The organism is Roseovarius sp. 217, from assembly GCF_000152845.1.
In the GTDB taxonomy this organism is placed as follows: Bacteria; Pseudomonadota; Alphaproteobacteria; order Rhodobacterales; family Rhodobacteraceae; genus Roseovarius.
In genome coordinates this window covers 1,967,157-2,020,818 of sequence record NZ_CH902584.1, presented here as the reverse complement: position 1 = coordinate 2,020,818, position 53,662 = coordinate 1,967,157, and the positions used below count along the sequence as shown (strand labels likewise).

Genomic DNA, 53,662 nt, shown 5'->3' with positions numbered 1-53,662 from the left:
GCCACGTTATCCAAGCCTGCACCATGGCCAAGGACGGGCGTCTGAAATCGCCGCTCTATGTGCAATTCGTCATGGGCGTGAAAAACTCCATGCCCGCCGATGAACGCGTGCTCGATTTCTACATCGAGACCCTTGATCGCCTCGCCCCTGATGCCCAGTGGTGCGGCGCGGGCATCGGCCCGGCCCAGCTCACCCTCAACGACTGGTGCATCGCCAAGGGCGGCCATACCCGCACCGGGCTTGAGGATAACGTGCGCCTTGACCGCGACCACCTCGCCCCCTCCAACGCCGCCCTCGTGCGCCGCGCGGCAGAGCTGTGCGAGAAATACGAGCGTCCCGTCGCCACATGGCAAGAGGCGCGCGCCATCCTCGGGCTGAGGCCCCCGGCATGACCCGCTTTGCCCGCCCCGGCGCGGTGACGCTCCACTACAACCACCACACAGGCGACCCCGCCCGCCGCCCCATCGTCTTCGCCAATTCCCTTGGCACCGACCTGCGCATCTGGGACACGGTGCGCAGCGCCTTGCCGCCCGACACTCCCACCCTCGCCATGGACAAACGCGGTCACGGCCTCTCGGAACATGGCCCGATCACCATCGAAACCCTCGCCGCCGACCTCGCCGCGCTGATGGATCACTTGGCGCTCTCAGACGCCCTCATCTGCGGCGTCTCCGTCGGCGGCATGATAGCACAATCGCTGGCCCATCAGCGCCCCGATCTTGTGGCCGGGCTGATGCTGTGCAACACCGGGGCACAGATTGGCACGGCAGAGGCATGGACTATGCGGATCGACACCGTCCAGACCAGCGGCATCGCCGCCATGGCCGACGCCATTCTTGAACGTTGGTTTTCCCCCGACTGGCGCGCCGCCCATCCCGTGGCGCTCTCCGGCTGGCGGCAAATGCTGATCCGCACGCCCGCTGATGGCTACGCCGCCACCTGCGCCGCGATCCGCGATGCCGATCTCACCGCCACCACCGCGCGCCTCTCCCTCCCTACGCTCTGCCTCGCAGGGTCCGAGGACGGTGCCACCCCGCCGCCGCTTGTAGAGGCCCTCGCAGACCTGATCCCCGGCGCACACTTCACCTGCCTCAACGGTGTTGGCCACCTGCCCTGCATCGAGGCCCCCGACCACCTCGCCCCGCTCCTGCGCGACCTCTACGATAGCCTCCCATGACCGGCGTGTTCAATCATCCGTGGCTCGGCGCGCTCTTTGGCGATCCTGAAATCTCCGCCCTCTGGTCGCCCGAAACACAACTCCACCACATGCTGCGGTTCGAGGCCGAATGGTCCCGCGCCCTCGGCCATGTCGGCCGCATCGACGCGCGCACGGCAGACGAAACCGCCCGCCATATCCTCACCACCACCCCCGACCTGACCGCCCTCGCAGCGGGCACCGCCCGCGACGGCCTGCCGATCCCGGCCCTCGTGCGCCTGCTCAAGGCGACCGCCCCTGATCCGACTGCCGTGCACCAAGGCGCCACCTCGCAAGACGTGCTCGACACTGCCTTGGCCCTCACCCTTCAGGCCACCACCAAACTCCTCGATCACCGCCTCGCCAGCCTGCAATCCGCCCTCGCAGACCTCGACACGCGGTTCGGGTCAAACCCGCTCATGGGCCGCACCCGGATGCAGGCCGCCATGCCGATCCGCGTCACCGACCGCCTGCGCCCGTGGATCACGCCCCTGACGACCCATCGCAGCCGCTTGGCCCGCGCCACTGACGGCGTGGCCCTCCTGCAATTCGGCGGTGCCGCAGGCGACCGCGCCGCCATGGGCGCCGATGCCCCCCGCATCGCGGCGCATCTGGCCGCTGCCCTCGGCCTCGGCAACCCGCCCACCTGCTGGCACGCCACACGCGAGGGGCTCGCCGATTACGCCAGCACCCTCTCGCTCATCTCCGGCACACTCGCCAAGATGGGGCAGGACGTCGCCCTCATGGCCCAACAAGGGATCGACGAAATCCACCTCACCGGCACCGGCACCTCCTCGGCCATGCCGCACAAGCAGAACCCTATTCTCGCGGAATTGCTCGTGACCCTTGGCCGCTTCAACGCCGTGCAGGTCTCCGCCCTACATCACGCAGCAATCCACGAACAGGAACGCTCGGGCACCGCTTGGGCGCTGGAATGGATGGTCCTGCCGCAGATGGCTCAGGCCACGGGTCGCGCCCTGACCGCCGCGTTAGACCTCTGCCACTCTGTGACCCACATCGGCCTCAGAACGGCACCGCCGCCCGAAACTTGACGCCCGCGCCACCATCGGGATGCCGCAACCGCAATTCCTCGGAATGCAGCATCAGGCGTGGATAGTCCCGCGCCGCCCCCTGCGCATAGAGCGGATCACCCAAAATCACATGACCCAGCGCCAGCATATGCACCCGCAACTGATGGCTCCGCCCGGTCTTGGGGCTCAATCGCACCCGGGTTTCATCGTCCCCCGCACGCAGCACCCGCCAGTCGGTCAAGGCCGCGCGCCCGGTCTCGTGACAGACCTTCTGCAACGGACGATTGGGCCAATCCACGATGAGCGGCAGATCAACCACGCCCACCTGCGGCTCCAACCGCCCCCAAACCCGCGCCACATAGGTCTTGCGCACCTGCCGCTTTTCGAATTGCAGCCCCAGATGCCGCTGCGCATGCGGCGTCAGCGCAAAGATCATCACGCCCGACGTATCGCGGTCCAACCGATGCACCAAAAGCGCCGTGGGAAACACATCTTTGACCCGCGCCATCAGGCAATCGGCCAGATGCTCGCCCTTGCCCGGCACACTCAAGAGCCCCGCAGGCTTGTTCACCACGACGATCTCGTGATCGTCATGCAGCACCTCCAGCGGATCGGTCGGCGGATCATAGTCACTCATGGCCGCGCCTTACACGACCCGCCACGCCATGACCACTCCCGCTTTCATCGTTCCCTAAATACTCCGGGGGCGTGGGGGGCTGGCCCCCCACCCTGCTCAGGCCTTCACGCGCTCGGATCTGGGATCATACATCGGTTTCAGCGACGCCTCCGCCTTCACCCGGACCCCGGCCACATCCACCTCATAAGAGGACGCCAAAACCTGCTCCACACTCTCACCCTTGCAAGGCACATAGCCCATGCCCATAGCACCTCCCAGATGATGGCCGTAAGCACCCGAACTCAGATAGCCCACGATCTCGCCATCCCGCAGCAAAGGCTCATTGTGATAGAGCATCGGCTCAGGATCGGTCAGGCGAAACTGAACAAGGCGGCGCTCCAGCCCCGCCTCGCGCTTGGCCAGCACCGCGTCGCGCCCGATGAAATCGGCCTTGCCCGTCGCCACGGCAAATCCCAACCCCGCCTCCAGCACATGATCCTCGCAGGTGATATCATGGCCGAAATGTCGGAACGCCTTTTCGATCCGGCAACTATCCATCGCATGCATGCCGCAGAGCTTCAGCCCATGATCCGCCCCCGCCGCGTGCAACACCTCGAACACATGGCCGCACATATCGGCGCTCACATAGATCTCCCAACCCAGCTCACCGACATAGGACACCCGATGCGCCCGCGCGACGCCCATGCCAATCTCGATCACCCGCGCCTGCCCAAAGGGATGCGCCGCGTTCGAGAAATCATCGGGCGAAACCGCGCGCATCAGATCGCGCGCCTTTGGTCCCATCACCGCCAACACACCCTCGCCTGCCGTCACATCGGTGATCACCACCGCATGATCTCCCACATGGCGCCGCAGCCAAGTTTCATCCGCCAGCCGCGTCGCCGCCGGTGTCACCACCAGATAGGCGGTCTCGGCAAGCCGCGTCACCGTCACATCCGCCTCGATGCCGCCCTTGGCATTGAGGAATTGCGTATAGACGATCCGCCCCACGGGCACAGACATCTCGGCCCCGCAGACATGATTGAGAAACGCCTCGGCACCAGCACCCTCAACCCGCAGCTTACCGAAACTCGACATGTCATACATGCCAACCGCCTCGCGAATGGCCCGCACCTCGGCCCCGGCATTCTCAAACCAGTTCTGCCGCTTCCAGGAATACCGATACTCCGACTCCTGCCCGGCCTCAGCATACCAATTGGCCCGCTCCCAGCCCGCCAATTCGCCCATGACAGCACCTTGGGCCAAGAGCTGCGCATGAAACGGCGTGCGCCGCACACCGCGCGCCGTGGCCTTTTGCCGATACGGGTAGTGATCGGCATAAAGCAGGCCCAGAGTCTCCTTGGACCGCTCGAACAAATAGCTCTTATTGCCCTGAAAGGGCTGCATCCGCGCCACATCCACATCACCCAGATCAAACGGTCGCGCCCCTTCCTCCATCCAGAGCGACAGCGCATGGCCCGCCCCCCCGGCACTCTGAATGCCGATGGAATTGAACCCGGCCGCCACCCAGACATTGTCCATCTCGGGGCAGAGCCCCAGATGATAGGCATCATCGGGGGTAAAACTTTCCGGACCGTTAAAGAAGGTGTGAATTCCTGCCTCCGCCAACATCGGCATCCGGTTCACCGCCGCCTCCAATATCGGCTCGAAATGGTCGAAATCCTCGGGCAGTTGGTCAAACTCGAAACTCTCAGGGATGCCATTCATCCCCCAGGGCTTAGACACCGGCTCAAACGCGCCCAGCATGATCTTGCCCGCATCTTCCTTGTAATAGGCGCATTCGTCAGGCACCCGCAGCACCGGCAATTGCGTCAATCCCGCAATCGGCTCTGACACGATATAGAAATGCTCGCAGGCATGCAGCGGCACGTTGGTTCCCGCCATCCGGCCCACCTCATGCCCCCACATGCCGGCGCAATTGACGATCATCTCGCAGGCGATATGGCCCTGACTGCCATCCTCCGCCTGCCAATCGACCCCCGTCACCCGACGCCCCGCGCGCGCAATCCCCGTGACCTTGACCCGCTCCTGCACTCGCGCGCCGCGACCCCGCGCGCCCTTGGCCAACGCCAGCGCGATATTGGCCGGGTCCGCCTGCCCATCGGTGGGCAGCCAGACCCCGCCGGTCACCCCCTCAAGATTGAGATGCGGATACCGCACGTTGATCTCACTCGGGCTCATCTCCTCGACCGGCACGCCAAACGCCCGCGCCATCGCGGCATTTCGTTTGAGTTCCTCCAGCCGCTCCCCCGTCAGCGCGACCGACACCGATCCCACCTGTCGAAACCCGGTGGCAACGCCCGTCTCCGCCTCGAGCCCGGTATATAGCTCCGCCGAATACCGCGCGAGCCGCGTCATATTGGCCGTGGCCCGCAATTGCCCGATCAGCCCCGCCGCATGCCATGTGGTCCCCGACGTCAGTTGCTTGCGCTCCAAGAGAACCACATCGCGCCAGCCCAGCTTGGTCAGATGATAGGCCACAGAACAGCCCACGACGCCGCCACCGATGATGACCACACGGGCCTGAGTTGGAAGATCGGTCATTCATAACCCCATGATATAATGATGAAAGTCTCAGACAATGTCATGCCCAGCCGCCCGCAGCCGCCGCGCCAGTTCCGCGATATGCGCTGGGCCCACCTCGCAGCAGCCGCCGACAATGCTGGCCCCCTGCGCAACCCACCCCATCGCAAACCCGGCATAGGCGGCGGGGCTCAGATCCCCCCGCTGCTCCAACGCATCGACAGTCGGCGCGGCACCCAGAAACCCGGCGCTGATGCAGGTGAACCCATTGGCATAGGCCCCAAACGGCCGGCCAAAGCCGCGCACGATCTCCAGCCCCGTCGCCACGGATTCAGGCCGCGTGCAGTTGATCAACACCGCGTCGGGCGCAAACTCGGCCACCAGCCCCGCCAGATCACCCAGCGCCTCGCCCGAGCGTAGCCGCGTGCCGTCGTCATCCATGACCGTGACCCCCAGCCAGACCGGCAGGCCACTCAGCCCCGCAGCCATCAGCCCGCCCCGCGCCTGATCAACCGAAGACATGGTTTCCAACAGGATCAGGTCCACCCGATCCTTGAGCAGCGCCACATTCTCGGCATAGAGCGCCGCCGCCTCTGCGGCTGGCGGGCAGAGGTCGGGGCGATAGGATTGCACCAGCGGCCCAATCGCCCCCGCCACCCGTCCCGACCCATGCGCACCCCGCGCCGCCACCGCCGCGCGCACCGCCACATCGGTCAGCCGCGCGACCTCATCCTGCAACCCCACCCGCGCCAAACGGTCACGCAGCACTGCATAGGTATTGGTCGAGGCCACCGTCGCCCCCACCGCAAAATAATTGTCATGCACCGCGCGTACGATCTCGGGATGGTCGATCATGACTTGCGTCGACCAGAGCGGCGTCGCCCGGTCGCCCGAGCGTTTCACCAATTCCTGCCCGATAGAGCCATCGAGCAGCGTGATTTCGGTCATTCTTTATCCTCCGGGGGCAAAAGCACCAGTTTGCCAGCATGGGCCTTCGCCTGAAAATCCGCTTGGGCGCGGGCGATATCGCGCAATGGGTAGGTGGCGGCAATCCGAGGGCGCAAGCGGCCCGCGCGTGCCATCTCGATCAGCCGGGCAAAGACCTCGGGCGCCTGATAGGTGCAGCCGTGGATCGTGATATCGCGCAGATAGATGCGCCGCAGATCGGCAGTGACCATCGGCCCGGCAATGGCCCCCGCCACGGCATAATGCCCACCGGGGCGCAGCGCGTCGATCAGCGCCGCAAAGCCCGCGCCGCCCACAAGGTCAATCACCGCATGATAGCGGTCCTGCGCCAAGGGGGCGTCGCGCGCGATCACCTCCGCCGCGCCGTCCGCGCGCAGTATCGCCGCCTTGGCAGGCGCGGCGATGCCGGTCACATGCGCGCCCAAGGCGGCGGCAATCTGCACCGCCGCTAGGCCGACATTGCCCGAGGCCCCCGTGATCAACACCTCTTGGCCCGGCCCTACCCCCGCCCGTTCCAAGAGACCAAGCGCCGTGCCAAAGCCGCACGGCAGGGCGGCGATCTCGATATCCGAGAGCGGCACATCGCTGACGTCATAAAGGTCATCCGCCCGCATCAGGCAACAATCGGCAAAGGCGCCGTCAATCTCGGACCCAAGGGCGAGAAAGCCCACCGGGTTCTCCTCGGTCGGGCGCGGGATGTTGATCGGGCAGGTGACACGCGCGCCCAGCGCGGGGGCTTCAACCCCCGCCCCCTTGGCCACCACCTCGCCACAGAGATCGCCGCCTTGGATGCGCGGAAACCCCAGCGCGCCCGCCCAGCCGCCACGCTCCACACCATCCGCCGTCTCGCCGGTGGCCCCGGTCACCTCCGCCGCATACCACCCCTCGCGGGTGTTGATGTCGGTGTTGTTGACCCCCGCCGCCCGCACCCGCACCAGAACCTCGCCGGGACCGGGGCGTGGCACCGGGATATCCTCGCGCCACTGCAACGCCTCGGGTCCGCCGTGCCGCGTGAGGAGAACGCCGCGCATGGTCTGAGGCATGGTCTCAGGTAGGCTCATGCCCGCAACCGTTCATTCTGCGCATCCCAGAGCGGCGCATCGGGCTGCACCACCGCCCAGCAACGCTCACCGTATATCTCAACCTCGATCTCCGTCCCCGGCACCGCCAGATCAGCGCGCAACATGCCCAAGGCCACGCTTGCATTCACCCGGTAGCCCCAGGCACCGCTCGTGGTCTCGCCCACGATCTGCCCCTCATGCCAGAGCGTCGACATATAAGGCGCATCGGCGGTCTTGGCCTCGACGATCAGCGTGACAAAGCGTTTCTTCACGCCCCGCTGCTTTTCGGCCAAGAGCGCCGCCTTGCCGGCAAAGTCCTGCGGCTTGTCGAACTTGACGAACCGCTCCAGACCGCCCTCCAGCATTGAATAATCGGTGCTGAGATCACCTTTCCACGCGCGATAGCCCTTTTCGATCCGCAAGGAATTCAGCGCGAACATGCCAAAGGGTTTCACCCCCGCCGCCATCAACGCCTCATAGATCGCCGGAATAGCCGCATTCTCGGCATGGATTTCCCAGCCCAATTCGCCGGTAAAGCTGACCCGCGCCAGAAACGCCTTTTGCCCCGCGACGGTCGCATGCTGATGGCTCAGCCACGGCAGGCTCAGATCGGCATCGGTCAGCCCTGCCAAGATGTCGCGGCTCTTGGGCCCCGCCAAGAGCAGCGCATCGCGCTCCGTCGTGGTCTCTCGCAGGCTCAGCCCTTCGGGCAGCGCGCGGCGTACCAACTCGCCGTCATGCCACTGCGCCGTGGCCGCCGTAATCAGCACGAAACTGTCTTCTTTCAGCCGGATGCAGGAAAACTCCGTCACAATCCGGCCCCGCTTATCGGCGACATAGACGAGGTTCATCCGCCCCACCTTTGGCAAGCCACCCGTCACAAAACCGCGCAGCCAATCATCGGCCCCCGTCCCCTCGATCCAGAGCCGGGTGAACCCCGGCAGATCAAGCACGCCGCAAGCATCGCGCACCGCCTCACATTCCTCGCGGATACGCGCCTCCCACGGCCCTGCGCGGTCCCATGTCTGTGTCGCCGCCTCTGAGGTATCATCGCCGGGCTTTGCAAACCAATTGGCCCGCTCCCAGCCGTTATAGACCCCCATCACCCCGCCCAGCGCCTTGACGCGCTCATGCACCGGGCTCACCTTGCGGTCCGGCGCCGCAGGCCAGCGATGCCATGGGAAATGCATGGCATATTCATGCCCATACACCTCCATCCCCTTGGCCACGCAATACTCAGGATCGGTGTAATCGGTAAACCGGCGCGGATCACAGGCCCACATGTCCCACTCCGTCGCGCCCTCCGTCACCCATTCCGCCAGCACCTTGCCCGCGCCCCCGCCCTGCGCGATACCAAAGGTAAAGACACAGGCCTCAAACGCATTGGGCACCCCCGGCATCGGCCCAATCAGCGGCAGACCATCGGGCGCATAGGGAATGGGGCCATTGATGACCTTGGAAATCCCCGCCTGCCCCAGCAACGGCACCCGCGCCATCGCATCCTCGATATACCACTCCAACCGCTCCAGATCGTCGGGGTAAAGCTGAAAGCTGAAATCCTCCGGCATCGGATCATCAGGCTTCACCCAATGCGCCTTGCAATTGCATTCATAGGGCCCAAGGTTCAGCCCGTATTTCTCCTGCCGCAAGTAATAGGAACTGTCGACATCGCGCAGCAGCGGCAGCTTATGCCCCGCCTCCCGGCTCCACGCCTCCAATTCCGGAATTTCATCGGTCAAGAGATACTGATGGCTCATCACCATCATCGGCACCGTGCGCCCACCGTAAGGCTTGAACCATTCACCCACCCGCTGCGCATAATAGCCTGCGGCATTGACCACATATTCACAGCGGATCTCGCCCTTTTCGGTCGCGACAATCCACTCTCCATTCTCGCGCCGCACCCCGGTCGCCGGCGTGAACCGCAAAATCTGCGCCCCCATGTCCCGCGCACCCTTGGCCAGCGCCTGCGTCACCTGCGCGGGATCAATATCGCCATCATTTGGATCATAGAGCGCGCCTTGCAGATCATGCGTCTCCAGAAACGGATAACGCGCCTTGATCTCGTCCACCCCGAGGATATCAAGATCCATCCCCTGAACCTTGCCCATCCCCCGCGCGCGCTGGAATTCCTGCATCCGCTCGCGACTATGCGCCAGACGGATCGACCCCGTCTGGTGGTAATTCATCGGATACTCCACCTCCGCCCCCAACCGCGCATAAAGCTCGGTGGAATAGCGCTGCATGTTCATCACCGACCAGCTTGTCGAAAACGTCGGCACATTGCCCGCCGCATGCCAAGTGCTTCCGGCGGTCAATTCGTTCTTTTCCAACAGAACGCAATCAGCCCACCCAGCCTTGGCCAGATGATAGAGACAGGACGCGCCCACCACGCCTCCGCCGATGATCACGACCCGCGCCGTGCCCGGAAATTCCGCCATGTCCTGTTCCTCAATCCGTTTGCGGCACGCCGTCCGCGATGTCGTAATAATCACCCTTGTCCCTGACAAAGATGTGCTTCTCCAACCGCAGCCCGGTCGGCGTCTCCAGCGCCCCCAGCGCGAAACTCATGGTGTCCTCCGCATGCGCGGCCCAGAACAGGAACGAGCCGCATTTGGGGCAAAACCCGCGCTCCGCCATCTCGCTCGCGGCGTACCAATTCACCTTGCCTGAAATACTCAAATCCGACCGCGCCACATAGGCCGAGGCCCAGACATGCCCCGATTGCTTGCGGCACTGCCCGCAATGGCACGCACTCGCCCCTTCAGGTGCCGCAGTCACGACAAATGTCACATCTCCACACAGACACGATCCCTTATGCATCATCCCCTCCCCGGAGTTACGGCGCTGCCCAGCGCCACGCCATAGATTACGAAACAGGCGGCCATGCCCCGCCGCAGCCAGACATTGAACACAGCCCCCAACGCCGCACGCCCCAGCCCTGCGCCCAAGGCGCAATAGCCCATATAACTCAGCGTCGTCAGGCTCAGCGCCGTGGGAAAGATCACCCACATCTGCGCGCCAATCGGCACACCCGGTTGCACGAATTGGCTAAACGCCGCCAGATAGCCCGCGACACTCTTGGGGTTGATCGTGGCAATCGCCAAGGCCCGCCAATAGACCGAGCCTTTCGGTGCCTCCCCCGCCTCAACAGGCCGCCGCGCCATGATCCAGCCGCGCACGCCAAGGTAAATCAAAAACCCCGCCCCGATCAGCTTGGCCACCTGAAACGCCACCGGCGAGGCCGCGATCAGCGCCGTCACCCCCGCCGCCGACAGGCTCAGAAACAGCGTCGCCTGCGTCAAGATCGCCAACACCCCCCACAGGCTGCGCCGAAACCCGATGGTCATGCCATTGGTGATGCAATTGACCGCATTCGGCCCCGGCGTGGTGACAAACACCACCCAGAAAAGCGCAAAGACGGTCCAGGCTTGATAACTCATGTCTGCGCCCTCAATACACAGGCGGGGCGATCACCCAGATCGCCACGCAAGGGGTGTCATAGGGATTGGCCCAACCGTAAGGCTCGCCGCGAAACCGGAAACTGTCGCCGGGACCGACGGTGAATTTCCGCCCGCCGATGCTCAGATCGAGCCGCCCCGACAGGATATAGCCGACCTCCTGCGTCGGACGCTGCGCTGGGCGCTGCATCTTGGACAGGGGCCGGAATGTCGAATGGATCACCTCGAAATCATCGGTCAGGTCTGGCGAGAGCAGTTCCTCGATCAACCCCTCCTCGCCCGATCCCATCGGCCGCCGCGCGCCCGCGCGCACCACATAGCCCTGTTCCTCCGCGGGCGCGCTCGCATGACCAAAAAGCAGCGACATCGGCACGCCCAGCACTTCCGCGACCTGCCGCAGATCGCTGATCGACGGCTCCGACAGATCGCGCTCGACCTGAGACAGCCACCCAACCGACCGCCCCAGCATTTCGGCCAGCGCCGCCAGCGTCAGCCCGCGCGCCTTGCGCAAGGCGCGCAGGTCCGCGCCAAGGCTGCGCATCTGTCCAATCTCGCTTTGATGCATCGGATCATCCGTGAAAAATTCAGCTCAATTTTCACGCTGCGCCGATTCCGTGAAAAAATCAACTAAAATTTCACGAAAGCTGTTGATCGGCGTCCCGGTGTACAAAACCCGCGTACACAAGGGACACCCTGTACACATTATCCCCGCGCCGCCACCTTGGGCCGCAGCACATGCGGCATACCCGGATCATAGAGCGCGCTATCCTTGAAATCGGCAATCTCGCCCAGAACTTTTCCCACCAGAATCAAGGCTGTACGGGTGATCTTCTCAGCCCGCACCTTGCCATGAATATCCTTGAGCGTGCCCTTGATAAACATCTGATCCGGCCACCCCACCCGGTAAGCCACCACGACGGGGCACTCATCGCCATAGTAAGGGGCCAGAATTCTGTGTATTTCCCGTAGGTTACGGATACCAAGGTGGATCGCCAACGTCGCCCCTGTGCGCGCGAAATTCTCCAGCGTCTCGCCCTCGGGCATCGAGGTAGATTTCATGGAAACCCGTGTTAGAACAATGCTTTGCGCGATTTCAGGCACGGTCAATTCCTGCCCCAGCGCCGCCGCCGCCGCCGCATAGGCCGGCACCCCCGGAATGATCTGATACTCAATCCCATCAGCACGAAGTTTACGAATTTGTTCCGCAATCGCACCATAGAGTGACGGATCGCCCGAATGCACCCGCGCCACATCCAAGCCCTTGGTATGGCTCTCTAAAATCACCGCGTGGGTATCCTCCAGCGTCATCGGCGCGGTGTCCATCACCAGCGCCCCCTCGGGCGCACCGGCCACAACCTCGGCGGGCACCAGACTTCCCGCATAGAGGCAGACCGGACATTGCCCGATGATGCGCTCCGCCTTCTTGGTCAATAGCTCCGGATCACCCGGACCCGCACCGATGAAATAGACAGTCATTTCAATGCCTTCCCTGTTCTGACCTCAGCCAGATCACCATCAATCTTGCGCGCATAGCCGCGCGGCGTGAACATGCGTGGCCCCTCGCCCACCTGCGTCAGACGGCTGTTCGAGGACCCGACCAGCACCACCGTTAACATATCCACCTCATCCACCTGCAAGTCCGCCAAGCGCCTGTAGCGCAACGATTCTTCGGGTCGCCCTAACGAGCTAGCCAAGAGCACCGGAGTATCCGCCGGGCGGTGTTTCAACAAAATATCTCGCGCCTCGGCCAATAAAGTCCGTCGCGTCTTGGACACCGGATTATAGAAAGCGATCACAAAATCGCCCTCCGCCGCAGAATTCAACCGCCGAATGATATCCTCGCGCGGTGTTAGTAGATCACTCAGCGAAATCGTGCAGAAATCATGCCCAAGCGGTGCCCCCGCCCGCGCCGCCGCCGCCTGAAGCGCGGACACACCGGGCGAGCAAATCACCTCAACCCGTCGCGCCGAATCACTCACCCCCTGCGCCTCCGGCCCTCGGTCCAAAAGTTCAAAAACCAGCGCCCCCATCGCGTAAATACCTGCATCTCCTGAACAAATCAGCGCAACACTCTTTCCCTGCCCCGCCTGTTCCAGCGCATAGCGGCACCGCGCCTCCTCGCCTCCCAGCGGAAAATCGCTGCGCGCTTTCCCCGCCGCCAACGGTCCGAGCAGGTCGATATAGAGCCCATACCCCACCAGCTCATCCGCCTCCGCCACGAGTCGCGACACCTCCGGCGTCCGCCAACTCGCCTGACCGGGGCCAATGCCCAGCACGCTCAACCGCCCCCGCGCCCGCCCCGGCATCTGAGTAATGACCGCCTCGGATCGGCTCAGCGCACAGGTCGCATTGGCGGTTTTCCGTTTTTCAACAACCAGTTGTCCCCCGCAGGCCAGCGCTGCGCCCTCAGACACGCCATGGCACCCCACCTCGGCAAACACCACCTCGGACGGGGTCGCCAACTGCCCGGCATAGCCCTCCAACTCCACCGCAGAAAACAACCGAAACGGCACGCCCAACCGCCGCGCCACAACGTTCATCGCGCCTTCGTCAGCCTTGAGGTCGATCGACGCGACACAGGCCACCGCCCCCGGTGCAATCCCGGCCTCTTCCAGCGTCCGGCACACCAAATCCCACAGTTCCTCGGTCTCGCACCCCCGCGCGCAGCCCAGCCCCAGCGCATAGCGCTGCGGATGATAGACCAGCCGCGCACCATGCCCTTCAACCGGCGCTTCGGTCACCACCAGTTCGACAGCACCGCCCATATCTTTGATATCAAATATATTCTCGCCACTAACGCAGACACCTTCCCCCGACAACATCGCCGCCATCGCCGCCTTGGCATCGCCGGGATTGGCCAGCCGGTAGCCCTGAGGCGGCGCATCCAGCGCCACCCCCATCGCCACATCGCCCGCCGTCGTGACCGCCGCCACGGCCCCCAACCCTTCGGCGATCAACGCCGCCAGACGGTTGGCACCCCGATGCCCGCCCAAGAGCGGCACCACCACCGCACCATCGTCGCTCACCGACACCACCGGCGGCTCACCGCGCTTGTCACTCAACAGCGGTGCCACCGCGCGGATCAAAATGCCGCTCGCGCAAACCCCCACCACGGGCACCCCGGCGGCAAAGAGATCGCGCGCGTGATCCAGCGCATTGGGAAACCATGCCGCCGCGCGTTCCACGCGCCCTTCACGCCCATGCACATCGCCGCCGATCAACCCAGCGACGCGATGCGCAACAGCTTCACCAGAGCGGCTCAGCGCCAGAACAACAGGTTTCACAGCCATGGATCAGCCCCTTTCGTGAGCAATATCATTGAAAAATACGGCGCCTTTTCCGGGGCTTGCGCCAGCGAGCACACCACCTCTTCCGGCAGGCTCGCGCGCTCCACATAGACCGCCTGCGCGGTCAGGCCCAAATCATCAATCACCGCCCGGATCTTGGCCAGATGTCGCCCCACCTTCATGATGGCGACACTTTCAGCCCCCTCGATCCGCGCCCGCAACTCCGCCTCTGGCAAGGGGCCGGGCAGAACCGTCAGCCGCTCGTTACGCGCCACCAAGGGCCGCCCCGCCCGCGCCGCGCAGGCAGCGATCGAAGTCACACCAGGCACCACCTCGACCTCATAGCGCGCACTCAACCGAGCAAAGAGATACATGAACGAGCCATAGAAAAACGGATCGCCCTCGCAGAGACAGACCACATCCTGCCCTCCATCAAGCGCCCCGGCAATCTCGACCGCTCCCCGATCATAGGCCGCCTGCGCCGGGGCCCGCTCGACACTCATCGGCACATCCATCACGATCTCACGCGCACCCGGCGCAATCGCGCCTGCGGCAATCGCGCGGGCAAAACTCTCGCCGCCCGCCAATGTCGGATAGGCCACGACCTGCGCGCCGGAAATCAGCCGATGCGCCCGCAGGGTCATCAACTCCGGATCGCCCGGCCCCAGACCCACGCCATAGAGCTTACCGGCCATGCGCGCGCGCGCCTTTCATTGTTCTAAAAATACTCACGTCCAACGCCCGCCGCTCATCGCTTCACAAGGCTCCATTGCGTGACCGGCATCAGAGGCCGCCAACCCGTCAGCCCCCCCACCGGCTCTGCCCGGTTGACCTGCAATTTCACCAAGTCCCCACCATGCCGCTTGTAAAGCGCCACCAATACCGCCTCGCTCTCCAGCGTCACGGCATTGCACACCAGCCGCCCCAACGGGCGCAGCGCCGCCCATGCCGCGTCAAACACCGCCTCCGACAGCCCGCCGCCGATAAACACCGCGTCGGGGGCATCCAACCCCTGTAACGCCTCGGGCACCCGCCCCTCGATCAATTCCAGTCGCGGCACCCCAAGCGCCAAGGCATTCGCCGCCGCCATCGCGCGGCGATCCGCGCGCGGCTCGATGCCAATCGCGCGGGCATAGCGCGCGCCGCGCATCCATTCCACCGCAACCGACCCACAGCCCGTGCCGATGTCCCATAGAAGCGCGCCGCGCATCGGCATCAGCTTGGCCAGCGTTGCGGCGCGCACTTCGCGCTTGGTCATCGTGCCATCATGCTGAAATAGATCATCCGCCAGTCCCGGCACTCGGGGCATCAGCGCGGCATCGGGTGCTGCCACACACTCGACCGCCAGCGTGTTGAACGGTGGCACCACATGCGCCCAGCTTTCGGCCAGCCCGTCAAACCGCGCCTCGTCTGCCCCGCCCATATTGGCCAGCACCGTCAGGCGCGATTGCCCAAACCCGCGCTCGGTCAGAAACCGCGCGATATGCGCCGGCGTCTCGGCCCCGGTGGTCAGGATCAACAGCCGCGCATCGGGTTGAATAAAGGCAATCATCTGCTCGACAGGTCGGCCATGTACGGTCAGCGTCTCAAGATCCGCCATGCTCCACCCCATCCGCGCGGCGGCCAGTTGAAAGGCCGAAAGCTGCGGATGATAGACGATCTCGGAGGGCGGCAAGCTCCGCCCGATCCGTGCGCCCACTGAGAACCACAGCGGATCGCCAGTGGCCAACACAACCACGCGCCGCCCGCGCAACCCAGCCAAGAGATCCGTCAACGCATCAAACGGCGACGGCCAGGCAATCCGCTCGGCGCGCACCGCCTCGGACAGTTGATGATGCCGCTCGCCGCCCACGATCACCTCTGCCGTCTCGACAATGGCACGGGAGGCAGGCAAGAGCCCCGCCATCCCGTCCTCGCCAATGCCCACAATATGCAGCCAGGGGTCCATCCCGCCCGTCATGCGCCCACCTCCGGCAATCCGGCCGCCAGCGCATTGACCGCCGCACTCGCCATCGCCGACCCGCCGCGCCGTCCGCGCAGGGCGACAAACTCGCAGCCGCGCGGGTTGTCCGCCAGTTCGGCCTTGCTCTCGGCGGCCCCGACGAATCCCACCGGAAAGCCGAGGATCAGCGCCGGACGCGGCGCGCCCTCATCGAGCAGTTCGAGAAGGTGAAAGAGCGCGGTGGGCGCATTGCCGATCGCCACCACAGCCCCCTCCAGCCGTTCCGCCCACAATTCGACCGCCGCCGCCGAACGGGTATTGCCGATCCCCGCCGCAATGCCCGGCACCCGCGGGTCGTTCAGCGTCACGATCACGTCGTTCTGGCAGGGCAGATAGCGGCGGATGATCCCCGCCCCCACCATCTCGCAATCACAAAACACCGGCGCACCGGCCTGCAAGGCGGCATGACCCGCCGCATAGGCCCCGCTGGAAAACGCCAACCGATCCGCCACCTCGACCATGCCACAGGCATGAATGAGCCGGATTGCGAGGCTTTCCATTCCGGCTCCAAACCGATCCAGCCGCGCCTTGCGGCGAACGGTGGCAAAGCTCATCTCATAGATGGCCGAGGGATTCTTTTCATAGGGACGCAAAATCAACCCTCTGCAATTGCGGCCGGTGTCGGAGCCTCCGGCGGGAGTATTTTCACCAAGAAAAAGCGGTGATCAGACCTTGGTTCGCCGCGCGCTCTCGGGTCCATGCGGATGGCTGGCATGAGGATAGGGCGCGTGATGGTGGTGATGATCGTGATCGTGGTGATGGTCATGCCCATGGTCATGATCGTGATCATGGTGATGATGGTGGGCCGCCTGCGCCTCCAACCGGCACAGCCCGGTGCAAAACGTATCGCAGAGCGTGCAATCCACCACGTTCGAGCCGGGCGCAGAGGCACCCTGCCCTTCGACATGGTGATGATGGCTTTCCTGCACCGCCCCAACCTCGGCCTCGAACCCCAAGACCTGCGTGCGGTATTTGCACATGACGCAGGTGGGCGGCGGCACATCGCCAAACGCCGGATGCCCAGTGCCCCGCGCCTCGGCCAGGGCGGCGCGCTGCTCAGGCGTGATCCGCTGCACAGCCCCGCCCTCGATGGCAAGGATCTGCGTGCGATACTGACAAGTGCCGCAATTGGGTGGCGGCACAGCGCTCAGCTGCTCGGTGATGCGCTCGGCAAAGGTTTCCAACACCTTGGGGTGATCACCCAGATACCCGGCCTTGACGAATTGCATCTCCGGATGCTCCGCCGCAACCCGGTCGGTAAAGCCGTAAATCCGGTCGATCAGGATGCCGGAAAAGAGAAAGTAGGGAAACACCACAACACGCTTGTAGCCCAGCTTGACCACATGCTGCAGGCAGGGTTCCACCAAGGGGAAGGTAACACCGGAATAGCCCACCTCGCACCAGCCAAACCCGATGCCCTCCTGCAGGAGCCGCGCAATCTTGGCGACGTTGCCATTGGCATCGGGGTCCGACGCACCGCGCCCGATCACCACAAGGCAGGTGTCATGCAGGCTGACCTCGCCATGTTTGACATTTGCGCGGTCGATCGCCTCGCGCACGCGGGCGCCAGCGGCGGCGATCATCTTGGGGTCCACCCCCAATTCGCGGCCATAGCGCACCTCGATACCATGCGTCGCGGCATAGGTGTTGAGCACGGTGGGAATGTCGTTCTTGGAATGCATCGCTGCAAAGAGCATCCCCGGCACCGCCAGAATCCGCTCGCAGCCGGCGGCGCGCAACCGGTCCAGACCGTCGCGGATCACCGGATTGGCAAATTCGAGATAGCCATATTCCATCACCCAGTCATCGGGCAGATACCCCGGTAGCTTGTCCGCCAACACGCTGAATTCATCGACCGCCGATTGACTGCGCGAGCCATGTCCGCAGATCATCACACCCGTCTTGACCATGCTCATGCCTCCTGCGGCTCTTCTTCTGGGGCCTCATCCTCGGCCTCGTCCGCCGCGCGATCCTTGCGCGCCCGCAGCCCGGACCAGAGGCCAATCGCTATCGCTGCCCCAAGCGCCGCGGCTCCCAACCAATGGCCATGCCCGGCAACTTCGGCCAGATGGCCCGGATGGGCATGGGCAGCGGTGCCGCTCAAGAGCGCGGTCAGAATGGTGGCAAATCGCATGGCAGTCCCCTTATCCTCGGTCGCGCGACAGGGCGAAAAGGGGCGGCGGGCCACGTGGCCTCGACGACGCGCGATCCGCCCCCGACATGGGTCAGCCAATCGTCGCACACCTTTCCGGCCCGGTCGCGGGCTTCGTCATCGCCCGGTTATAGGCGCTGGCCCGCGCGCCTGCAAACGAAGAAACGAAGCCCCCGCCCCCGTTCGCGACATGTGCAGCCCTGCACGGCGGCTGCGCGGTGCTGTGCATTCCCGACCCGCACCCCCGGCCCTAGGTTATGGACAAAGAGGAGACTTTGAACATGGGCCAACTGGTCAACGGAGAATGGCAAGACACCTGGTATGACACCGGATCGACGGGCGGGAAATTCGTGCGCTCGACGGCGAAGTTCCGCAACTGGATCACCGCCGACGGCAGCGCCGGTCCCTCAGGCGAGGCCGGGTTCAAGGCGGATAGCGGGCGCTATCACCTCTATGTATCGCTGGCCTGCCCCTGGGCGCATCGCACCCTGATCTTTCGCGCGCTCAAGGGGTTGCAGGATCATATCGGCGTCTCGGTCGTGCATCCCGACATGCTCTCGGAGGGCTGGGAATTCCGCACCAACTTCTCCGGCGCTACCGGCGACCGGCTCTATGGCCTGCCCTTCGCCCGCGACATCTACCTCAAGGCCGACCCCGGGATTTCAGGCCGCGTCACTGTGCCGATCCTCTGGGACACAGAGCGCGAGACCATCGTCTCGAACGAAAGCGCCGAGATCATCCGCATGTTCAATTCCGCCTTTGACGGGATCACCGGCAACACGCTTGATTTCTGGCCCGAGGATCTGCGTGCCGCCATAGAACCGGTCAACGAACGGATCTACGACACCGTCAACAACGGCGTCTACAAGGCGGGCTTCGCGACCACGCAGGAGGCCTATGAGGCGGCCGTCTATCCCCTTTTCGACAGCCTCGATTGGCTCGAAAACCACTTGGCTCAAAACCGCTATCTCATGGGAGACCGTGTGACAGAGGCCGATTGGCGGCTCTTTACCACCCTCATCCGGTTCGATCCGGTCTATCACCTGCATTTCAAATGCAACCGGGCGCGGATCGTCGATTACCCCAATCTCTGGGGCTATCTGCGCGAACTCTATCAATGGCCGGGGGTGCGTGAGACCGTGGATTTCGACCATATCGTCCGGCACTATCATTACAGCCACGAGACGATCAACCCGAACCGGATCATCCCGATCAACCCGGTGCTAGACCTCGAGATGCCGCACGGCCGGGGCTGAAACAGTCCCGGCCAAGCCGCCGCTCAGGACGGATCAGGCCAGACGAAATCCGGCCGCAGCGCGGCATGGACAGGACGCCCGTCCGATGGCTTGGGCACGCCGGTGGCGGGATCATAGAACGCATGATAGCTCGCTGCGCCGATCTGGTCCCCATAGCCCATCAGGTTGGGAACGATCGCCCTGATCCGATGCTGCTTGTCATCGAGCATGATCGGCGTCCCGCATGTCGCACAGGTGCAAAGCTCAAGCGGGCCCGCAGGATTATTGGCATTGAAGGGCTGACGGTTCAGCCCCGCCTCATTGTCAACCACGACATCGCCGTGCTTGAAAAACACAACATGCGTCGTCGGTTGCCCGGTTACGCTCTTGCACACCGAACAATGACAGGTGTGATTGTCAATCGGCGCATGGGTCGTCTTGGTATGGATGTGGTCGCAACCACCAGAACTTGTGTCAGACATCGGCCTTCCTCCTCAAAGCGATGCGGATGGGCGAGCCGGGGTTCAAGACCCCGGATCCACCCTGGCCCCGAACCTATCATGCACCACGCCGGACCCCGGCGCTGATTCTGGTCGGACGCGACTAAAGGATGACACCAGCGGACAAACGAAAACGCCCCGGTCCTCTCGGGCCGGGGCGTTCTGATTTCCGAGGGGCGGATGTCACCCCTCCCGTGCGCGTGGCCTTAGCCGCGCTCCTCGATGATCTTGACCAGATGCGGGATCTTGTTGACCATGCCGCGCACCGAGGGGGTATCCTCAAGCTCGCGGGTCTTGTGCATCTTGTTGAGCCCCAGACCGATGAGGGTCTGACGCTGATCTTCGGGGCGGCGGATCGGGCTGGCGATCTGCTTGACGACGATGGTTTTTGCCATTTGTCCGATTCCTTACGCTTCTGCCGCTTCGGCAACCGGCGCTTCGTCACCCTTTTTCAGGATGTCGGCCACCTTCTTGCCACGGCGCTGCGCCACCATACGCGGGCTGGTCTCTTTCTTGAGACCGTCCAGCGTGGCGCGGATCATGTTATAGGGGTTCTGCGACCCGGTCGATTTCGCGACCACGTCCTGAATTCCCAACATCTCGAACACGGCGCGCATCGGACCGCCGGCGATGATGCCGGTCCCGGTGGGGGCTGTGCGCATCACGACCTTGCCGGCGCCATGGCGACCTTCCATGTCGTGGTGCAGGGTCCGGCCCTCGCGCAGCGGCACGCGGATCATTGCGCGCTTGGCGGCCTCGGTGGCCTTGCGGATCGCCTCGGGAACTTCCTTGGCCTTACCCTTGCCAAAGCCGACGCGGCCCTTTTGATCGCCCACGACCACCAGTGCCGCAAACCCAAAGCGCTTACCGCCCTTTACAGTTTTCGACACGCGGTTGATCGCCACGAGACGGTCGGCGAATTCCGGTGTTTCGTCGCGCTCGCGACGGTCACGACGGTTGTCTTCTCTTGCCATTCTCTCGTCCCCTTAAATCTTCAGGCCAGCTTCACGCGCCGCGTCGGCAACTGCCTTGACGCGACCATGAAACAGGAAGCCGCCCCGATCGAAATAGGCCTCGGTGATGCCGGCCTTCTGAGCCCGCTCGGCAATCGTGGTGCCGACCTTGGCGGCCGCCTCCACATTGCACTTGCCCACCATGCCCAGATCCTTTTCGAGGGTCGAGGCAGCGGCGAGCGTCACACCGTTGACGTCGTCGATCAGCTGCACGCTGATGTTCTTGTTGGAGCGGAAAACGCTGAGGCGCACGCGCCCTGCATTGACCTTGCGGAGTTTGTTCCGAACGCGCAGGCGGCGTTTGAGGAACAGTTTTCTTTTGCTGTTTGCCATCTGTCGCGTCCTTACTTCTTCTTGCCTTCCTTCTGGAAGATATACTCGCCTTTGTAGCGAATGCCTTTGCCCTTATAGGGCTCAGGGCGTCGCCAGTCGCGGATATTCGCCGCGACCTGTCCAACGAGCTGCTTGTCCGTGCCCTCGACCACCAGTTCGGTGGGCTTGGGTGCGGTAACAGTCACACCTTCCGGAATGGGGAAATCGACGTCATGGCTGAGGCCGAGGTTCAGTTTGAGCACATTGCCCGCCATCTGGGCACGATAGCCCACACCGCGAATTTCCAGCTCTTTCTTAAAGGCATCCTTGGCGCCGTGCACCATGTTGGCGATGACCGTCCGGGTCATCCCCCACTGCTGGCGGGCACGTTTGGATTTGCCGCGCGGCGTGACCGAAATGACGCTGCCGTCGATGGTGATGGTGACATCATCCGTCGCGGTAAAGCTCTTGGTCGCCTTGGGGCCTTTGACTTCGATCGTCTGTCCCGACAGCGTCGCGGTGACGCCATCCGGCAGAGACACGGGTTGTTTGCCGATACGTGACATGTCCAGGTCTCCTTAGAAGACAGTGCAGAGCACTTCGCCGCCAACATTGGCTGCGCGCGCTGCTGCATCCGACATCACACCCTTGGAGGTGGAGACAATCGACACACCGAGACCCTGACGGACCTGCGGAATGTCATCGACACCCAGATAGACGCGACGACCGGGTTTGGAAACCCGCTTCATTTCGCGAATGACGGGGGTGCCTTCATAATACTTGAGGCTGATTTCGATGGCGGGATGGCCATTGGCATCCTTGGTCATCTCATAGCCACGAATATAGCCCTCGGACGCCAACACATCGAGAACGCGCACGCGCATTTTCGAAGACGGGGTACTGACCGTGGACTTGCCGCGCATCTGCGAGTTGCGGATACGGGTGAGCATATCGCCGATAGGATCGTTCATATCTCTGACCTCCTCACCAGCTCGATTTCACGACGCCGGGCAGCTGCCCGCTCGAGCCGAGCTCGCGCAGCATGATCCGGGACACTTTGAGTTTGCGGTAATACGCATGCGGACGACCCGTCAGCTGGCACCGGTTGTGCAGCCGAGTGGCCGAGCTGTTGCGCGGCAGTTCCGCAAGCTTCATGGAGGCGCGGAACCGCTCTTCCATCGGCTTGCTCTGGTCGTTGATGATCACTTTCAGCGCGGCGCGTTTCTTGGCGAAACGGTCCACCAGCACTTGGCGCTTCTTTTCACGCTCGATCATTGATTTCTTAGCCATAGATCTATCCTCCCCCGGCTCAGCTGTTGAAGGGCATGTTGAATTGCTTCAACAGCGCCTTGGCTTCAGCGTCGGTCTTCGCCGTGGTTGCGATGACGATGTCCATCCCCCAAACTTCGTCGACCTTGTCGAAGTTGATTTCGGGGAAAATGATATGTTCCTTGATGCCCATGGCATAGTTGCCACGCCCATCGAACGACTTGCCCGACACACCCCGGAAGTCGCGGATACGCGGCATCGCGATGGTGATCAGACGGTCAAGGAAATCATACATGCGGTCGCCGCGCAGCGTGACCTTTGCCCCGAGAGGCATGTCTTCACGAACGCGGAACCCGGCGATGGAGTTGCGAGCCTTGGTGACAACAGCGCGCTGACCGGCGATCGTGCTCAGATCTTCCTGAGCCGACTTTGCCTTTTTCGAGTCGCGCACAGCCTCGGCACCACAGCCGATGTTGAGAACGATCTTGTCCAGACGCGGGATCTGCATGTCATTCTTGTAGCCGAACTCTTCTTTCAGAGCGGGCTTGATGACCTCACGGAAGTGGGCCTTGAGGCGCGGGGTATAGGTTGCGGTATCAAGCATCGATCACGTCCCCCGTGGTCTTGGCAAAGCGCACTTTCTTGTCGCCTTCAATCTTGAACCCGACGCGGGTCGGTTTGCCGTTCTTGTCGACAATCGCCAGATTGCTCAGGTCGATCGGCATCGCTTTGGGGATGCGACCGCCTTGGCTGGTCTGGCTTTGACGGGTGTGGCGGATCGCCATGTTGACGCCCTCGACCACAGCCTTGCCGGATTTCGGATCGACATTGGTGATCGTGCCTTTTTGGCCCTTGTCCTTGCCGGACAGAACGATCACGGTGTCACCTTTTTTCAGTTTGGCAGCCATCTTACAGCACCTCCGGGGCGAGCGAGATGATTTTCATAAAGTTCTTGGCCCGCAACTCGCGCACGACCGGCCCGAAAATACGGGTGCCGACCGGCTCACCTGCGTTGTTCAGGATCACGGCGGCGTTGCGGTCAAAACGAATGGCGGTCCCGTCTTCACGACGGACTTCCTTGGCGGTGCGCACGACGACGGCCTTGCGGACGTCCCCTTTCTTCACGCGGCCGCGGGGGATGGCTTCCTTGACCGAGACGACAATGATGTCGCCCACGGATGCGTATCGACGCTTGGAACCACCCAAGACCTTGATGCACTGAACTCGGCGAGCGCCAGAGTTGTCAGCAACATCCAGGTTGGTCTGCATCTGGATCATTTGGTTTCTCCCGACCTATGGGGGGCGATGCAATGCCTGATCCCCAGGGTTTCGATTAATGCCGAAAGGCGCCGAGGCTTAAGCCTGCAGCACCTCCCAACGCTTCGTCTTGGATTTGGGCGCGCATTCGACAATCCGAACGGCATCGCCCACTTTGAACGTGTTGTTCTCATCGTGAGCCCGGTATTTCTTGGACTTACGAATGGTTTTCTGAAGCACGGGGTGCTTGAAACGGCGCTCGACCGATACGGTGACGGTCTGGGCGTTGGCATCAGAGGTGACGACGCCTTGAAGAATACGTTTGGGCATATCTCAGGCTCCTTACTCTGCTGCCGCGTTGGCTTTTTCGTTCAGAATCGTCAGAACGCGCGCGGCATCGCGGCGCGCCGTGCGCATCTGAGCGGGATTCTCAAGTTGGCCTGTGGCCGCCCGAAAACGCAGATTGAACTGCTGCTTTTTCAGGTTGGTGAGTTCTTCCCGGAGCTGGTCCGGGGTCTTGTCACGCAGTTCCTTGGCGTTCATCGCCTGTTCCTTTCTCAAAACACCGGACGGCCCCTGACGGTTGCTTCAGGGTAACCCAAAACCCGGTGGATGAATTGCAAATACGCGAATCCCCGGATATGCCGGGGCTCGCGGATTGGGGCTCTATACGGGAGGCGCTCTCAGAGGGCAAGCGAAACCTCTGACATTCTTCGCAAACCGCGCAATCCCCCATCCAAAACGAGAAACGGCCCCGAGTTTCCCCGAGGCCGCACTCAAGTCAGATCAGATCGCTTATGCGAGCTGCAGGTTCGACGCGCTCTCACGGCCGTCACGGCCGGATTCGATGTCGAAGGTCACTTTTTGGTTGTCAGCAAGGCCGGTCAGGCCCGCACGCTCGATTGCGCTGACATGAACGAAAACGTCCTTGCCGCCATTGTCGGGTGCGATAAAGCCGAAGCCTTTAGTGGAATTGTACCATTTCACGGTGCCATTGGCCATCGTGTCGTCTCCTATGTAGTGCTGCCCGCGTAAGTGCGGCAGTCGCGGCGTGGTCGGTCTGGATCGAGGTACTGACAGCCGGTTTAGAGGAGACAGATGATCGAAATAGAATAACGTAAGCCCCTCGCATATGGCCGAAATCGCATCAATTTACAAGGGAAAATCAAAAGTTACTGAATTTTTTTGAGAACACTTTGAGAACATATGGGGCGATTCCGGGCTTCAGCCCCAGGAATAGTTGAAACTGACGCTGATCCGGTCCTCTTCCGACATGTTCATCGGCACTTCATGGCGCAGCCATGATTCCCAAAGCAGCACGTCGCCCACCACCGGTTTGGCATAGATGAACGTCCGCAACTCCTGCCGCGCATCCTTGCGCCGCACCGGAGAGGCCATCATCCGCGCCGACCGTGGGTCTTCCAGCTTGAGCGCGCTCGTGCCCTCGGGCATCGCCACATAGGTCGTGCCGGAAATCACCGAATGCGGATGGATATGGCTCGCATGCATGCCCCCCTCGGGCAGAATGTTGATCCAGATATCCTCCAGCTTCAATTCCTTGCCATCCAGATCAAACTCCAGATCCTCGGCAAAGGCCGCGACATGCGCATCCAGCACCTTGACCAGATCGGCAAAGATCGGAAACCGCCAGGGCAGATCACTGAGCGAGGCATAAGAGGTATAGCCGGGATAGCCGTTCTCGTCACACCACCCCTGCCCCGCCTCGTCATCCTCGGCGATGGAATAGCATGACGCCTCCATTTCTTTGGCATCAATGGCAGGTCCGTGCTCGCTGAGGGCGGCACGATAGAGGCGGGTCACAAAGAGCGAGTCGATATTGGGCATGTCTGTCGCAATACCCAGATGGTAATGAAAAGAGAAGGGCAAGGTTTCAGTTTGTGGAATAAGAGATGCCCCTCCCGCAATTCCTTGTTACCACCCCTAACGGCTACACGACCTCTCAAAGGAAAGACCGATGCGCACCTCTATCAACTGGCGACTCGCAGCAGCACTCTTGATGCTTGGCACACCTGCATCGGCTGATGTTTGCAACTGGCGTCTCAGCAAACTGCTTGGAACAGCGCGGTCCAATGTCGCCGCTCTGGCAGAGCCTGTAACATCCGCACCAACACTCGTTGAAAAGGCACTTGGGTTCTACACGCTCACGCACTCCGTGACCGGCGCAACCTTGCTCGGGTCCACTGTGGCCGGAAGCTCAGCCGCCAGCACGATCGGTCTAATCGCGGGCTCGGGTGCCGGTGCCGGTGCCATTGGCGCCGCGCTGATGTCTCCAACCGGAATTGTCGTGGGCGCAATCGTCGGCGTCGGCGTCGCCGGCACCGAGGGCTATTGCTACTTCTTCCAGGATGAAAAGGTGACAGATTACGCAGAGGTTCTCTTGATCATGGAAGGCTTGGCGCAGAACGCCGACCCCAGCTATTTCGAGATCGACAAACCCAATGATGACACGCTGCAAACAGCCGCAATCTTCATTCGCGGCGACGACGGTGTCCGCCAAATGTATCGCGTCAAAGACCTCTACATTGTCAATGGCGCGCTGATCCATCGGAAATGGGGGCGCAACACTCACCTCGGCAATATCGGCCTCGAGGTTGTGAATTCACCAGATGTTTACGCTCCAGAAGCCGACGCCCCGGACCCAAACGGACCGGAAGTCATCGCTCCGGAACTCGTCGCGCCCGAAGTCATCGCACCGGAAGTCATCGCACCGGACCAAGACTAGCGCCACAAAAAACCCCCGCGCGATCTCTCGCACAGGGGCAATTCTCAGCGTGGGTGTTACCCCGCCGCCTTTACCAGTCCTCGCGGACCACGACGCGGGTCTTGATCGGCAACTTCATGGCCGCCAGACGCAGCGCCTCAAAGGCGATCTCTTCGCTCACACCGTCGATCTCGAACATCACCCGGCCCGGCTTGACCCGGCAGGCCCAGTAATCGACCGACCCCTTACCTTTACCCATCCGAACCTCGGTGGGCTTGGAGGAAACCGGCGTATCCGGGAAAATCCGGATCCAGACACGGCCCTGACGTTTCATGTGACGCGTCATGGCACGACGAGCGGCCTCGATCTGGCGCGCTGTGATACGCTCGGGCTGAGTGGCCTTGAGACCGAAAGTGCCAAAGTTCAGATCAGAGCCGCCTTTGGCTTCGCCCTTGATCCGGCCTTTGTGCATCTTGCGGAATTTGGTGCGCTTTGGTTGAAGCATCTTTCATTCCTCCTTAACGGCGGCCGCCGGCGCCACGGGGCGCGGGACCATCCTGGAGTTCCTGGGCTTTGCGGTCACGGGCACCGGGATCGTGCTCCATGATTTCACCCTTGAAGATCCAGACCTTGATACCGATGATCCCATAGGCCGTTGTGGCCTCGACGGGGGCATAGTCGATATCCGCACGCAGCGTGTGGAGCGGAACCCGGCCCTCACGATACCATTCAGTCCGCGCGATCTCGGCACCGCCAAGACGGCCAGAGACGTTCACCCGGATACCCAAGGCACCCATGCGCATCGCGTTCTGCACGGCACGCTTCATGGCGCGCCGGAAGGATACACGACGCTCAAGCTGCTGTGCGATGCTCTCACCCACAAGGGCCGCATCCAGCTCGGGCTTGCGAACTTCGACGATATTGAGGTGCAATTCGCTTGCGGTCATCGCCGCCAGCTTCTTGCGCAGACCCTCGATATCGGCGCCTTTCTTGCCGATGATCACGCCCGGACGTGCGGTGTGGATCGTCACGCGGCACTTTTTGTGCGGACGCTCGATGATCACACGGCTGATCCCGGCTTGCTTGCACTCTTCGCCGATGAACTTGCGCATCGCAAGATCCTCGAGCAGCAGATTGCCATAGTCCTTGGTGTCGGCATACCAGCGGCTGTCCCAGGTGCGGTTCACCTGCAGGCGCATGCCAATCGGATTGACTTTGTTACCCATTAGGCTTGCTCCTCAATTTCACGCACCTTGATTGTCAGCTCCGAGAACGGCTTTTTGAGCGCGCCAAAGCGACCACGGGCACGCGGACGGCCACGCTTCATCACAAGGTTCTTGCCGACATAGGCCTCTGCCACAACCAGACCATCCACATCGAGATTGTGGTTGTTCTCGGCATTGGCAATCGCCGACTGGAGACATTTCTTGACGTCAGCGGCGATGCGCTTGTTCGAGAATGTCAGATCGGTCAGCGCCTTGTCGACCTTCTTGCCACGGATCATCGCGGCAACGAGGTTGAGCTTCTGCGGGCTGGTACGAAGCATGCGCAACTTGGCCATCGCTTCGTTGTCTGCCACGCGGCGGGGGTTCTTTTCCTTGCCCATGACTTACTTCCGCTTCGCTTTTTTGTCGGCGGCATGACCGTAATAGGTCCGGGTCGGCGAATACTCACCGAACTTCTGACCAATCATGTCTTCGCTGACGTTGACAGGGATATGCTTGTGGCCGTTGTAGACGCCAAACGTGAGACCCACGAATTGCGGCAGGATCGTCGAACGACGCGACCAGATCTTGATGACTTCATTGCGCCCCGACTCACGCGATGCTTCTGCCTTTTTCAAGACATAGGCATCGACAAAGGGGCCTTTCCATACAGAACGTGCCATGTGTTAGCGGCCCTTCTTCTTGGCGTGACGCGAGCGCACGATGAGATCCTGCGACGCCTTGTTCTTGTTGCGGGTGCGCGCGCCCTTGGTGGGTTTACCCCAGGGCGTGACCGGGTGACGACCACCCGAGGTGCGACCCTCACCACCACCATGCGGGTGATCGATCGGGTTCATCACGACACCACGCACAGACGGGCGGATGCCCTTGTGACGCATGCGACCAGCTTTACCGTAGTTCTGGTTGCTGTTGTCGGGGTTGCTGACGGCACCAACGGTGGCCATGCATTCCTGACGCACCAGACGCAGCTCGCCCGAGCTCAGACGGATCTGAGCATAGCCACCGTCGCGGCCCACGAATTGCGCATAGGTGCCAGCGGCGCGTGCGATCTGCCCGCCCTTACCAGCTTTCAGCTCGATGTTGTGAATGATCGTACCGATGGGCATGCCCGAGAACGGCATCGCGTTGCCCGGCTTGATGTCGGCCTTCGCCGCGGCAACAACCTTGTCGCCAATCGCCAGACGCTGCGGCGCCAGGATATAGGCTTGCTCGCCATCTTCATATTTGATCAGCGCGATGAACGCGGTCCGGTTCGGGTCATATTCGATCCGTTCAACCGTTGCCGAGATATCGAACTTTGTCCGCTTGAAATCGACGATACGATAGAGGCGTTTCGCCCCGCCGCCCTTGCGACGCATCGTGATCCGTCCGGTATTGTTCCGGCCGCCATGCTTGGTCAAACCCTCAGTGAGAGATTTGACCGGACGTCCTTTCCACAGCTCCGAACGGTCGATCAGCACCAGCCCACGCTGGCCCGGCGTCGTCGGCTTATACGACTTGAGTGCCATGCTTTCTGTCTTCCGTTTGCTTACGGCGGGATACCCCGCCTATGTTATAGCCCCCCGAGGGTGGCCAAGGTATGAGGCCCCGTAGGTCCTCGGCTAGAATTGCTCTTGCGAACAATTGCAAGGCCCCGGACGAATCCGGGGCCTTGCGGATGGGGTCTGATAGGGGAGGCCGCGTTTGCGGTCAAGGGGTTTGACCAAGAATTAAAGGCGCAGCACGGCCTTGGGACGCTTTACCGCCAGTCCCGTCCCCCGACCCCTTGCCGCAGGCTTTAAGGTTTCGATTTTCGCAACAGAACGCGCCGCGATTTCGGCGGCGAGTCCATATCGGACAGCGCGCCAAAGACCCCCAGCTTCCGTGCCTGCTCCTCCGCCGTATTCCTGCGCAGATCAAAAATCGCAGCCCCTCCGGGCCGCAAAACCTTGTCTAGAAACGGCAAATAGAGATCCACCGGATAGTGAAACCCACAGGACAGAAAGCTGACAGCGAGATCCACGGCCATCGCAGACTCGGGTGTCGTTTCATTGGGATTGAGCGTTTCAATTGCCTCAGGTGCGATCCCGTTCGCCGTGAGCAGGTGTCTCGCACGGCTCAGCGATGAATACGCCGCCCCCTCAGCGTTAAAACCGAAATGCCGATGCGTATTCGATTCGATATCAATCAACAGCACTGTGCAGGTCAGGTCCTGCGCCGCAAAGAGATCGAAAAACCCATAGCCACAGCCAATATCCGCGATGCGCTTCGGGTTCAGCTCCTGCAAAAGCCCTTTGATCGCTTTGTATTCGGCATGAATGACCCCTGCGGCCCGGCGCGCGATGGTGTCGCCCATGTCATCCACCACAGCTTGGATCGGCGCGTCATTACCCTCTTGCCAGGCCTTGATCACACGTCCCGATTTGGGGCGGTCGAACATCACTTCGGACCGCTGCAAAATCAGGTTCACAAGATCGTTGCGATCAAAGCAACTGAGATCGAGCGCTGCAATCCGATCCTCCGCAGCTTCGGCTTCAATGTCGATTTCTAGCTGCATTGAGATGTCTCATTCCCAGAGGTCATTGCCGCATCAGGTATCATTGCCCCGCTCCGGTGAAAAGGCACTTGTTCCAAATGCCAAACCCCGCCCACCTTTCGGCAGCCGGGGTTCAAATCTCAATCCGTAGGGTGGGTGTTACCCCACCGTCGCTATCGGCTCTGATGCGGAACGCCGTTCATGCAGTCAATGGGATGGGATGGAAATAAGGCGGAAAGAGCGGCGCGATGGCCAGACCGCGGTGTGGCGAAGCAACGGCCGAAACTGGCACTTTATCCAAACAAAACCCATAAAACCCCAAAGTGCAGCCCTACCCCTCATAATCGCCAGACCGGGGGGCGGTCTGGCGATCGCGCGGCGGCGCTCCGCGCCTTGTCCCGCGCGGGATGTTCTTGTGGATGAAGGTCTGCGCTGCGGCCCCACTGCTTTTAGAACAACTAGGCCTGAACCGAGGAAAGGGCTCAATTAAGGTCCTGACCAAACAACGCGATGCTGTTAATCCATCCTTCGCTATCTCCGGTCCGCACCCGATACCACATTTTGTTTTCAACAAGGGTTTGTTCAATAATCTCTATCATTTGTCCCGGCGGAGCGTATCGAATTTCTGCTAAATCGGATGCGACGTAGTCGGGCGCAATCGGAGTTTTCCGGCTCAATGTGTACGATGAGCCGACTGAGAGCGTACTAGGATCAACAAAATTCATCGCACTGTTAGCAGACGCGAAAATATCCAACATTTCCATTGAACCTTCTTTTCCACTGCCCTGCCTTATGAATTCATCTTCGGGATTGTAATTGGCTAAGGGCTTTCCACCTATGGTGCTTTGAAACAAAACTTTTTCGAGCGTGTCGCGGTCAATCAATCTAAAATGCTCAATAAATTCATTTGTTCCGCTTGAACGTGTGGCGATGAAGATGCCGTTATCATACCTCCATTCGTAGCTGATCGAGTTATTTTCTTCGTTCTCTACGACCAATTCTCCATCTGAGAAAAAGGTATGCCGCATATAACGCTGCGCTACTGTATTTGGGTGAGTAGGGTTCTCTACGACGCTTCTCCACTGACCGACAATATCGTCACTTGTAGATGCGAGAATCTCAACTGGAGTTGAATGTGACTGATGTTTGGTAAGGTCATTTGAGAACAGCAGCCCAAATCCAACAATTGCGAGTGCCGCAATTATCCCCATCCACTTTGGCATTGACATAGGCTCCCCACTTTCGTTGCAAAATTGAATTCTGTCATATGCTGGATCATCAGAATGTCCAGACTGTAGTTCGTCCAGCATCAGTCAAATGGACTCCCCTCTCGCGGCCCAAACAACAACCAAACCCCGCCCACCTTTCGGCAGCCGGGGTTCAAATCTCAATCTGTAGGGTGGGCATTACCCCACCGCGATCACAGACCCGTGGTGACGTCGATCGTGTTGCCTTCGGCCAGCGTCACATAGGCCTTCTTGACGTCATTCCGACGACCAAGCTGACCCCGGAAACGCTTTTGCTTGCCCTTGGTGATCGTGGTGTTCACAGCTTTCACCTTCACCCCAAAGAGCGCCTCTACGGCCTCCTTGATCTGGGGTTTGTTGGCGTCCATGTGGACCTCGAACACAACCGCACCATTCTCAGAGGCCATCGTGGCCTTCTCGGTGATGATCGGCTTGCGGATCACATCGTAATGTTCAGGTTTAGCGCTCATTTCAGACGAGCCTCCAGTGCTTCGACACCCGCTTTGGTCAGCACGAGCGTGTCGCGCTTGAGGATGTCATAGACGTTTGCGCCCATCGACGGCAGCACATCGAGACCCTCGATATTGGCCGCAGCACGCGCGAATTCGGCATTCACCTGTGCGCCATCAATCACCAGCGCGCGCTTCCAGCCGAGGTTCTTGACCTGCTTGGCCAACTCACCCGTCTTGCCATTCGACGATGCGACGTCGATGATCACAAGCTCACCCGCCTTGGCCTTGGCCGAGAGCGCATGCTTGAGACCAAGCGCACGGACCTTCTTGGGCAGGTCATGGGCATGGCTGCGGGGCGTCGGACCCTTGTAGATACCACCGTGACGGAAGATCGGCGCGTTCTTGTCACCGTGGCGTGCGCCGCCGGTGCCCTTCTGGCGATAGATCTTCTTGGTGGAATAGCTGGTTTCCGACCGGGTCTTGACCTTGTGCGTGCCGGCTTGCGCCTTGTTGCGCTGCCAGCGGACGACGCGGTGCAGGATGTCCGCGCGCGGCTCCAGGCCGAAGATGTCTTCGCCCAGATCGACCGAGCCGGCCGTGCCGCCGTCCAGTTTGATCACGTCGAGTTTCATTCCTCGCCTTCCTTCTTCTCGGCCTGAATGCTGGCCTCAGCCTCTTTCAGAGCAGCTTCTTCAGCGGCAGCAGCCTCTTCGGCCAGACGTTTGGCTTCCGCTTCCGCCTCAGCAGCGGCGGCAGCGGCAGCGGCCTCAGCGGCCTTGGCAGCTTCTTCCGCAGCAGACCGCAGACCAGCGGGCAGAATGGCGTTCTCGGGGAACGGCTTCTTGACCGCATCCTTGATCGTCACCCAACCGCCCTTGGAGCCCGGAACAGCGCCCTTGATCATGATCAGGCCACGATCCGCGTCGGTCTTGATGACCTGCAGGTTCTGCGTGGTCACCTTGGCGGCGCCCATGTGTCCGGCCATCTTCTTGCCTTTGAACACCTTGCCCGGATCCTGACACTGACCCGTCGAGCCGTGCGAACGGTGGCTGATCGACACACCGTGGCTGGCCCGCAGACCGCCAAAGTTGTGGCGCTTCATCGCACCGGCAAAACCCTTACCGATCGAGGTGCCGGACACATCCACGAACTGACCTTCAAAGTAATGGTCAGCGGTGATTTCCTCACCCACGTTGATCATGTTCTCAGGCGCCACGCGGAATTCCGCGATCTTGCGCTTGGGCTCGACCTTGGCGGCGGCAAAATGACCGCGCATGGCCTGCGTCGTGCGCTTGGCCTTTGCGGTTCCTGCCCCCAGTTGCACGGCCGTATAGCCGTCTTTCTCAGGGGTGCGCTGTGCCACCACCTGAAGTTTGTCCAATTGAAGAACGGTCACAGGAACCTGCTTGCCGTCTTCGAGGAAAAGCCGGGTCATGCCGACTTTTTTCGCGATCACACCAGAGCGCAACATCTCTTGCTCTCCTTAAACCGAAATCTGCACGTCCACGCCAGCGGCGAGGTCGAGCTTCATCAGCGCGTCCACCGTCTGCGGCGTGGGATCAACGATGTCCAAAAGACGCTTGTGCGTCCGGATCTCGAATTGATCGCGGGATTTCTTGTTCACGTGCGGGCTGCGCAGAACGGTGAACTTCTCGATCTTGTTCGGCAGCGGGATCGGCCCACGCACTTGGGCACCGGTCCGTTTGGCAGTGTTGACGATTTCCTGAGTGCTGGCATCCAGCACACGGTAGTCAAACGCCTTGAGCCGAATGCGAATATTTTGGCTTTGCATTTGTCTTAGCCTTTCGCGGCATTGGAGTTGATAGGGAGGAAGGCCGGACCACCCGGCCTCCCTCGTCGAACCCTTAAAGGTTGTTACTCGATGATCTTCGACACGACGCCGGCGCCGACGGTGCGGCCGCCTTCGCGGATGGCGAAACGCAGGCCGTCTTCCATGGCGATCGGCGCGATCAGTTCAACCGTGAACTTCAGGTTGTCGCCGGGCATCACCATTTCGGTGCCTTCGGGCAGCATCACCGTGCCGGTCACATCCGTGGTACGGAAGTAGAACTGCGGACGGTAGTTGGCAAAGAACGGCGTGTGACGGCCACCCTCTTCCTTGGTCAGGATATAGGCCTCGGCCTCGAACTTGGTGTGCGGCAGAACCGATTTCGGCTTGCACAGAACCTGACCACGCTCAACGCCCTCACGGTCGATGCCGCGCAGCAGAACGCCGACGTTGTCGCCCGCTTCCCCACGATCCAAGAGCTTGCGGAACATCTCGACGCCGGTACAGGTCGTCGTCTTGGTGTCCTTGATCCCCACGATCTCGATGCTGTCGCCAACATTGATCACGCCACGCTCGATCCGGCCGGTCACAACCGTGCCACGGCCCGAGATCGAGAACACGTCTTCGATCGGCATCAGGAACGGCTGATCCACGGCGCGCGCCGGGGTCGGGATATACTCATCCACAGCCGCCATCAGCGCGCGGATCGAATTCTCGCCGATTTCCGGCTGGGTGCCGTTCATCGCATGCAGCGCCGAGCCGCGCACGATCGGAATATCGTCGCCCGGATAGTCGTAAGAGGTCAGAAGCTCGCGGATCTCCATCTCCACCAGTTCCAGCAGCTCTTCGTCATCGACCTGATCGACCTTGTTCATGTAGACGACCATGAAGGGGATGCCGACCTGACGACCGAGCAGGATATGCTCGCGGGTCTGCGGCATCGGGCCGTCAGCGGCGTTCACAACCAGGATCGCGCCGTCCATCTGCGCGGCACCGGTGATCATGTTCTTCACATAGTCGGCGTGGCCGGGGCAGTCGACATGGGCGTAGTGACGCGCCTCGGTCTCGTATTCCACATGCGCGGTCGAGATCGTGATCCCGCGCGCCTTTTCTTCAGGCGCACCGTCGATCTGGTCATAGGCCCGGAATTCGCCAAAATACTTGGTGATCGCCGCAGTCAACGTCGTCTTGCCGTGGTCAACGTGACCAATCGTGCCGATGTTCACATGCGGCTTGTTACGTGCAAACTTTTCCTTTGCCATGATACTGGCTCCTTCTTTTGTTCATGTGCGGTGCGCGTCGGCGCACCCTACGGGGATGGTAGGGTGGGCAGATTGCCCACCGCCGTTATGCGTATTTCTTTTGGATTTCTTCAGAGATGTTGTGCGGCACCGGCTCGTAATGCGAGAATTGCATCGTGAACTGGGCGCGTCCCGAAGACATCGAGCGCAGCGTGTTGATATAGCCGAACATATTGGCCAGCGGGACGTTTGCGTTGATCGCAATCGCATTGCCGCGCTGTTCCTGACCCGAGACCTGACCGCGCCGCGACGTAAGATCGCCGATGACGTTGCCGGTATATTCCTCGGGCGTGACCACCTCGACCTTCATGATCGGCTCGAGCAGCTTGGCACCGGCCTTCTTGAGACCTTCGCGCATGCCCATACGACCGGCGATTTCAAACGCCATGACCGAAGAGTCCACATCGTGATACTTGCCGTCGATCAGCGAGACCTTGAAGTCGATCACAGGGAAGCCCGCGAGCGGACCGCTGTCCATGACAGAGCGGATACCTTTTTCGACGCCCGGTATATATTCCTTGGGCACGGCACCACCAACGATCTTGCTCTCAAAGCTAAAGCCTTCGCCCGGCTCTGTCGGCGTGATGACCAGCTTGATCTCGGCGAACTGACCCGAACCACCCGACTGTTTCTTGTGGGTGTAGGTGTGCTCAACCATGTGGCTGATGGTCTCACGATACGCCACCTGCGGCGCACCGATATTGGCCTCAACCTTGAACTCGCGACGCAGACGGTCGACCAGAATGTCGAGATGCAATTCGCCCATGCCCTTCATGATGGTCTGACCTGATTCAAGATCGGTCTCGACGCGGAAGGACGGGTCCTCTGCTGCCAGACGGGCCAGACCCGCCGACATTTTCTCTTGGTCGCCCTTGGTCTTGGGCTCAACGGCGATCTCGATCACCGGATCGGGGAAGGTCATGGTTTCCAGAACAACCGGCTTGGCCGGATCACATAGCGTATCCCCGGTGGTGGTCTCTTTCAGACCGGCCAGCGCGATGATGTCGCCTGCAAAGGCCTCTTCGATCTCTTCGCGGTTGATGGCGTGCATCATCATCATCCGGCCGACGCGCTCTTTCTTGCCTTTGGTGGCATTGAGCATCGCATCGCCCTTCTTCATCACGCCGGAATAGATGCGTGTAAAGGTCAGCGAACCGACGAACGGGTCGTTCATGATCTTGAAGGCCAGCGCCGAGAACGGCTCGGAATCATCGGCATGACGCGCGATGTTACGGGTCTCGGTCTCGTCATCCGGGCTAAAGCCCATGTAGGGCGGCACGTCGAGCGGCGACGGCAGAAAGTCGATGACCGCGTTCAACAGAGGCTGCACGCCCTTGTTCTTGAACGCAGACCCGACGAGGATCGGCACAAAGCTCAGCGACAGCGTGCCCTTGCGGATCAGTGCGCGCAGGGTATCTTCGTCGGGCTCTTTGCCCTCGAGATAGCCTTCCATCGCATCGTCATCCATCTCGACGGCGACTTCGATCAGGTTGGCACGCCATTCGTCAGCGAGATCCTTGAGATCATCACGGATCGGCTGACGGACCCAGGACGCGCCCAGATCTTCACCCTTCCAGACCCATTCTTCCATCTTGATGAGGTCGATGATGCCTTCGAGTTGATCCTCGGCACCGATCGGCAGAGCCACAGGCGCGGGGATAGCCCCGGTGCGGTCCTTGATCATCTTGACGCAGTTAAAGAAATCGGCACCGATCTTGTCCATCTTGTTGACGAACACCAGACGCGGCACCTTGTAACGATCAGCCTGACGCCACACGGTTTCGGTCTGCGGCTCGACACCGGCGTTTCCGTCCAACAGACAGATCGCGCCATCGAGAACCGCCAGCGAACGCTCGACTTCAATGGTAAAGTCGACGTGGCCGGGGGTGTCGATGATGTTGAAACGGTACTTGGTATCCGAAACGCTCTCGAGGCTCGGATCTTCCTGACGCTGCCAAAAGGTCGTGGTCGCAGCCGAGGTAATGGTGATACCGCGTTCCTGCTCCTGCTCCATCCAATCCATCGTCGCGGCGCCGTCATGGACTTCGCCGATCTTGTGGGACTTGCCGGTGTAGAACAGGATGCGCTCGGTCGTCGTGGTCTTGCCCGCATCGATATGGGCCATGATCCCGAAGTTCCGGTAACGCTGGAGGGGATAGTCGCGTGCCATGATTCAAATGCCTCTGAGGTTTACCAGCGGTAGTGGCTGAACGCTTTGTTCGCGTCTGCCATCTTGTGGGTGTCTTCGCGCTTCTTCACGGCCGAGCCGCGGCTCTGAACGGCATCGACCAGCTCACCGGCCAGACGCTCTTCCATGGTGTTCTCGTTGCGCGAACGCGACGCATTGATCAGCCAACGGATTGCCAGAGCCTCACGACGCTCGGGACGCACTTCGACGGGCACCTGATAGGTGGCACCACCGACGCGACGCGACCGCACTTCGACGGAGGGTTTGATATTGTCCAGCGCTTCGTGGAACACTTCGACGGGCGCGCGTTTGATCTTGGCCTCGACGCGCTCCAGCGCATTGTAGACGATCGTTTCGGCGACGGACTTTTTGCCGTCGATCATCAGGTTGTTCATGAACTTGGTCAGAACCCGATCACCATACTTGGCATCGGGCAGGACTTCGCGTTTTTCTGCGGCGTGACGACGAGACATCTATAATTCCTCTTACTTCGGACGCTTCGCGCCGTATTTCGAACGGCGCTGCTTACGGTCTTTGACGCCTTGCGTATCGAGCACGCCACGCAGGATGTGGTAACGCACACCGGGAAGGTCTTTCACACGGCCGCCACGGATCAGAACCACAGAGTGCTCCTGAAGATTGTGGCTCTCACCGGGAATATAGCTGATGACCTCAAAGCCATTCGTCAGGCGCACTTTGGCGACCTTCCGCATGGCCGAGTTCGGCTTCTTCGGCGTCGTGGTATAGACGCGCGTGCAAACGCCACGCTTCTGAGGGCAACCCTGCAGGTGCTGTGACTTGGTGGTTCTGACTTTCGGCTGCCGCGGCTTGCGGATCAGCTGTTGGATCGTTGGCATTCCGGTTATTTCCCCGTCTCTCAACACATGTGTCTGCACAAGGACCAGCCCCATGCGGTTAATCAAAAGCGAATCGCGCGTCCGCAATACGCAAAGACCGCAATCGCACCCTGTATTTCGGGTCCGACGCGGTGGGTTTCCAGAGGATCGGGGCGCGCTCGCCCGGATCTTGACCACTACAGTTCTGATACAGGCGACGGGGCGACCCCCTCAGCCATGGATGGGGCGCGTATAGGGGGAGTCGCGGGGGTTGTCAACAGCCCTGCCCGCCCTTGCACAGATGCCCGACGGGTGCGATGTATCAGGGACAAAAGCGGGCGTAAACCCGCGCGCCAACAGAGGGTTCAGAGCCATGCGCGTGATCGGGATTTGCCGATTCTCCTACCCGGCTGTCGGCGGCTTCAAGCGGATGCACGACACCGTTGCGGACCGCGAAGCCTATCTCTATGCGCCGGCCCGGATGGACCTGCGCTTTCGCCATTTTGAATGCCTCACCCTGCCCTCCATCGCCGCGCAACAGCATCCCGACTTCACCTTTCTGGTGATGATCGGTGACAGCCTGCCCAAACGCTACCGCGACCGCCTGCACGACCTGACCGCCCATGTGCCGCAGATCAAGATCATCGAGAGCGAACCGATGAAGCACCGCCTCGCGATGCAGATCGCTATCAAGACGGAACTCGGAGAGGACACGGTGCCCTCCATGCAATTCCGCCTTGATGACGACGATGCCGTCGCCCTCAGCTTCGTCCGCAGCCTGCGCTGGTTCGAAAAGCATACCCGCACCATGCGCAAGAACTGGCCTCACATGGCAATCGACTATAATCGCGGCTACTCGGTCACGCTGTCGGATGAGGGGATCAAGGCCGAAGAAGTGCAGCCGCCCTTCTGGGCATGCGGTCTGGCCGTGCTCTTTCGTCCCGGCGATGACCTGACCGTGATGAATTTCAGCCATCACAAGCTGCATTACGACATGCCGACCCTTATTCAGCCCGGCCCGCATATGTATCTGCGCGCCAAACATGACGACAATGATTCCGCCGCAAAATACGTCTGCGGCCCGATGCACCCGCTGGACAGCCGCGAGGCGGCCTTCTTCAAGTCTCAGTTCAACGTGGACGAGGACCAAGTGAAAGCTGTCTTTTCAGATCCGCCTTCGCCCGTCGACTGATCTGCGCCTCGCGGTAGAGCGTGAAAAGACCGCTCGCCACCACAATCGCCGCCCCGATCAGGGTCAGGGTCTGCGGCCAGTCGCCAAACACCAGCCAGCCCAGCAACAGCGCCCAGATCAGGCTGGTATAGCGAAAGGGCGCCACGAAACTGATCTCGCCCACCCGCATCACCATGATGGAAAAGAGATAGCCACCGATGATCATCACCGCCGCGCCACAAATGATCAGGGCGGCCCGTGCATCTATCGGCTCCCACTCCCCGGTCAGGCTCCCCAGACCGAAAAACGCCATGATGAAAAACGAATTGAACAGCGTCACCAGCATCGAGGGCACATCCCGCGACAGTTTGCGCGTCGCCAGATCGCGCAGCGTGACAAAGGCCACCGCTGCCAATCCGTAGACCGAATAGACGTTGAACCCTTCGGTGCCCGGCCGCACGATCAGCATCACGCCGATGAACCCAGCCAGAATGGCCGACATCCGCTTCCACCCCACCGGCTCGCGGAAAAACAGCGCAGCGGCCAGCGTCAGGGTCAACGGCAAGGCCTGCATGATCGCGCTGATATTGGCCAAAGGCATATTATAGAGCGCGGAGACAAAGAAATACGCGGACCCGATCTCGCCCACCATGCGCCAGAACACCGGCCCCCAATCCTCGCGCGGCAAATGCCGCTTCAGCGCCCCCATCTTCCACGCAATCAGCGCCACTAGGATCGTCGTCACCAGCCCGCGCAGGAACATCACCTGAAACAGCGGCACCTGTCCCGCCAGCGCCTTGATCATGGCATCGTTCAGCGTGAACGCGGCCATCGACCCCATCATCAAGAGGGCGCCGGTCAGATTGTCAGAGCGGGGCATGATGTGCCTGTTTTTTGATCCTGTTGCCTCGGCATTAGACAGGGATCAACGACAGGTGCAACCCGATATCACCCCGCCAACGCCGCGTGCAGCGCACTGTGCAGCACCGGGTTGGCCGCCAACACCCCGTTGACCATCGGCACCGGATTGTTGAACCTGAGCGGCCCCGCGTGACGGTCCGACGTCACCGCCCCCGCCTCGCGCAGAATGAGATCCCCCGCCGCGATGTCCCATTCCCAGGATGGGCGCAGGGTCATCATCGCGTCATAGCGCCCCTCTGCGACAAGACCGAGGCGATAGGCAAGGGATGGTCGAAACGCCCGCGTCACATCGGGCACGCGTCCCCCCAGCCAATGCTCCGGCGCATAATTGGGCTTGGAGGCCAATATCGACGCCCCCACCAGATCGGCCCGTCCGGTGGCCCGGATCGGCACCCCGTTCAGCGTGGCCCCCTGACCCACAGCGGCAGCATAGAGCTTGTCCCGCATCGGCAGATAAATCGCGGCGGCAATCACCACGCCACCCTCGGACACCGCCAGAGAATGCGCCCAACTGTCATTGCCCTCGATGAAACTGCGGGTGCCGTCGATGGGATCGACAATGAACACCCGATCCGACTGCAACCGCGCTGCTGTGTCTTCGGTCTCTTCCGACAACCAGCCATACTCGGGCCTTGCGCTGCGCAATTGCTCCACCAGCATCGCATTGACCGCCAGATCCGCCGCCGTCACCGGACCAGCCCCCCCGGCCTTGTCCTGCACCTCCAGCGGCCCACCCACATAGGCGGTGGCAATCCGACCCGCCTCATGCGCAGCCTCGATCAAGAGCAGCAGATCACTCCCCGGCAAGCGTCATCCCCTCAATCAAGAGCGACGGCACCACCCGCCCCAGATGCAGCCGCGCGTCATTGGCCGGGATCATCCGGCGCAGCATCTCGGGCAAACTGCCCGCGATGGTGCATTCGTTGACCGGCCATTTGATCTCGCCATTCTCCACCCAGAACCCGGCGGCGCCTCGCGAATAATCGCCGGTGTTGGGATTGATCGTCGAGCCGATCATCGACGTCACCAACAGGCCCGTTCCCATCTCGCGGATCAGATCGTCACGGCTCTGCCTGCCCTGCGTCAGCGCGATATTCCATGTCCCCGGCGCGGGCGGCGCAGAGGTGCCGCGCGTCGCATTCGCCGTGCTCTGCATCCCCAGCTTGCGCGCATTGGCCAGATCGAGCGTCCATCCCATCAGCACGCCACCCTGAACAATCGCACGCTTGGCGGTGGGCAGCCCCTCGGCATCAAACGGCCGCGATCCGCTCACGCGCGGACGGTGCGGGTCTTCCAGCACCGACAGCGCCTCTGGCAGCACCTGCTCTCCCAACCGCTCGCGCAGCCACGACGATCCCCGCGCCACTGACGCGCCACTCGCCGCCGCCAGCAAATGCCCGATCAGCGTGCCCGACACGCGCTCGTCAAACACCACCGGATAGGCCCCGGTGTGCGGGCGACGCGCGCCCAGACGCTCGACGGCACGCTCCCCCGCACGGCGACCAATCTCGGATGCCTCACGCAGATCGCTGGCAAAGATCCGGCTGTCGCCATCGTAGTCGCGCTCCATCCCGGTGCCCGTCCCGGCAATCGCCACGCACGACAGCCCCGTATCACTGCGCGCATAGCCGCCGGAAAATCCGTTACTGGCGGCAATATGCACCGCGCGCTGACTATACCCCGCCGTCGCCGACTGCACCTGCGTGACACCGGCCACGCCAAGCGCCGCCGCCTCCGCCTCCTGCGCCATCCGCGCCAGGGCATCGGGCGCCGGTTCGGGGCTCGGATCACAGAGCTCCAGCGCCGCCACATCCCAGTCACGCGCCAATTGCCCCGGCTCCGCCAGCCCCGCATAGGGATCGACCGGCGCTTCCCGCGCCATCGCCACCGCCCGCTCGGCCAGCGCGGCAATTGTCGCCTCCCCGGTATCCGAGGCCGACACATTCGCCTGCCGCCCGCCAATCAGCACCCGCAATCCGATGTCCACACCCTCGGCGCGCTCGGCCTGCTCCAGCGTGCCGCCGCGCATGTCGATCGTTACCGACTGCCCGCGCAACGCCATCGCATCCGCCGCCTCGGCCCCCGCCTTGAGCGCCGCGTCAATCAGCGCATGGGTCAATTCATCAAGCGCTTTCGGCATGGCCATCTCCTTGTTGCCGCCCTGAGGTAGACCGACACCCCCCCACGCGCAAGCCCGCGCCCATGCAAAAGGCCACGCGCCTGCGCCCGTGGCCCCCTCTGCCGATTATTTTCGCGTTATTTCAGACGCTGCCCATTGGCCAGCACCTGACCCTCCTCGGTCACTTCAATGCGCGAGGTGAGCTCATCCTCGCCCGACCCGGTGCGCGCGAACATGCCCGCCATCATCCGCACCATCACCGCCTGATCCTCGGCCACAAAGCCCATGCCAATCAGCTTGTCCAAGAGACCGTTGCCCCCCACCAGCCGCAAATCAATCGCGCCCTCGGGCGCAGGCACCCCGTCAAAGCTGGTCAGATCCGTCTGATCAAAGGTAAACGCCCCCGCCCCGGTCAGCTTGGCCCCGGCCAGATCGACCGTCAGATCATTGAGCACAAGGCTCTCCACTTCACCGGGGGCCGCTTCACTCTCTTCCAGCTTGGTCATCTGCTCGGGGTCGAGCAGATCAAAGAACAGCCGCCCCTTGCCCGACAGATCGACGCTGATCGTCGCCGGATCACGCGGCAACTGCTCGCCCGGATCGAACATCGCCCAGATCATGTCCGACATGGTAAAGCCGCCAAAATTCAGCGCCAGCGCATAATCCTGCATCTCGTCGCTCTTGCCCACCGGCATCACAAGGTTGAACCCGGCGCGCTCCATCTCAGCCGTCACCGGAAACGGCAGATCGTCCCCTGTCATCGTGAGGCTCACACCGCGCCCATCACCGCCATAGCGCAACCCCTCAGGGCTGATCGCCGCCCGCAACGTGCCACTTTCAGAGGTTTGTGTGCCCTCAACGACCTTACCCTCATTGGTGAACTTATAGGCGGTGGTGCCGCCCTCATACTCCATCAGACTGTTGACCCTCAGCCCCTCGCGCAGCGCAGCGGCCATGTCGCTTGCATCAATACCATCGACCAGATCCCCATCGCCGGTCATGCTGATCCGCGCCAACGTGCCCTTGATCTCGGCACGCCCCCCCGCTTCGGGATCGGTGAAATCAATGTCATACCCCACCGGGCCAGCGGTCAACTCCTGCGTGAACCCGCGCGTGTCCCCGGCCTCTTTGCTCTGATACTGCCCCGCCAGATCCGCCATTCGGATCTGCGCCGCGCCAATCTCGGGCGTCTGCTCTCCGGCCACCAGATCGGTCAAGGTCATCGTCATCTCTTGCGCGGTATAGTCATAGCTCATCGCCGCCGGATCGCCGGTGACGCGCATGTCCATGCCCCGCTGCGCGATCTCGATCGTCAGCGCGACCTGCTCGCCCGCCTCATCCTTGAGGTCCATCGCCATCGGAATGGTCTCGGGCAGGATCACCACAACCGATCCGTCGCTCTGCTCCACCAGTTGCATCTGATCCATGCGCAGCTCGACCATGCCGCCCTCTTCTGGCACCTGCATCCGCATCGCCATATCCCGAATCGTCAGCGTATCGCCCGACTGCGCGGTGTCACCCTGCACGTCATAGCCATAGCTTTCGAGATAGCTCTGCCAATCCTCCCAGACCTGCACGGCGGTCAGATCGGCAAATCCGGCCGTCGCCGACAGACAGAGCAAAGAGGTCGAAGCGGTAAGCGTGCGGCTATAAGACATGAATGACACCTTGTTGAAATCGGGGTTACTCATAGCTTGGGTCGTCGCAGCGAAAGGGTCAAGGGATGATCTGACTGGAACTTGACCCGTCCCGGCGTTAGGACAAGGGCAGCCACTAGAGGGGAATACCATGGATATGCAGGGTAAATGCGTTCTCATCACCGGAGCCAGCAAAGGCATCGGCGCCGCCGCTGCGCGGGTTTTTGCCGCAGCCGGGGCGAATGTCGCCCTTGCTGCACGCAATGGCGACGCGATTGCCGAACTCGCAGGCGACATCGGCCCCTCGGCCATCGCCATCCCCTGCGATGTCAGCCGCTACTGGGAAATCGAGGCCGCCATCGCCGCCTGCCACACCGCCTTTGGGCAATTGGACGTGCTGATCAACAACGCCGGCGTGATCGAACCCATCGCCCCCCTGTCCGACGCTGATCCCGAGGCATGGGCGCGCGCGATCGACGTCAACCTCAAGGGCGTGTTCAACGGCATGCGCGCCGCCCTGCCCGGCATGATGGCACGCGGCGCGGGCACCATCCTCACCGTCAGCTCTGGCGCGGCTCACCATGCCCTCGAAGGCTGGAGCGCCTATTGCACCTCCAAGGCCGGGGCCGCGATGCTCACCCGCTGCGCTGCTCTTGAGGCATCGCCTGTAGGCGTCCGGGTGATGGGCCTCTCGCCCGGCACCGTCGCCACCGACATGCAGCGCGAAATCAAGGCCAGCGGCGTCAACCCCGTCAGCCAGTTGGACTGGTCCGATCATATCCCCGCCGATTGGCCCGCCCGCGCCCTGCTGTGGATGTGCGGCCCCGATGCCGCCGACTTCGCCGGACAGGAAATCTCGCTGCGCGACGAGGCCATCCGCCGCCGGGTGGGCCTGATATGACCCCGGCCGCCCTTGTCACGCTGGAGCGTGACGGCGGGCTCTGGATCGCGACCCTCAATCGCCCGGACAAGGCCAACGCCCTGACCGAGCCGATGCTAACCGAACTGGCAGACATCGCCGAGGCCGCCCAAGAGGCCCGCGTGTTCGTGCTGACCGGCGCGGGCAAGGTGTTCTCTGCCGGGGCTGACCTAGAGGCCGCGCGCACCGGTCTGGCCACCAGCCCGGTCTGGGAGCGCCTATCCGGGGCCATCGCCGCCCTGCCCGGCCTCAGCATCGCCGCCCTCAACGGAACGGTCGCAGGCGGAGCCACCGGCATGGTGCTGGCCTGCGACATCCGCATCGCCGCCGAGGGGGCCGGGGCGTTCTATCCGGTGATGAAACTCGGCTTTCTCCCCCAGCCCAGTGACCCGGCCCGCCTCGCCGCTCTGATCGGCCCGGCGCGGGCAAAAATGATCCTTCTGGCCGGCGCGCGCCTCAACACCCAAGAGGCGCTCGATTGGGGTCTCTTTGACCGCGTGGTTCCCGGCGCGAGCCTGATGCAGACCACCCACGATCTCGCAGCCAACGCCCTCGCCGCGTCCCCCGACCACGCAACGGCGCTCAAGGCGATGTGCCCTGCTGCGGGCTGAAATGGTAAACGAAACCCCAATTATCCACGAAATAGGTGAGTATGATAACGTTCAGATCAGCAAAAAGTTGTAGATCATGTCTTGAATGGATATCTCTTCTCAAGGTCGGAAAACTGGCGTGTAAGGTGTGTTGATGACGAGATTTTTTCTGCGTCGACGAGTTTTGGTGCCATTGTTCCTGATGCTTGCCCTGGTGGGCTTGGTATCCAGATGCGTCCCCGAAAAGTCGATCGGCATGGAAGAAAAGGCAACGCCATTGATTTGGCTGGACGAACACACCTACTTTTATTCGCAAAACAACGATGTTCGCGCCTTGAGCATCGAAGACAGGTCGATACGGCCAACTGACAAGAAGATGCCAATATGGGCTCACCAAGCCCCGCAATTTGACACTGAGCCAATTGAGCCGGGACAGTTCTTTGTGCAGGACAATAACACATACAGTGTCATTGATGGGAGCAAGATGAGAGTGATCCCCTACCAGCATTGGAAGCGGAGCGGGATAAACCAAAGTTTTCCACGGATGGAAGGAATTTCGTTCAACACCTATCTCCACCTCGGCAAGGTCGGCCTAATAGTTTTTGAGGCAGGCAAACCCAAGCTGATCAACTTACCGCTGAAGCTTCCCGATAATAGATCAGCGCCGTTCGTCGTATGGGACAAACACGCTGGGATGTTTTTTGCGATTCAGAATGGCTGCGAATATCCAAACGAAGATGGCTCTTGTCAAAGAACCGCGTGGTGGCTGGATCGAGACCTTAACTTAGTTCAGGTCGTGGCCTTGCCAGAAGAAGATCTTTTGTTTGTCGAAGAAAAGTTTAGCTGTTTTTCCTGCGGCTGTGGGTGTGTAACGCGGGAGGATATTTATGCAGTAAACGGCAAGGTTTTTTTTCAAGTTTCGGGCTCCCCAATCCCGTCTTCCAGAAGAGGTTTGTATGAACTGGTGCAAGAAGCAGATGAAAGCACCAGTTGGCGACAAGTCATCGAGGGGCGTGTAGAGCCTCCAATGGCGTTTTCTCCGTCCGGCTGCCACGTTGCGTTCTACCGTGTCTCTTATCTGGGGAACGCGCTCGAAGAAAAAAATGTGTGTTCCACTGGCAATTGACTACCTTCTGCCGGATACTGCCGGAAACTTCTTATTGACGCTTTCAATGGACCTGCCGCCCGACACCGCAATGCGCGCATCTGCCGGACGACACGGGTCAGTTTCCAGACCGATTCAGCAACCGTCTTATTGCCGGTTTGGTATATAAGGTATCCTGACCTTCATGTCCTGTTGGCGGCTGTTCCAACGCGACCGGATTTCATCAAGGTGCCGTTGAGGGTTTTGTTACCAATGCCCCCCGACCGCGCGACGGCGTTCAAGGCGATGTGTCTCGCGGAAGGATGAAAATGTGCCCTGCTGCGGGCTGAATGGACAAGAGCGCGGATTGGACCGCGCGGCCGTACGGTTTGACCGCACAAACGTACAGTCCCCCTGTTCAGACCGGCATTGGAAACGGCCTGAGCACAGTATCTTTGCGCAGGTAAAGCGGATGCTTGGCCGACCCGTCCTTGTTCAGCCCCAGACACATCAGCGGCTTGCCAGTCGCAGCAATATCACGCAGCGTTTGCCGCACAACCTCTTGATAACGCTGATGAAGTTTTCCGTAGGCTAGCACGACAAACTCGGATTGCTCCGCCATCGCCACCAACGCCGGGATATTCGCCGGGCTGCACGCCTCCGCCGGATCGCGCGGCAGATCCTTCGGCGATGTCGCCCGCCAATCCAGCATATTCCCCTTGAAATAAAAAGAAAATTTCCAATCCTTGGCAAACATCACCTCACGGTGACAGGTCGGATCAGACACTTCAGCACTCGCCACAGAGGGGTTCATCCCTATGAACAGCACCCTGCGCGGCACAACGCCCTCAGGCGTCCAATCCCGGCTCAGAACTTGCCGATAACGGCCACATATAGAATATTCCGCGCCACCAACCACACCATCCGGCAGGCGCAGCCGCACCTTGCCACCCGGATCGTGCAGATGATCAGGGGCTGCTCCGCTCATTGGTTGAACACCCGCGAGGGATGCAATTCCCCCGCCTTGTAGCGCCCGACGGCAACCGCCTTACCCTCGACCGCAGCCCAACATTCTTCTCCATATTCAATGCCTTGCGCGATCACCATGCCGGGATTTCCGTTCCGCAACCGGGCTGCTCCCTCGGGCGTCGCTGTCACCATAGGGAGGTCCGCCAACCCTTCTTCGAGCGGGCGAATGTGCTCCTCCAACTCCGGGCCATGCGCCATCCGGTCAATCTCTTCGATACTCAGCCCATCCTTGGCCTCGAACGGCCCCGACCACACCCGGCGCAACCACGCCACATGCCCGTAACACCCTAAAATCTCACCCAAATCTCGCGCGACGGACCGAACATAGCCACCCTTGCCGCAGGTCATTTCCAGCACCACATGATCCGCATCCGGACGGTCCACCAGCAGCAATTCCTCAACCCACAAAGGCCGCGCCGCCACCTCGAACTCTTCCCCATCGCGCGCCAGCTTATAGGCGCGCTGCCCGTCGATCTTGACGGCAGAATATTTCGGCGGGACCTGCATCACATCACCGACAAACCCTCCAAGGACATCCTTAATCTCTTGATCTGACGGGCGTTTTTGGCTTTCAGCGATCACCTCGCCCTCGGTGTCGTCGGTGTTGGTTGCCTGTCCCAACCGCACGCAAAACGTATACGCCTTGAGCGCATCGGTGATATAGGGCACCGTCTTGGTCGCCTCTCCCAGCGCCACCGCCAGCACACCCGTCGCCTCAGGGTCCAGCGTGCCCGCATGCCCCGCCTTCTGCGCCTGAAGCGCCCATTTCACCTTGTTGACAACGCTGGTCGAGGTCATGCCAGCGGGCTTGTCCACCACCAGCCACCCCGAAATCTCGCGCCCCTTGCGTTTGCGTGCCATCCCCGGCCCTTTGCCTGTTGTCTAAGGCAGCAGCGCCTAATCCACCGCAGCCTTCGCGTCAATCACCGCCCCCACCATCGGTCCCAACGGAAATCCGATATCAGAGCGATTCACCCCCGGCGCATGCAAACGCGAGACCTTGCCATCGAAATAGAGCGCCTGCGCCACCTTCAGATGATCGCGAAAGAAGCGGCCAAAGGTATGAAAATTCAATGCGTTGTCAGAAATTACAAACCAAGCCTTTCGCCCATTCGCGGACGTGCCCACGCCATTGCGAACGTAGTGGCTATCGCTATCCACCAGAAAGCGCGGATGCACTGCGCCATCAATCACCAACATCGGTCCGGATTGAGTGGCATAGCGACATGCGGGACGTTCGCGCGCATATCGCAGGGTTTCGATGACATGGGCGCGACCGTCACCGATACAGAATACCCCGTTGGGCAAAAGCCCGAAATTGCCCGGACCGTCACGCGTGATGAGTCCCTTAACCTCTTGGCCTGCCTCGATATATAGCCCCACAGGGCTGCGATCCGCATGGTACATGCCCGCGTTCATCGCGAATGCAAGTGCCTTACCCTCGGCCTTCAACTTGTTTTCGATAGCGCCAAAACTGCCCAAGGGGGCCCCGCTCTCAGCATCGTTGAGGAAAAGCCGCAGATCGTCGCGCCCGATGTCCACGGCGCAGACAGTATAGCTCTCGTCCTCAAATCGCTCGGTTCGGCACTCAGCAGCCTGAACAGCGCCAGAGCCAGAGCCAAGCACCACAGCAAGCAAAAGCGCGAGCCTAACCTTCCACATCCCGGCGCACCGTGTCTTGGTCAAAGAGACGTCGTGTCTCATCGATCTGATCAAAGGTCTCATCCAGCCGAAACCGCAGGTCGGGGGCGTATTTAAGCCCCACTTTCTTGCCGATCATGCGCCGCAACTCATGTTTGTTGCGCGCCAGAAGGGCGATCAAGTCGTCTTGGCCTTCGCCGCCCAGTGGCATCACATAAGCGGTGGCTATCTTGAGATCCGACGAGGTGCGCACCTCGCCCACCGTCACCGAAATGCGGTTGAGGTCAGGGTCATGGATATCACCCCGCATCAGAACTTCGGACAAGGTACGTCGGATCAACTCGCCCACGCGAAGCTGCCGTTGCGAAGGGCCGGGCCCGTCATGAAACTTGTTCTTTGCCATGCCTCGCATCTAATCGCTCGGGCAGGCATTTCCAAGCAGAGAAATCTGCCCGGCTTTTTCTTGGCGTAAATACTCCTGCCCCGTTTGCGCCACGACCCGCGCCCTTGCCGCTTCAAACACAGCACGCTATGCAGGCTCGCAACCACGATTAGGAGTGCCACTAATGACCGATCTGCCGGGCATCGTGATCACCGGGGCCTCGGGCCGTATGGGCCAGATGCTGATCCGCACACTGGCCGAGAGCCCGCGCGCCCGTCTGATCGGCGCGCTCGAGCGGCCCGGACATGCGTGGATCGGACAGGACGTGGGCCGCGCCATGGGCGGGGCCGAGGTGGGTGTCACGGTGACTGACGACCCGCTCGAGGTGATCGCGCGCGCTCATGCGCTCATCGACTTTACAGCCCCCGCCGCCACGCTGGAATTCGCCATTCTGGCCGCTCAGGCGCGTGTGGTGCATGTGATCGGCACCACCGGTTTTGAGGCAGATGACCTCAGACACCTCGACGCCGCCGCGCGCCATGCGGTCATCGTGCGTGCAGGGAACATGAGCCTTGGAGTCAACCTCCTCACGCAACTGACCAAGCGCGTGGCCGCAGCCCTCGACGAGGATTTCGACATCGAGATCATTGAAGCGCATCACAATCAAAAGGTCGATGCCCCCTCTGGCACGGCGCTCATGCTGGGCGAAGCGGCGGCAGAGGGGCGCGGGGTCACGCTCGACCACGTCAGCGACCGCGCCCGTGATGGGATTACCGGCAAACGCATGCGCGGGCACATCGGATTTTCCGCCATTCGCGGCGGCGACATCGTGGGCGAGCATGATGTGATTTTTGCAGCCGCAGGCGAGCGGATTGTTCTGCGCCATATCGCGACCGACCGCGCGATCTTTGCACGCGGCGCGCTCAAGGCGGCGCTCTGGGGACTGGGGCGCAAGCCGGGAAGCTATGACATGATTGACGTTCTGGGCCTGTCCGACAACTGATCCAATGGCTGCGCTCGTGCGTATCCCTGTCAGATCACTCAATGTGACAGGTGAATATCATGCGTTCGATCTTCGTTGTTTTACTGAGCTTTGGCCTCTCAACGCCTGCAGTGGCAGAGGGATTTGCACCTGTCACCGAGCGGGAACGCTTTGTGTCTTTGATCGAAGGCAGAGACCTGACTCGCTTCGGAATTACGCTCAACGTAACCAAGGACGGTCAGATCAAAGGCCGCGCCTTCGGACGCGACGTGACGGGGGCGTGGAAGTGGAATGGTGACTATTTCTGTCGCGATCTCTACTGGGGCAACATGGACCTCGGTCCCAACTGTCAGGCCGTGCGCGTCCAAGGCAACACGGTCCGCTTCATATCAGACCAAGGCGCTGGACAGTTCGCCGATCTCAGCTTGGAATGATCGCACGCCCTCAGGTCGATCAAAAGTCGATGGCGAGACCCTTCTTCTCCCAATCTCCATAGCGCACTGGCTCCAAGCCTTCTTGGCGCCCCCCAAGTTCTTTGGGCAAGGCCAACGTCTCTGCTAACTTCCGTCGTTCCTCGGCTTCAGCAAGAGCGCGCTGTGCGGCGGGCGGCAAATCGCGGGGCTTAGCGCTGTCATCGCATGTCATGGTCGGGCTTTCCTTGTCATCTCCCCCCTGATATATCGCGCAGCCAACCCTTCGCCAAGGACAAGGCCATGAAAAAGCCCACCCTCACCGCCCGCTCTGCAGCGGTTCATCTGCTCGACCGGGTGTTGGGAGAGGGACGGCTCATGTCCGAATTGATCGCGGGTGGGGCGCTTGATGCGCTCTCACCGCCCGACCGCGCGCGCGCTCAGCGGCTTGCAACAGACACGCTCCGTGGGTTGGACCGCGCCGACCTGCTCTTGTCACGACACCTGCGCAAGGCGCCGCCCTTGCCCGTGCAAAACGTCCTGCGTCTGGCTACCGTGGAACTTGCACAGGGCGGCGAGTCGCATGGCGTGGTCAATGAGGCGGTTGAGACAATAGGTCAAAGCCCGCGACACGCGAAACTCAAGGGATTGGTCAATGCCGTGCTGCGCAAGATGACCGAAGAGGCCCCCCGCAGTTGGAACGATCTGCGGCTGCCAAACCTTCCGACGTGGCTGCGCGCGCCACTGGTCGACGCATGGGGCAAGGGCCCGGTCGCCGCGATGGAGCGCGCGCATTTCGCGGGTGCGCCCCTTGATATCACGGTGAAATCTGACCCCGAGGTATGGGCCGAAAGGCTCGGAGCTACGCTGTTGCCGACCGGATCTCTACGGCGCACAGATCCGGGGCAGGTCTCTGCTCTTCCTGGCTATGCCAACGGGGAGTGGTGGGTGCAAGACGTCGCCGCTGCCCTACCCGTTGCAGTGCTGGCCCCAAAGCCCGGAGAACAGATCCTGGATCTTTGCGCTGCTCCGGGAGGCAAGACGCTGCAAATGGCTGCGGCAGGCGCAAAGGTGACCGCCCTCGACCTGTCAGAGCGTCGGATGGCGCGCGTGACAGAGAACCTCGACCGCACCGGGCTGACCGCCACCTGCATCGTGGGCGACGCCCTCGATCATCACGGCGGGCCCTACGATGCAATCCTGCTTGATGCACCTTGTTCGGCCACTGGCACCATTCGACGTCATCCAGACCTGCCTCACGCCAAGGATGGCTCGGATTTTGGCGCGCTCATCGCGTTGCAGGCTGCGATGTTGGATCATGCCCTGACGCTTTTGAAACCTGAAGGGCGGCTGGTCTTTTGCACCTGTTCACTTCTGCCAGATGAGGGCGAATGCCAAGTGGAAGAAGCGCTTGGTCGCCATCCAGACCTGACTGTTGACCGCACCACTCTCCTCCGCCCCGGAATCGAGCCCGGTTGGGTCACCGAAGAAGGCGGATTGCGACTGCGTCCCGACTACTGGGCCGATCTGGGCGGCATGGACGGCTTCTTCATCGCCTGCTTGCGGCGGTGAAGACCGGCTTTCCGCCGTAAAGAAACGGTGACTTGAGCCATGCCCGTGGCTATAGTGGAGCCATCAACGCCGACAGAAGCGTCCAGAGGCACGGCACATGTCCACATCCGATCTCATTTCAGAGCGCTGGCCAGAGCGCTGGTCGCGCCTGCTGAACCGACTCGCTGCGCGGCGCGCAGCGCTCAGCCGCCCCGCAACGGCATTTCTGTCACAACCCGAACCCCGCAGCATCGGCTATCTCGCCCGAGGGCGACAGCTTTGCGCCGGTAATTTCGTCTTTGCCGGCCATCTCGTCGAGGCTCCGAACACCAGTATCTGGGATATCGACCCGCCGGACGCCGGATTTGCGGCGGAAATGCATGGCTTTGGCTGGCTCGATGATCTGGCCGCCGCTGGAGATGCGGCAGCGCGCAGCCATGCTCAGTCTTGGCTCTGGGCGTGGATTTCCCGCTACGGCAATGGCTCGGGACCGGGATGGACGCCAGACCTGACCGGACGCCGCCTCATCCGCTGGATCAGTCAGGCGCTCTTTGTCCTGAGAGGTCTGCCGTCCGAGGCCTCATCGCCGTTCTATCGCTCGATGGCGCAGCAAACTGCGTTTCTTGCCCGTCGCTGGCCGGCGACACGCCCCGGACTGCCACGGTTCGAGGCGCTGACAGGTCTCATCTATGCAGGCTTGTCTCTGGAGGGGATGCAGTCCCAGTTGGAGCCGGCACTGGCGGCACTTGCGCGCGAATGTGAGTGCCAGATCGACTCTATGGGCGGATTGCCCACACGCAATCCCGAAGAGTTGCTGGAGGTGTTTACTCTGCTCACTTGGGTCGCAATGGCCCTTAGCGAATCTGGCAGAACCGCAGGTGAGGCGCACTGGCGCGCCATTGAGAGGATCGCCCCAACGCTGCGCAGCTTGCGTCACGCTGATGGCGGTCTGGCGCGGTTTCATGGTGGCGGGCGGGGGTTGGAGGGGCGGCTCGACAGTGCATTGGCCACCAGTGGCGTAAAAACCCGACTTGCCGACAAATTGGCGA

The 53,662-nt window shown here is 61.6% G+C and carries 66 protein-coding genes (2 of these 66 only partly in view); 13 read left to right on the top strand and 53 right to left on the bottom strand.

What is annotated here, in order from left to right:
* The 3 genes in view from ROS217_RS09695 to ROS217_RS09685 are tightly spaced (each overlapping or abutting the next) and all read left to right on the top strand, a layout consistent with a single transcriptional unit that may run on beyond the window.
* Positions 1–392, top strand: the 3' portion of a protein-coding gene (locus ROS217_RS09695) for a 3-keto-5-aminohexanoate cleavage protein (protein WP_040651300.1). 442 nt of this gene lie to the left of the window's left edge; only the last 392 of its 834 coding nucleotides appear in the window; the start codon falls outside the window, past its left edge; the stop codon is at positions 390–392.
* Positions 389–1,177, top strand: coding sequence for a 3-oxoadipate enol-lactonase (gene pcaD / locus ROS217_RS09690; RefSeq protein WP_009817543.1), 789 nt, complete (start codon positions 389–391; stop codon positions 1,175–1,177). Before ROS217_RS09695 ends, pcaD begins: the two co-directional genes overlap by 4 nt.
* Positions 1,174–2,247 carry a 3-carboxy-cis,cis-muconate cycloisomerase gene (locus ROS217_RS09685; RefSeq protein ID WP_009817542.1) on the top strand — a complete coding sequence of 358 codons (1,074 nt, stop codon included), beginning with the start codon at positions 1,174–1,176 and terminating at the stop codon, positions 2,245–2,247. The genes pcaD and ROS217_RS09685 overlap by 4 nt, the downstream gene beginning before the upstream one ends.
* Here the strand turns inward: ROS217_RS09685 and ROS217_RS09680 are convergent.
* From ROS217_RS09680 to ROS217_RS09610, 15 genes are all read right to left on the bottom strand, one after another.
* Positions 2,219–2,863, bottom strand: a complete 645-nt coding sequence (locus ROS217_RS09680; protein ID WP_009817541.1) for a pseudouridine synthase — start codon at positions 2,861–2,863, stop codon at positions 2,219–2,221. The two genes, ROS217_RS09685 and ROS217_RS09680, sit on opposite strands and share 29 nt — an antisense overlap.
* Before the next feature lie 96 nt (positions 2,864–2,959).
* Positions 2,960–5,407 carry a GcvT family protein gene (locus ROS217_RS09675; RefSeq protein ID WP_009817540.1) on the bottom strand — a complete coding sequence of 816 codons (2,448 nt, stop codon included), beginning with the start codon at positions 5,405–5,407 and terminating at the stop codon, positions 2,960–2,962.
* A gap of 30 nt (positions 5,408–5,437) precedes the next feature.
* Positions 5,438–6,334: a homocysteine S-methyltransferase family protein gene (locus ROS217_RS09670; protein WP_009817539.1), complete on the bottom strand. Its 897-nt coding sequence runs from the start codon at positions 6,332–6,334 to the stop codon at positions 5,438–5,440.
* A complete protein-coding gene (locus tag ROS217_RS09665) occupies positions 6,331–7,395 on the bottom strand; it encodes a zinc-binding dehydrogenase (protein WP_009817538.1) in 1,065 nt (354 codons plus the stop codon). Before ROS217_RS09665 ends, ROS217_RS09670 begins: the two co-directional genes overlap by 4 nt.
* Positions 7,396–7,409: 14 nt before the next feature.
* Positions 7,410–9,854, bottom strand: coding sequence for a GcvT family protein (locus ROS217_RS09660; protein WP_009817537.1), 2,445 nt, complete (start codon positions 9,852–9,854; stop codon positions 7,410–7,412).
* A 10-nt stretch (positions 9,855–9,864) separates the two neighbouring features.
* Positions 9,865–10,236 carry a GFA family protein gene (locus ROS217_RS09655; protein WP_198134881.1) on the bottom strand — a complete coding sequence of 124 codons (372 nt, stop codon included), beginning with the start codon at positions 10,234–10,236 and terminating at the stop codon, positions 9,865–9,867.
* Positions 10,236–10,856: a LysE family translocator gene (locus tag ROS217_RS09650; protein ID WP_009817535.1), complete on the bottom strand. Its 621-nt coding sequence runs from the start codon at positions 10,854–10,856 to the stop codon at positions 10,236–10,238. The genes ROS217_RS09655 and ROS217_RS09650 overlap by 1 nt, the downstream gene beginning before the upstream one ends.
* Positions 10,857–10,866: 10 nt before the next feature.
* Entirely contained in the window at positions 10,867–11,439 is a 573-nt protein-coding gene (locus ROS217_RS09645) for a helix-turn-helix domain-containing protein (RefSeq protein ID WP_009817534.1), read from the bottom strand.
* Between the two features lie 137 nt (positions 11,440–11,576).
* The gene (gene cobM / locus ROS217_RS09640; protein ID WP_009817533.1) at positions 11,577–12,350 is read right to left on the bottom strand and encodes a precorrin-4 C(11)-methyltransferase; all 774 of its coding nucleotides are present in this window, start codon (positions 12,348–12,350) and stop codon (positions 11,577–11,579) included.
* The gene (gene cobJ / locus ROS217_RS09635) at positions 12,347–14,164 is read right to left on the bottom strand and encodes a precorrin-3B C(17)-methyltransferase (protein ID WP_009817532.1); all 1,818 of its coding nucleotides are present in this window, start codon (positions 14,162–14,164) and stop codon (positions 12,347–12,349) included. Before cobJ ends, cobM begins: the two co-directional genes overlap by 4 nt.
* Positions 14,155–14,856, bottom strand: coding sequence for a precorrin-2 C(20)-methyltransferase (gene cobI / locus ROS217_RS09630; protein WP_009817531.1), 702 nt, complete (start codon positions 14,854–14,856; stop codon positions 14,155–14,157). Before cobI ends, cobJ begins: the two co-directional genes overlap by 10 nt.
* Positions 14,857–14,909: 53 nt before the next feature.
* On the bottom strand, positions 14,910–16,121 hold the full coding sequence (locus tag ROS217_RS09625; protein WP_009817530.1) for a bifunctional cobalt-precorrin-7 (C(5))-methyltransferase/cobalt-precorrin-6B (C(15))-methyltransferase: 1,212 nt from the start codon (positions 16,119–16,121) through the stop codon (positions 14,910–14,912).
* The gene (locus tag ROS217_RS09620; protein ID WP_009817529.1) at positions 16,118–16,762 is read right to left on the bottom strand and encodes a precorrin-8X methylmutase; all 645 of its coding nucleotides are present in this window, start codon (positions 16,760–16,762) and stop codon (positions 16,118–16,120) included. The genes ROS217_RS09625 and ROS217_RS09620 overlap by 4 nt, the downstream gene beginning before the upstream one ends.
* A 66-nt stretch (positions 16,763–16,828) precedes the next feature.
* Positions 16,829–18,079: a sirohydrochlorin chelatase gene (locus ROS217_RS09615; RefSeq protein ID WP_009817528.1), complete on the bottom strand. Its 1,251-nt coding sequence runs from the start codon at positions 18,077–18,079 to the stop codon at positions 16,829–16,831.
* The gene (locus ROS217_RS09610) at positions 18,076–18,297 is read right to left on the bottom strand and encodes a DUF6732 family protein (protein ID WP_009817527.1); all 222 of its coding nucleotides are present in this window, start codon (positions 18,295–18,297) and stop codon (positions 18,076–18,078) included. The genes ROS217_RS09615 and ROS217_RS09610 overlap by 4 nt, the downstream gene beginning before the upstream one ends.
* Before the next feature lie 299 nt (positions 18,298–18,596).
* Here ROS217_RS09610 and ROS217_RS09605 point away from each other — a divergent pair, with 299 nt between their 5' ends.
* Complete coding sequence (locus tag ROS217_RS09605) at positions 18,597–19,571, top strand: glutathione S-transferase family protein (RefSeq protein WP_040651297.1); 975 nt, start codon at positions 18,597–18,599, stop codon at positions 19,569–19,571.
* Between the two features lie 23 nt (positions 19,572–19,594).
* On the opposite strand, the gene ROS217_RS09600 is transcribed toward ROS217_RS09605, so the two are convergent.
* The 14 genes from ROS217_RS09600 to ROS217_RS09535 all read right to left on the bottom strand — a co-directional run bounded on the left by ROS217_RS09600 (position 19,595) and on the right by ROS217_RS09535 (position 25,746).
* A complete protein-coding gene (locus tag ROS217_RS09600) occupies positions 19,595–20,032 on the bottom strand; it encodes a GFA family protein (RefSeq protein WP_009817525.1) in 438 nt (145 codons plus the stop codon).
* Between the two features lie 224 nt (positions 20,033–20,256).
* Positions 20,257–20,445 carry a 50S ribosomal protein L30 gene (gene rpmD, locus ROS217_RS09595; RefSeq protein ID WP_009817524.1) on the bottom strand — a complete coding sequence of 63 codons (189 nt, stop codon included), beginning with the start codon at positions 20,443–20,445 and terminating at the stop codon, positions 20,257–20,259.
* A gap of 12 nt (positions 20,446–20,457) precedes the next feature.
* Complete coding sequence (gene rpsE / locus ROS217_RS09590; RefSeq protein WP_009817523.1) at positions 20,458–21,024, bottom strand: 30S ribosomal protein S5; 567 nt, start codon at positions 21,022–21,024, stop codon at positions 20,458–20,460.
* Between the two features lie 12 nt (positions 21,025–21,036).
* Entirely contained in the window at positions 21,037–21,396 is a 360-nt protein-coding gene (gene rplR, locus ROS217_RS09585; RefSeq protein WP_009817522.1) for a 50S ribosomal protein L18, read from the bottom strand.
* 11 nt (positions 21,397–21,407) lie between these two features.
* Positions 21,408–21,941 carry a 50S ribosomal protein L6 gene (rplF, locus tag ROS217_RS09580; protein ID WP_009817521.1) on the bottom strand — a complete coding sequence of 178 codons (534 nt, stop codon included), beginning with the start codon at positions 21,939–21,941 and terminating at the stop codon, positions 21,408–21,410.
* A 12-nt stretch (positions 21,942–21,953) separates the two neighbouring features.
* Positions 21,954–22,346 carry a 30S ribosomal protein S8 gene (gene rpsH, locus ROS217_RS09575; RefSeq protein ID WP_009817520.1) on the bottom strand — a complete coding sequence of 131 codons (393 nt, stop codon included), beginning with the start codon at positions 22,344–22,346 and terminating at the stop codon, positions 21,954–21,956.
* 13 nt (positions 22,347–22,359) lie between these two features.
* Complete coding sequence (gene rpsN / locus ROS217_RS09570) at positions 22,360–22,665, bottom strand: 30S ribosomal protein S14 (RefSeq protein ID WP_040650498.1); 306 nt, start codon at positions 22,663–22,665, stop codon at positions 22,360–22,362.
* 19 nt (positions 22,666–22,684) lie between these two features.
* Positions 22,685–23,248 (bottom strand): 50S ribosomal protein L5, encoded by a 564-nt coding sequence (gene rplE / locus ROS217_RS09565; RefSeq protein ID WP_009817518.1) that lies wholly within the window; start codon positions 23,246–23,248, stop codon positions 22,685–22,687.
* Positions 23,241–23,552, bottom strand: coding sequence for a 50S ribosomal protein L24 (gene rplX, locus ROS217_RS09560; RefSeq protein WP_009817517.1), 312 nt, complete (start codon positions 23,550–23,552; stop codon positions 23,241–23,243). The genes rplE and rplX overlap by 8 nt, the downstream gene beginning before the upstream one ends.
* A gap of 1 nt (position 23,553) precedes the next feature.
* The gene (gene rplN / locus ROS217_RS09555) at positions 23,554–23,922 is read right to left on the bottom strand and encodes a 50S ribosomal protein L14 (RefSeq protein ID WP_008281882.1); all 369 of its coding nucleotides are present in this window, start codon (positions 23,920–23,922) and stop codon (positions 23,554–23,556) included.
* Between the two features lie 78 nt (positions 23,923–24,000).
* Positions 24,001–24,231 carry a 30S ribosomal protein S17 gene (gene rpsQ / locus ROS217_RS09550; protein WP_009817516.1) on the bottom strand — a complete coding sequence of 77 codons (231 nt, stop codon included), beginning with the start codon at positions 24,229–24,231 and terminating at the stop codon, positions 24,001–24,003.
* Positions 24,232–24,243: 12 nt separating this feature from the next.
* Positions 24,244–24,444: a 50S ribosomal protein L29 gene (rpmC, locus tag ROS217_RS09545; protein WP_009817515.1), complete on the bottom strand. Its 201-nt coding sequence runs from the start codon at positions 24,442–24,444 to the stop codon at positions 24,244–24,246.
* A gap of 252 nt (positions 24,445–24,696) precedes the next feature.
* Positions 24,697–24,903 carry a cold-shock protein gene (locus tag ROS217_RS09540; protein ID WP_009817513.1) on the bottom strand — a complete coding sequence of 69 codons (207 nt, stop codon included), beginning with the start codon at positions 24,901–24,903 and terminating at the stop codon, positions 24,697–24,699.
* A gap of 222 nt (positions 24,904–25,125) precedes the next feature.
* Entirely contained in the window at positions 25,126–25,746 is a 621-nt protein-coding gene (locus ROS217_RS09535; RefSeq protein WP_009817512.1) for a 2OG-Fe(II) oxygenase family protein, read from the bottom strand.
* 130 nt (positions 25,747–25,876) lie between these two features.
* On the opposite strand from ROS217_RS09535, the gene ROS217_RS09530 reads away from it, so the two are divergent.
* A complete protein-coding gene (locus ROS217_RS09530) occupies positions 25,877–26,644 on the top strand; it encodes a hypothetical protein (RefSeq protein ID WP_009817511.1) in 768 nt (255 codons plus the stop codon).
* Between the two features lie 70 nt (positions 26,645–26,714).
* On the opposite strand, the gene rplP is transcribed toward ROS217_RS09530, so the two are convergent.
* From rplP to rpsL, 15 genes are all read right to left on the bottom strand, one after another.
* Positions 26,715–27,128: a 50S ribosomal protein L16 gene (gene rplP, locus ROS217_RS09525; protein WP_009817510.1), complete on the bottom strand. Its 414-nt coding sequence runs from the start codon at positions 27,126–27,128 to the stop codon at positions 26,715–26,717.
* Between the two features lie 13 nt (positions 27,129–27,141).
* On the bottom strand, positions 27,142–27,849 hold the full coding sequence (gene rpsC, locus ROS217_RS09520; RefSeq protein WP_008281875.1) for a 30S ribosomal protein S3: 708 nt from the start codon (positions 27,847–27,849) through the stop codon (positions 27,142–27,144).
* Entirely contained in the window at positions 27,849–28,229 is a 381-nt protein-coding gene (gene rplV / locus ROS217_RS09515; protein WP_009817509.1) for a 50S ribosomal protein L22, read from the bottom strand. Before rplV ends, rpsC begins: the two co-directional genes overlap by 1 nt.
* A gap of 3 nt (positions 28,230–28,232) precedes the next feature.
* Positions 28,233–28,511: a 30S ribosomal protein S19 gene (gene rpsS / locus ROS217_RS09510; RefSeq protein WP_009817508.1), complete on the bottom strand. Its 279-nt coding sequence runs from the start codon at positions 28,509–28,511 to the stop codon at positions 28,233–28,235.
* A 3-nt stretch (positions 28,512–28,514) separates the two neighbouring features.
* Positions 28,515–29,357 (bottom strand): 50S ribosomal protein L2, encoded by an 843-nt coding sequence (rplB, locus tag ROS217_RS09505; RefSeq protein WP_009817507.1) that lies wholly within the window; start codon positions 29,355–29,357, stop codon positions 28,515–28,517.
* A 269-nt stretch (positions 29,358–29,626) separates the two neighbouring features.
* Complete coding sequence (locus ROS217_RS09500; RefSeq protein ID WP_009817506.1) at positions 29,627–30,385, bottom strand: class I SAM-dependent methyltransferase; 759 nt, start codon at positions 30,383–30,385, stop codon at positions 29,627–29,629.
* Between the two features lie 461 nt (positions 30,386–30,846).
* Positions 30,847–31,674 carry a hypothetical protein gene (locus tag ROS217_RS09495; RefSeq protein ID WP_157046575.1) on the bottom strand — a complete coding sequence of 276 codons (828 nt, stop codon included), beginning with the start codon at positions 31,672–31,674 and terminating at the stop codon, positions 30,847–30,849.
* Between the two features lie 110 nt (positions 31,675–31,784).
* Positions 31,785–32,081, bottom strand: a complete 297-nt coding sequence (locus tag ROS217_RS09490) for a 50S ribosomal protein L23 (protein WP_009817504.1) — start codon at positions 32,079–32,081, stop codon at positions 31,785–31,787.
* Positions 32,078–32,695, bottom strand: coding sequence for a 50S ribosomal protein L4 (gene rplD, locus ROS217_RS09485; protein ID WP_009817503.1), 618 nt, complete (start codon positions 32,693–32,695; stop codon positions 32,078–32,080). Before rplD ends, ROS217_RS09490 begins: the two co-directional genes overlap by 4 nt.
* The gene (gene rplC, locus ROS217_RS09480; protein ID WP_009817502.1) at positions 32,692–33,534 is read right to left on the bottom strand and encodes a 50S ribosomal protein L3; all 843 of its coding nucleotides are present in this window, start codon (positions 33,532–33,534) and stop codon (positions 32,692–32,694) included. The genes rplD and rplC overlap by 4 nt, the downstream gene beginning before the upstream one ends.
* Before the next feature lie 12 nt (positions 33,535–33,546).
* The gene (gene rpsJ, locus ROS217_RS09475; protein WP_008281867.1) at positions 33,547–33,855 is read right to left on the bottom strand and encodes a 30S ribosomal protein S10; all 309 of its coding nucleotides are present in this window, start codon (positions 33,853–33,855) and stop codon (positions 33,547–33,549) included.
* 83 nt (positions 33,856–33,938) lie between these two features.
* Entirely contained in the window at positions 33,939–35,114 is a 1,176-nt protein-coding gene (gene tuf / locus ROS217_RS09470) for an elongation factor Tu (RefSeq protein WP_009817501.1), read from the bottom strand.
* A gap of 85 nt (positions 35,115–35,199) precedes the next feature.
* Positions 35,200–37,323: an elongation factor G gene (gene fusA, locus ROS217_RS09465; RefSeq protein ID WP_009817499.1), complete on the bottom strand. Its 2,124-nt coding sequence runs from the start codon at positions 37,321–37,323 to the stop codon at positions 35,200–35,202.
* A gap of 20 nt (positions 37,324–37,343) precedes the next feature.
* Positions 37,344–37,814: a 30S ribosomal protein S7 gene (rpsG, locus tag ROS217_RS09460; RefSeq protein WP_009817498.1), complete on the bottom strand. Its 471-nt coding sequence runs from the start codon at positions 37,812–37,814 to the stop codon at positions 37,344–37,346.
* A 12-nt stretch (positions 37,815–37,826) separates the two neighbouring features.
* The gene (gene rpsL, locus ROS217_RS09455; protein WP_008281863.1) at positions 37,827–38,198 is read right to left on the bottom strand and encodes a 30S ribosomal protein S12; all 372 of its coding nucleotides are present in this window, start codon (positions 38,196–38,198) and stop codon (positions 37,827–37,829) included.
* 352 nt (positions 38,199–38,550) lie between these two features.
* Here rpsL and ROS217_RS09450 point away from each other — a divergent pair, with 352 nt between their 5' ends.
* On the top strand, positions 38,551–39,369 hold the full coding sequence (locus ROS217_RS09450; RefSeq protein WP_040650493.1) for a glycosyltransferase: 819 nt from the start codon (positions 38,551–38,553) through the stop codon (positions 39,367–39,369).
* Here the strand turns inward: ROS217_RS09450 and ROS217_RS09445 are convergent.
* The 4 genes from ROS217_RS09445 to ROS217_RS09430 form a co-directional block, all read right to left on the bottom strand.
* A complete protein-coding gene (locus ROS217_RS09445) occupies positions 39,308–40,228 on the bottom strand; it encodes a DMT family transporter (protein WP_009817495.1) in 921 nt (306 codons plus the stop codon). The two genes, ROS217_RS09450 and ROS217_RS09445, sit on opposite strands and share 62 nt — an antisense overlap.
* A gap of 68 nt (positions 40,229–40,296) precedes the next feature.
* Complete coding sequence (locus tag ROS217_RS09440; RefSeq protein WP_009817494.1) at positions 40,297–41,076, bottom strand: inositol monophosphatase family protein; 780 nt, start codon at positions 41,074–41,076, stop codon at positions 40,297–40,299.
* On the bottom strand, positions 41,063–42,415 hold the full coding sequence (locus ROS217_RS09435; RefSeq protein WP_009817493.1) for a TldD/PmbA family protein: 1,353 nt from the start codon (positions 42,413–42,415) through the stop codon (positions 41,063–41,065). The genes ROS217_RS09440 and ROS217_RS09435 overlap by 14 nt, the downstream gene beginning before the upstream one ends.
* 110 nt (positions 42,416–42,525) lie before the next feature.
* Positions 42,526–44,046, bottom strand: coding sequence for a DUF2125 domain-containing protein (locus ROS217_RS09430; protein ID WP_040651294.1), 1,521 nt, complete (start codon positions 44,044–44,046; stop codon positions 42,526–42,528).
* Between the two features lie 130 nt (positions 44,047–44,176).
* On the opposite strand from ROS217_RS09430, the gene ROS217_RS09425 reads away from it, so the two are divergent.
* The 3 genes from ROS217_RS09425 (at position 44,177) to ROS217_RS09415 (ending at position 46,660) form a co-directional block, all read left to right on the top strand.
* Positions 44,177–44,926, top strand: a complete 750-nt coding sequence (locus tag ROS217_RS09425) for an SDR family oxidoreductase (protein ID WP_009817491.1) — start codon at positions 44,177–44,179, stop codon at positions 44,924–44,926.
* Positions 44,923–45,555 (top strand): enoyl-CoA hydratase/isomerase family protein, encoded by a 633-nt coding sequence (locus ROS217_RS09420; RefSeq protein WP_009817490.1) that lies wholly within the window; start codon positions 44,923–44,925, stop codon positions 45,553–45,555. The genes ROS217_RS09425 and ROS217_RS09420 overlap by 4 nt, the downstream gene beginning before the upstream one ends.
* A gap of 133 nt (positions 45,556–45,688) precedes the next feature.
* On the top strand, positions 45,689–46,660 hold the full coding sequence (locus ROS217_RS09415; protein ID WP_157046574.1) for a hypothetical protein: 972 nt from the start codon (positions 45,689–45,691) through the stop codon (positions 46,658–46,660).
* 376 nt (positions 46,661–47,036) lie between these two features.
* Here the strand turns inward: ROS217_RS09415 and ROS217_RS09410 are convergent, their stop codons facing one another.
* The 4 genes from ROS217_RS09410 to rbfA are packed head-to-tail and all read right to left on the bottom strand — an operon-like array spanning position 47,037 to position 49,691.
* Positions 47,037–47,606, bottom strand: a complete 570-nt coding sequence (locus tag ROS217_RS09410) for a DUF1643 domain-containing protein (protein ID WP_009817488.1) — start codon at positions 47,604–47,606, stop codon at positions 47,037–47,039.
* Positions 47,603–48,508: a tRNA pseudouridine(55) synthase TruB gene (gene truB / locus ROS217_RS09405; protein ID WP_009817487.1), complete on the bottom strand. Its 906-nt coding sequence runs from the start codon at positions 48,506–48,508 to the stop codon at positions 47,603–47,605. The genes ROS217_RS09410 and truB overlap by 4 nt, the downstream gene beginning before the upstream one ends.
* 36 nt (positions 48,509–48,544) lie before the next feature.
* Complete coding sequence (locus ROS217_RS09400) at positions 48,545–49,309, bottom strand: phosphodiester glycosidase family protein (protein WP_009817486.1); 765 nt, start codon at positions 49,307–49,309, stop codon at positions 48,545–48,547.
* Complete coding sequence (gene rbfA, locus ROS217_RS09395; protein WP_009817485.1) at positions 49,296–49,691, bottom strand: 30S ribosome-binding factor RbfA; 396 nt, start codon at positions 49,689–49,691, stop codon at positions 49,296–49,298. Before rbfA ends, ROS217_RS09400 begins: the two co-directional genes overlap by 14 nt.
* 163 nt (positions 49,692–49,854) lie before the next feature.
* Between rbfA and dapB the strand changes: the two genes are divergently transcribed.
* Both dapB and ROS217_RS09385 read left to right on the top strand, forming a co-directional pair.
* On the top strand, positions 49,855–50,673 hold the full coding sequence (gene dapB, locus ROS217_RS09390) for a 4-hydroxy-tetrahydrodipicolinate reductase (protein ID WP_009817484.1): 819 nt from the start codon (positions 49,855–49,857) through the stop codon (positions 50,671–50,673).
* Positions 50,674–50,732: 59 nt separating this feature from the next.
* The gene (locus ROS217_RS09385; protein WP_009817483.1) at positions 50,733–51,086 is read left to right on the top strand and encodes a hypothetical protein; all 354 of its coding nucleotides are present in this window, start codon (positions 50,733–50,735) and stop codon (positions 51,084–51,086) included.
* 19 nt (positions 51,087–51,105) lie between these two features.
* Here ROS217_RS09385 and ROS217_RS09380 read toward each other — a convergent pair whose 3' ends face one another.
* The gene (locus ROS217_RS09380) at positions 51,106–51,297 is read right to left on the bottom strand and encodes a DUF1674 domain-containing protein (protein ID WP_009817482.1); all 192 of its coding nucleotides are present in this window, start codon (positions 51,295–51,297) and stop codon (positions 51,106–51,108) included.
* Between the two features lie 68 nt (positions 51,298–51,365).
* Between ROS217_RS09380 and ROS217_RS09375 the strand changes: the two genes are divergently transcribed.
* Positions 51,366–52,634 carry an RsmB/NOP family class I SAM-dependent RNA methyltransferase gene (locus ROS217_RS09375; protein WP_009817481.1) on the top strand — a complete coding sequence of 423 codons (1,269 nt, stop codon included), beginning with the start codon at positions 51,366–51,368 and terminating at the stop codon, positions 52,632–52,634.
* 97 nt (positions 52,635–52,731) lie between these two features.
* A protein-coding gene (locus tag ROS217_RS09370) for a heparinase II/III family protein (protein ID WP_009817480.1) crosses the window boundary here: on the top strand, positions 52,732–53,662 show its 5' portion. The gene runs 824 nt beyond the window's last position; 931 of the gene's 1,755 nt are visible here — the first part of the coding sequence; it begins with the start codon at positions 52,732–52,734; the stop codon falls past the right edge of the window.

What these genes read in the sequence shown, in the direction of transcription:
- ROS217_RS09660 (WP_009817537.1), bottom strand. Translation starts at nt 9,854, where the DNA reads ATGGCGGAATTTCCGGGCACGGCGCGGGTCGTGATCATCGGCGGAGGC.
- ROS217_RS09375 (WP_009817481.1), top strand. Translation starts at nt 51,366, where the DNA reads ATGAAAAAGCCCACCCTCACCGCCCGCTCTGCAGCGGTTCATCTGCTC.
- rbfA (WP_009817485.1), bottom strand. Translation starts at nt 49,691, where the DNA reads ATGGCAAAGAACAAGTTTCATGACGGGCCCGGCCCTTCGCAACGGCAG.
- ROS217_RS09670 (WP_009817539.1), bottom strand. Translation starts at nt 6,334, where the DNA reads ATGACCGAAATCACGCTGCTCGATGGCTCTATCGGGCAGGAATTGGTG.
- rplV (WP_009817509.1), bottom strand. Translation starts at nt 28,229, where the DNA reads ATGGGCAAGGAAAAGAACCCCCGCCGCGTGGCAGACAACGAAGCGATG.
- rpsN (WP_040650498.1), bottom strand. Translation starts at nt 22,665, where the DNA reads ATGGCTAAGAAATCAATGATCGAGCGTGAAAAGAAGCGCCAAGTGCTG.
- ROS217_RS09445 (WP_009817495.1), bottom strand. Translation starts at nt 40,228, where the DNA reads ATGCCCCGCTCTGACAATCTGACCGGCGCCCTCTTGATGATGGGGTCG.
- fusA (WP_009817499.1), bottom strand. Translation starts at nt 37,323, where the DNA reads ATGGCACGCGACTATCCCCTCCAGCGTTACCGGAACTTCGGGATCATG.
- rpmC (WP_009817515.1), bottom strand. Translation starts at nt 24,444, where the DNA reads ATGAACGCCAAGGAACTGCGTGACAAGACCCCGGACCAGCTCCGGGAA.
- rpsQ (WP_009817516.1), bottom strand. Translation starts at nt 24,231, where the DNA reads ATGCCCAAACGTATTCTTCAAGGCGTCGTCACCTCTGATGCCAACGCC.
- ROS217_RS09605 (WP_040651297.1), top strand. Translation starts at nt 18,597, where the DNA reads ATGGGCCAACTGGTCAACGGAGAATGGCAAGACACCTGGTATGACACC.
- rplF (WP_009817521.1), bottom strand. Translation starts at nt 21,941, where the DNA reads ATGTCACGTATCGGCAAACAACCCGTGTCTCTGCCGGATGGCGTCACC.
- ROS217_RS09645 (WP_009817534.1), bottom strand. Translation starts at nt 11,439, where the DNA reads ATGCATCAAAGCGAGATTGGACAGATGCGCAGCCTTGGCGCGGACCTG.
- rplC (WP_009817502.1), bottom strand. Translation starts at nt 33,534, where the DNA reads ATGTTGCGCTCTGGTGTGATCGCGAAAAAAGTCGGCATGACCCGGCTT.
- rpsH (WP_009817520.1), bottom strand. Translation starts at nt 22,346, where the DNA reads ATGAACGATCCTATCGGCGATATGCTCACCCGTATCCGCAACTCGCAG.
- ROS217_RS09655 (WP_198134881.1), bottom strand. Translation starts at nt 10,236, where the DNA reads ATGCATAAGGGATCGTGTCTGTGTGGAGATGTGACATTTGTCGTGACT.
- ROS217_RS09625 (WP_009817530.1), bottom strand. Translation starts at nt 16,121, where the DNA reads ATGACGGGCGGGATGGACCCCTGGCTGCATATTGTGGGCATTGGCGAG.
- ROS217_RS09615 (WP_009817528.1), bottom strand. Translation starts at nt 18,079, where the DNA reads ATGAGCATGGTCAAGACGGGTGTGATGATCTGCGGACATGGCTCGCGC.
- pcaD (WP_009817543.1), top strand. Translation starts at nt 389, where the DNA reads ATGACCCGCTTTGCCCGCCCCGGCGCGGTGACGCTCCACTACAACCAC.
- ROS217_RS09535 (WP_009817512.1), bottom strand. Translation starts at nt 25,746, where the DNA reads ATGCCCAATATCGACTCGCTCTTTGTGACCCGCCTCTATCGTGCCGCC.
- rpsE (WP_009817523.1), bottom strand. Translation starts at nt 21,024, where the DNA reads ATGGCAAGAGAAGACAACCGTCGTGACCGTCGCGAGCGCGACGAAACA.
- ROS217_RS09490 (WP_009817504.1), bottom strand. Translation starts at nt 32,081, where the DNA reads ATGAGCGCTAAACCTGAACATTACGATGTGATCCGCAAGCCGATCATC.
- cobM (WP_009817533.1), bottom strand. Translation starts at nt 12,350, where the DNA reads ATGACTGTCTATTTCATCGGTGCGGGTCCGGGTGATCCGGAGCTATTG.
- rplN (WP_008281882.1), bottom strand. Translation starts at nt 23,922, where the DNA reads ATGATCCAGATGCAGACCAACCTGGATGTTGCTGACAACTCTGGCGCT.
- ROS217_RS09435 (WP_009817493.1), bottom strand. Translation starts at nt 42,415, where the DNA reads ATGGCCATGCCGAAAGCGCTTGATGAATTGACCCATGCGCTGATTGAC.
- rpsL (WP_008281863.1), bottom strand. Translation starts at nt 38,198, where the DNA reads ATGCCAACGATCCAACAGCTGATCCGCAAGCCGCGGCAGCCGAAAGTC.
- tuf (WP_009817501.1), bottom strand. Translation starts at nt 35,114, where the DNA reads ATGGCAAAGGAAAAGTTTGCACGTAACAAGCCGCATGTGAACATCGGC.
- ROS217_RS09410 (WP_009817488.1), bottom strand. Translation starts at nt 47,606, where the DNA reads ATGAGCGGAGCAGCCCCTGATCATCTGCACGATCCGGGTGGCAAGGTG.
- cobI (WP_009817531.1), bottom strand. Translation starts at nt 14,856, where the DNA reads ATGGCCGGTAAGCTCTATGGCGTGGGTCTGGGGCCGGGCGATCCGGAG.
- ROS217_RS09430 (WP_040651294.1), bottom strand. Translation starts at nt 44,046, where the DNA reads ATGTCTTATAGCCGCACGCTTACCGCTTCGACCTCTTTGCTCTGTCTG.
- ROS217_RS09495 (WP_157046575.1), bottom strand. Translation starts at nt 31,674, where the DNA reads ATGCTGGACGAACTACAGTCTGGACATTCTGATGATCCAGCATATGAC.
- rplD (WP_009817503.1), bottom strand. Translation starts at nt 32,695, where the DNA reads ATGAAACTCGACGTGATCAAACTGGACGGCGGCACGGCCGGCTCGGTC.
- rpsS (WP_009817508.1), bottom strand. Translation starts at nt 28,511, where the DNA reads ATGGCACGTTCTGTATGGAAAGGCCCCTTTGTCGATGCCTATGTCTTG.
- rplB (WP_009817507.1), bottom strand. Translation starts at nt 29,357, where the DNA reads ATGGCACTCAAGTCGTATAAGCCGACGACGCCGGGCCAGCGTGGGCTG.
- rplR (WP_009817522.1), bottom strand. Translation starts at nt 21,396, where the DNA reads ATGGCAAACAGCAAAAGAAAACTGTTCCTCAAACGCCGCCTGCGCGTT.
- ROS217_RS09415 (WP_157046574.1), top strand. Translation starts at nt 45,689, where the DNA reads ATGACGAGATTTTTTCTGCGTCGACGAGTTTTGGTGCCATTGTTCCTG.
- ROS217_RS09425 (WP_009817491.1), top strand. Translation starts at nt 44,177, where the DNA reads ATGGATATGCAGGGTAAATGCGTTCTCATCACCGGAGCCAGCAAAGGC.
- dapB (WP_009817484.1), top strand. Translation starts at nt 49,855, where the DNA reads ATGACCGATCTGCCGGGCATCGTGATCACCGGGGCCTCGGGCCGTATG.
- ROS217_RS09685 (WP_009817542.1), top strand. Translation starts at nt 1,174, where the DNA reads ATGACCGGCGTGTTCAATCATCCGTGGCTCGGCGCGCTCTTTGGCGAT.
- rplX (WP_009817517.1), bottom strand. Translation starts at nt 23,552, where the DNA reads ATGGCTGCCAAACTGAAAAAAGGTGACACCGTGATCGTTCTGTCCGGC.
- rpsC (WP_008281875.1), bottom strand. Translation starts at nt 27,849, where the DNA reads ATGGGTAACAAAGTCAATCCGATTGGCATGCGCCTGCAGGTGAACCGC.
- cobJ (WP_009817532.1), bottom strand. Translation starts at nt 14,164, where the DNA reads ATGGCTGTGAAACCTGTTGTTCTGGCGCTGAGCCGCTCTGGTGAAGCT.
- ROS217_RS09600 (WP_009817525.1), bottom strand. Translation starts at nt 20,032, where the DNA reads ATGTCTGACACAAGTTCTGGTGGTTGCGACCACATCCATACCAAGACG.
- ROS217_RS09665 (WP_009817538.1), bottom strand. Translation starts at nt 7,395, where the DNA reads ATGCCTCAGACCATGCGCGGCGTTCTCCTCACGCGGCACGGCGGACCC.
- ROS217_RS09380 (WP_009817482.1), bottom strand. Translation starts at nt 51,297, where the DNA reads ATGACATGCGATGACAGCGCTAAGCCCCGCGATTTGCCGCCCGCCGCA.
- rplE (WP_009817518.1), bottom strand. Translation starts at nt 23,248, where the DNA reads ATGCTTGATACCGCAACCTATACCCCGCGCCTCAAGGCCCACTTCCGT.
- ROS217_RS09650 (WP_009817535.1), bottom strand. Translation starts at nt 10,856, where the DNA reads ATGAGTTATCAAGCCTGGACCGTCTTTGCGCTTTTCTGGGTGGTGTTT.
- rpsG (WP_009817498.1), bottom strand. Translation starts at nt 37,814, where the DNA reads ATGTCTCGTCGTCACGCCGCAGAAAAACGCGAAGTCCTGCCCGATGCC.
- ROS217_RS09500 (WP_009817506.1), bottom strand. Translation starts at nt 30,385, where the DNA reads ATGCAGCTAGAAATCGACATTGAAGCCGAAGCTGCGGAGGATCGGATT.
- ROS217_RS09400 (WP_009817486.1), bottom strand. Translation starts at nt 49,309, where the DNA reads ATGTGGAAGGTTAGGCTCGCGCTTTTGCTTGCTGTGGTGCTTGGCTCT.
- truB (WP_009817487.1), bottom strand. Translation starts at nt 48,508, where the DNA reads ATGGCACGCAAACGCAAGGGGCGCGAGATTTCGGGGTGGCTGGTGGTG.
- rplP (WP_009817510.1), bottom strand. Translation starts at nt 27,128, where the DNA reads ATGCTTCAACCAAAGCGCACCAAATTCCGCAAGATGCACAAAGGCCGG.
- ROS217_RS09420 (WP_009817490.1), top strand. Translation starts at nt 44,923, where the DNA reads ATGACCCCGGCCGCCCTTGTCACGCTGGAGCGTGACGGCGGGCTCTGG.
- ROS217_RS09540 (WP_009817513.1), bottom strand. Translation starts at nt 24,903, where the DNA reads ATGGCCAATGGCACCGTGAAATGGTACAATTCCACTAAAGGCTTCGGC.
- rpmD (WP_009817524.1), bottom strand. Translation starts at nt 20,445, where the DNA reads ATGGCAAAAACCATCGTCGTCAAGCAGATCGCCAGCCCGATCCGCCGC.
- rpsJ (WP_008281867.1), bottom strand. Translation starts at nt 33,855, where the DNA reads ATGCAAAGCCAAAATATTCGCATTCGGCTCAAGGCGTTTGACTACCGT.
- ROS217_RS09530 (WP_009817511.1), top strand. Translation starts at nt 25,877, where the DNA reads ATGCGCACCTCTATCAACTGGCGACTCGCAGCAGCACTCTTGATGCTT.
- ROS217_RS09610 (WP_009817527.1), bottom strand. Translation starts at nt 18,297, where the DNA reads ATGCGATTTGCCACCATTCTGACCGCGCTCTTGAGCGGCACCGCTGCC.
- ROS217_RS09675 (WP_009817540.1), bottom strand. Translation starts at nt 5,407, where the DNA reads ATGACCGATCTTCCAACTCAGGCCCGTGTGGTCATCATCGGTGGCGGC.
- ROS217_RS09385 (WP_009817483.1), top strand. Translation starts at nt 50,733, where the DNA reads ATGCGTTCGATCTTCGTTGTTTTACTGAGCTTTGGCCTCTCAACGCCT.
- ROS217_RS09450 (WP_040650493.1), top strand. Translation starts at nt 38,551, where the DNA reads ATGCGCGTGATCGGGATTTGCCGATTCTCCTACCCGGCTGTCGGCGGC.
- ROS217_RS09680 (WP_009817541.1), bottom strand. Translation starts at nt 2,863, where the DNA reads ATGAGTGACTATGATCCGCCGACCGATCCGCTGGAGGTGCTGCATGAC.